Genomic DNA, 57,671 nt, shown 5'->3' on the forward strand with positions numbered 1-57,671 from the left:
ACACCGCCTTCGTGGAACAGTGCTTGAAGATGGCTTTATGGCGCCGAAAACACACCAAAAGACCAGTTGACAAGGGGATTCTCCATCATTCGGATTATGCCGAGGTTTTCGTTAAGCCGAGAAAACCAGGACCGCGCTGGTCAATAGCTGGTTGAACCAGTATTCCTCGGCTTAACTATTCTTCCTAACGCAGGCTGTAGAGTTGGTCGAGTTCCTCCCTGCTCAAAGTAGTTTGCTGGACCTCTTCAATCGCTGGGTTTCCCGCGGCCATCGCAGCACGCATCATCTCCAGCGTCGCGAACGCATAAAACGATGATGTCGTGCTCATGTTCTCATGCCCCAGAAGCTGCATTATCAACGGCAACGCGACCCCCTGCTTATAGAGGTCCATCGCCTTCGTTTTACGCAGCATATGGCAATGCAGATGCTCCGGCATACTCGGGCACGTGAGACGTGCTTTATCGCCGGCGTTCTTCAGGATCAAGCTCACGGAGTCTGCTGAAAGAGCTGTTTCTTGGCCGCTACGGTAGCTATAAAACAATGGTCGGTTCCCGTGCCTACGCTCAGGTTCGGGATGGAACTGCGCAAGATAAACCTCCAGATGTTCTACCGTCTTGCTGCTCAACGGCACGATCCTGCTTTTGCTCCTTTTGCCGGTCAGCCTCACGCAGACCGGCTCTGCAAAAGAAATATCGGCGAGGGTCAACGCAGTCAGCTCGCTGACGCGTGCTGCTGTGTCATAGAGCAAGATCAGCAGCATTTGATTGCGCCGAGATTTCAACGTTTCGCCACTGTACGCTGCCAGAAGGTGAGTGGTTTGCTCGGTGTCCAAGTAATCAATGGGCTTTCTTGCAGCCGCAGGTGTTTTCACGGTCCGTGCAGACTCATCGACAGCCATCAGGACAATGTCTTCGGCCGAAACGTAATGCAAGAAGGCCTTAATGGAGGTCAGCCGCAAGCCAACAGTCCGCGGCTGGTAGTTCTTAGTTTCTTGCATCCACTTCACCCATCCCTTCAACAGATCCCTGCTGAAATGATCAAAACTGATCACTTCCCGAGGGATGTCTTGAACTGAAGTTAGATAGTGCACATAGTTTTCCAGGCTGATCCGGTAGGCCTCAATAGTCCGTGGTGACGCACCACGGACTTTGGGCAGGTAGTCGTGAAGATAGCTCCGTGCGTAGCTCCAGAAACTGGATGACGTGGGTGTTGCTGGTTTTTTCATTCGAATCCCACCTCCGGAAACAGGCTTTGATAAGGCTGACTCAACTGTGCGTAGCTCTTCAAAAAGTCCGGAGAGGTATGCACGTAGTAAAAGGTGCTGTCCAACGAGGCATGCCCCATATATCGGGATAAATATGGAAGCATCGCGTTGACGTCTTGGCCTTGAGCCATCCACCGTTCAATGTTCGCGTAAGCAAAGTGATGCCGGAATGAATAGGGGCGCGCTCTGGGCCCACCTTCGGTGCGGGGCAGGCCAGCTTGGTCCCAAATCCTATTGAACATCACCCCTACTGCAGTGTTGCCGAGAGGAGCACCAGTCGAGGTAGTAAAGAACGCTTGGCGCCGCGGGCCGAGGTTGGATTTCGTTGCTTGATCGCTGCGAAACAAGACTTCCCGGATCTGATCGTCGAATGGGATTCGACGGCTCCGATTGCCTTTGGACCAGAGGATATTTAATAGTTTCCTCTCTAGGTCAACGTCTTCCACGGCCAAGCGCTGCACCTCGCAAGTGCGTAGCCCGCAAGAATGCATGAGTCCGAAGAACGCCGTGGCTTGCCATTGCCATGGTGTTTTCGATGCTAGATGTTCAGCCGCAGCAAAGAAGTCGGTGATCTCTGACTGGCTGAGTAAGTAGGGTTGCGGCCGGTGGAAACCTGCGCGCCACTGCTCGGAAAGCACATAAGCTTCAGGATGTGAATGGGTGCGCATCCACCGGCCGAAGTCGCGAATATACGACATCCATGAAGGTGGCGATCCAGGTTGCGCGGCACGTTTTTCCTCGACCCACCCGACGACGGTTTCTTGGTTAAGGACGCGGGCTTGATGTTTGGTGCAGTACTCGTCGAAGCTGCGCAGATAGTGGATCCGTGATGCCCCGTAGCAGCCCATGTTCCGCTTGAATTCGATGAATCGTTCCAAGTCGCGAGCGAAGACGCTGGTGAAAGTTGGCGTTTTCATTGTTTCTGGCTTACTGGCAACGGCAGGACACAAGCTAGAAGCTGCTCCACGTCTGTGCTCAGATACACGTTGGTGGAATCAGCGCTGGCATGACCCAATACGGCAGAAATCGTTGGCAAGGGAGTGCTGGCTCGAAGCAGATTGGATGCTGCGTTATATCGAAGCATCCGCGAGCCAACCTTCATATCGTCCACCCCTGCGGTGCGGAACACCGTGCTGATCACTCGATAGATTGACGAATGGCCACCGAATGCCTGGTGGGGAGCTTTCCACCTAATAAAGACTTGAGCGGCCGTCGTTTCTGGCCGCTCGTGCAGTACGTAGTCCGCCAGTTTCTTCAGCACTAGGGAAGGCAGCGAAAGCGTGAGAGGGTTCCCCGTTTTTTGCTGGACGATTCCCAGTGTCGAGCCGCGCCAATCAACCTCTTCAAGTTTGAGGCTGATGATGTCACAAGCACGCAGCCCAGAGACTAAACACAGCAACACGATGGCCGCATCACGAGCCGAAACTGCCGGGTTATCGCGGCAGAACTCGACCACGATACGTTCAGAGGCAGGAGAGAGTATTTCGTGGATCTGATGATGCCTGCGCGCCCTGGCCAGTGCTAAAGCATCGAGCAAATCAGTGCGCTGCATAAACTTCAAAAACGGGCGAAAATTAGCCACGACGGACCACATCGTAGTTTCCGCCCACTGTCCGCGTAGGGATTCGAGAAACCCCAGAACGCTGGCTCCATCGGCTTTGTCCCACGTGAAGATTCCTTGAGCCTCCAAATAGGCCAGGTATTGTGTCGCCATGGAACCGAATGAATAAAGCGTGACCTGAGCGAGTTCGCGCTGCTTCATGTCTTGACCCCATAAACTGAGCAGTTGGCAAAACTCCGGGGTCTTCGGCGACGGCATCGTTGAGGGACGTTGGCGCACGGCCAAGTCCACGCATCCCGTCAGCAGATATGCATCACATAAATGAATCAGCCGTCGATAGTCGTTGCTACGTTGCTGGCTGAATTTTCCCGTCCTTGGACTGGTAGTCATCGAGACGAATCGCGTACCCAGCTCGCAGGTATAGATCCCATCCTGGTGGGCCGCCAGCAGGCCGAGTTGCTTAATCGACTTCTGGTATTGGCCAATCGTCGATTCCATGTAGCCAGCAGCTCTGAGCGCATCGACAACGGCTGTGCCGATCTCTTGTACGGAGGTATCCATGACTCGCTCCTTTCAATTGGGAGCACGGATATCCGTCAGGATAGGCCTGAATGTTAAACCGAGGAATACTGGTTCAACCAGCTACTAACCAGCGCGGTCCTGGTTTTCTCGGCTTAACGAAAACCTCGGCATAATCTGAATTAAGCCGATATCGGCTTAACTCGGACGCTGGCTCGCAATATACCTCGATCCGTTACACCGACACCTTAGAAATTGAGGGGCTGGTTCCGTCGATTGGCAGTGTCGGGGATTCCCTGTTAACCGGCTAATCCACGTTTTATACCCTTGAATTCCCCCGGAAACTCTTGACTTTCCAAAGGATGAGGTCGATGCTCATGTGTCATGAACACCCAGCAAGAGTTGGTTTTGTTGTCTTCACACGGAGCATGGAACCTCCATGGGTCGGCAGCAGCGAGGTTCTCCCAGGCTAATGATTACCTCGGCTATCTGAGTGACCGCAACTACTCTCCAGCCACGACACGAGCCTACGGTTATGACCTGTTGGCGTTCTGCCGCTGGCTACACGAACAAAATCTGACTATCGAAGCAGTTGACACCAACACGCTGATCAACTATCTGAAGTTCTGCAAGCAATCATCCGTACCAGGACGTCCAGGCCCGAATGTAATGACTTTAGACGGTCAAAGAGCCGATGGATATGCACCTGCAACGGTGAATCGCCGGATGGCAGCAGTGTCCGGGCTGTTCACATTCTTGGCGATGCGGGATCCGTGTCTCCCCAATCCTATGCCGAAAGGTCAGGAGTCCCGTTGGGTATCTTCCGCCCAGCGTTCCGGGCTTCTGGGGCATCTGGCTACACCAGCTGCCAGGTCGCCGCTACGTGTTCGCGAACCCCGCCGGCTACCAAGATCCTTGGAATCTGACGAAGTCATTGCCCTGTTTCAAGGTCTGCGGACGTACCGGGATCGTGCCATGGCAGGGCTAATGCTCTATTGCGGGCTACGTGCTGGCGAGGTACTTGCCTTGCGGATACGCGATGTGGACATCGGTGGGCGGTGGCTACTAGTGCTGGGCAAAGGATCCAAGGAACGACGAGTTCCATTAGACGTGGACGTCGCCGGAGTCATCCAAACTTACCTGCTCGCTGAACGCCCGGAATCGGATGAGCAACGGCTATTTCTCGTTGCCAAAGGAGCCAACCGCGGCCTGCCCTTGACAGCAGCTGGCCTGCGTACGATCTTCCGGTACCACCGCGAAATTTCAGGGGTTCCTGACGGCCACCCACATGCATTGCGCCATACCTTCGGCAGTGCCTTAGCAGCTTCAGGGGTGGACCTGTCCATCATGAGAGAGCTCCTGGGGCATGCCCACGTGAACACGACCGCCCGCTACATCCACCTTGTTCCTGCCCACGTGAAATCAGAATACGATGCCGCGATCAACCGCCAAAAACAATCACATTGAACCGCCTCTGGATCTCGTTGGCGCTTACCGCACCTACTTATCCTCCACTCACCGCGGGTCGGAACCGTATTTTTCAGCAGCAAGAACGTTCATGCTCCGATATCCAGACCCGGCGCAGTGGAGCCAAGAGCCGCTGGAGCGGCGGCTTGAGGCCAATAGCGGCACTAGAGCTTTCGTGCTTTATCTGATGGTCACCAAAAGGATCCGCGGCGACTTCCCGTATCTGCTTGAGCGGAAATTAGCCAACATCTTCGTTGAGGTCCAGGGAACTGATTACGAAGATGATCTCAGATTTTTCTCTGCTCAAGCCCGCAAGGTGGGGTTCAGCGAACGAGTCAGTGCGGCGATGACGACCAGCGTCATCGCTAAGATCCTGCTGCGGACTCAACAGCCACTTACACAGATCACGAGTGCTGATTTAGAGGAATTTGAAACTTGTTGCCGAGCCCGAGAAGCCCAGACCGGCATCTCAGCCCGTCCATTACTCGTGCTGAGTTCTTCAACCCGCCAGGTCTTGTTCCATGCACACCTGCTTGCCAATCCACCTCTGAGCAGGACCCAGCGGGTACCGCTCAAGGATAGGGTCGGCGCAGTGAACGGTCCCTTTGCACAGTTTCTTCTGCGGTATTTGGAACGTAAGGAAGTGACCTGCACTAGGAAAACGGTCAGTAGCCTGGCAACACGATTAGCGCATTTCGGGCAGTTCGTCACCGAAGCAGATCCATCATTAGCTTCACCGGCTGAGCTAACTCGTTGTTCTCATATTGAACCGTATCTGGTGTCTTTGCCTCGAAGCCCCAATACGAAGAGCTCCGGCACGCTTTCCGTAGCGGAACAATCACGACGGGTCAGGGCTGCCGGTAACTTCTTACGTGAAATTACCGAGTGGGGATGGCCCGAAGCTCCTCCACGGCAGTTGTTCTTCCGTTCTGATGTTCCTAGGCTTCCTCGGCCACTGCCACGTCATTTGCCCCCGGATGCCGACCGGCTCCTAGCCCAAGAGCTCCTGGCCTCGGACTATCGTCAGGCTGCCGATGCATTGCTGCTTCAACGAGCGTGCGGGTTGCGCATTGGCGAGTTGCTGGACTTGGAACTGGACTGTGTTCATGAGATTCCCGAGGCAGGGACTTGGCTGAAGATTCCGCTGGGAAAGATGAAGACCGAGCGTATGGTTCCGCTGGACCCGGACACCCTGGCTTTGGTTGATCGCATCATCGCAGAACGTTCGCCGGGCCAGCCGTTGGCTCATCCACGCACGGGGAAGCCCGCCCAGTTCCTTTTCACTCATCACGGACGCCGGTTGGGAGAAAGCGCTGTTCGGCTCGAACTAAACCGAGCTGCGCAAGCCGCCGGCCTGGGAAAGATCACTCCTCACCAGCTTCGTCATACTTATGCGACTGCGTTGATCAATGCCGGGGTCACCCTCCAGTCCTTGATGGCTCTCTTGGGCCATGTCTCAGCGGAGATGAGCTTGCGTTATGCATCCTTATTCGATTCAACTGTCCGCACCGAATATGAGCGTGCTTTGGACTTGGCGAAGTCACGCATCGGATTACCTGACCTGAAAGAACACCGTTCGCTGCTTCCGTTGAGTGATGTTTCTGTTGGCTCTTGGCACGATACCGCGACGATCAAGTCACGGCTTGCTGGCGGGCATTGCCTGAGGTCCCCAGCCCAGCAGGCGTGCCAGTATGCGAATATATGCGAGCACTGTCCGAGCTTCCGCACTGAGGATTCGAATCTTCCAGTGCTTGAGGCACAGCGTAAGGACGCTCTGATTTTGGCGCAGGACGCAAAACGCCGAGGCTGGGACAGCGAGGTGCAACGGCATGAAGCATTGGTGACTCAATTGGATCTGCTCATCGAGAGGACACGCACGGCGTGAAGCGAAGCGAGTCTCAACGAGTTGTTGATAAGGCCCTGCTGACATTGCGAATGCAGGGACGTACGGTGACGTTTCGGGCGGTAGCTGAACTCGCTGGGCTTTCCCGTTCCACGCTCTATCGTTCTGCTGGGCTTCGTGAGCTGATCCAGGAGTGCCGAGAGGGATCCGCGCGGCTAGGTGGCCGTGCGATTTTGCTTGGATCTCCTGCTCGGGTTGACGTGTTCGGTTCGGGTTCTTGGAATCAGGGGAAGCCGCTCCTGCAGAGTGATGACCGGGCGTGCAACAGGGAGTGCAGAGAAAAATAGAATTAGCCGGATAAGGCGTAGCCTAGCTATTTTTTAGCCGGTTAAGCGTACGACAATGCTGCCGCCGAAACGGTGATGGGCTTGTTCAAGAACGAGGCCGTGGCCAAAGATTCACCGTTCAGAGCCGGGCCTTTGATGGCTGAATCTGATGTGGTGGAAATCGTGGTGGACTGGGTGCACTGGTACAACACCGAAAGGTTACATTCGACCCTGGGGTATCGTGCGCCAGTGGAATTCGAAGAACTCTACTATGATGAAATAAGCGGCTCGTTACCCGATGAAGCTGCCAGAAAACTGGCGGCATAATTTCCGGGACGGTTCAACGGTCTGGGGTTGGACTGTATGTGCCGCTACAGTGGGTGCCAATCTAATGCCTTGGGGAGCTGCTGCAAAAATTGGGTATAAGTTAGTCAAGCGATTTGGATCCGTCAAAAAGGGCGTAAATATCATATGGCGTGCGTACCACAGCAAAAAGGGCGCGGCCGCGAAGCGAAATGCAGCTATAGCTGCAGCTGGTGGCCTGTTCGCCGAGCTTATTGGCATTAACGATATCAAGCAAAACTGTTTCTCTTAATCTGGAAAGAAGCTCTCAATGGCTACTGAAGCTACCCCAACGTCGCAAAATAAACGTAAGCCGAAAGCTATTCCTAGCGACTACTTCTATCTCGTCCTTGCTCTCTTGGGCCTTTCACAACTTCCTGCTACCTTCCAAACCAGCGGACTGTGGATAGGCCTTCTTCACCTCGGCGCAATCTTATGCTTTACCTATCTCATCGCAGCTGGCAACAAAGGCCGTTTTATTCCTTGGCTAGATCGCGATAATCGCCGTAACTGGGGTCGCTTGTGAATTCGGAGAATATTTAGCGGTACGAGGGTTTTGAGTGGCGGACGGGCCGGTATTTTCCTGGTTTGGTGGTTCGCCAGGTGTAGTCGCCGGTGAGATTGATGTGGTCCCAGCCCAGCGGCGAGAGGTGTTTCAAATGGGCTGGATCTGGTGGGTTGACGGTGTTGTTTAGCGTGGTGATGGTGCGCTCGAGGTAGACGGTATTCCAGAGCACGATGGCTGCGGTGAGTAGGGTCAGCCCGGATGCGCGGTTTCGCTGGTCTTCGATGGGACGGTCGCGAATTTCGCCGAGGCGGTGGAAGAACACGGCACGGGACAGGGCATTGTGGGCCTCGCCTTTGTTTAGTCCAGCGGTGACACGGCGGCGTAGCCCGGGGTCCTGGATCCAGTCGAGAGTGAAGAGTGTGCGTTCGAGGCGTCCGAGTTCCCGCAGCGCGAGGGCCAAGCCATTTTGGCGCGGGTAGGCACTGAGTTTACGCACAATCAGCGACGCGGTCACGGTCCCGGTCTTGATGGAGGCACTCAGCCGCAGGATTTCGTCCCAGTGCTTGTCGATCAAGGCGGTATTGATCGTGCCGCCAACCCACGGTGCCATCAGCGGTGTCTCCGGGCTACCCTTCGCAATGAACAAGCGGGTGTCGGCCAGATTGCGGATCCTGGGTGCAAAACGGAAACCGAGCAGGTGGGTCAGGGCGAAGACTTGGTCGCTGTAGCCGTTGGTGTCTGTGTAGTGCTCAATGATGTTCAGGTCTGATTCGTGGTAGAGCAGCCCGTCCAGGACATGGGTGGCATCGCGATCTCCGACGTTGACGAGTTTGCTGTAGAACGGGGTGTATTGGTCACTGACATGGGTGTAGAGCAGCCGGCCGGGTGCGTTGCCGTATTTCGGATTAACATGGCCAGTGGCCTCTGCCTTGTTGCTGGCCCGGTAGCGTTGTCCGTCCGAAGATGACGTGGTGCCATCACCCCAGTGCATGGCAAAAGGATGATCATGTTGGGCATTGACGAGTACGGCTAGGGCGCTGGTGTAGGTTTCATCTCTGATGTGGTGCGCTTGGACCCGGTCGAGCTGGGCATAGGTGACACCGGTGCAGGCCTCGGCCATCTTCGTCAGCCCAAGGTTGATCCCGTCGGCTAGGATCACGGCAAGCAGTAGCTGTTTGTCTTTGGCAGGGAGCCCAGTCTTGATATTGGGTAGGTGATCAGAGAAACCTGTCCAGGAATCGACTTCCACGAGCAGGTCAGTGATCGGTACCCGTGGGTACATGCCGCTGGTCTTGGAAACAAAGGGCTTCGCTCCTGCTGGAACATCGGTTTCGTGTGGAGTGATTTTCAGCCGTCCATTGACGATTGTGACGCTGTCCAGGAGTCCTGCGGCCGCCTGGTCTTGGACTTCTTGCAACCGTTCATTCAAGAATGCGAGGCGCCGGGCCAAGAACCCTTCTTCTGTCAACGGCGCCGGCAGCGGCAGGCTGCCGGTCTGCTTGAGCTGGTGGTAGTCATGGGGCGTAAGGAGATAGTCATCAAAGTCCCGGTACTGCCGGGAGCCCTTGACCCACATGTCTCCAGATCGGAGCGCGTTCTTCAACTCGACCATCACACACAGCTCATAGAATCCGGTGTGAATCCCATCGGTGGTGAAGACAACGCTTTTCCAACGAGGACGGATGAAAGCTGTCGGGGCCGTGTCCGGGATTTTGCGGGTCCTGGTCGTGTTGAGATTTCGCAGGAGGACCACTGCTTCGAGAACATCTGCTACCGCTGGTGAGGCCCGGAATTCCAGGGCTTCCAAGAACGCTGGCGAATATTTTCGCAGCGTTGGGAACTGTGCGGCGATCAAAGACAGATGATCGTCACGCTCAGGGTTGACTAGTTGTGTTGCCTCGTCAATGGACTCGGCAAGGGCGTCCCACCCGATGTTGGCATCGATTGCTGCGAACGGGTCTTCACCAGTCTCGCGTGCCTTGAGCAGGACCCGACCCAACTGGGCGTACTGACGTACTTTCTGGTTCACCGCCGTCGCTGAGGCTTGAGTCAGGTTCGATTGTTTGTTCTTCGCGTTCCTGAACAAGGTAGTGATGACCCGCTCGTGCAGATCGATGATTTCATCCAGGATTGTTGCTTCCGCTTCAGCACAGACGGCCAGAAGTGTCGCGTGTCGTCTGGAGGGCTCGAACTTGGCCAGATCGGCAACCGTCATCGCTGTTCCCTCTTTGGCGAGTTTCAGTAGCCGGTTCCGGTGGACGCGGCGTGTTGCCTCCAACGGCAACTCAAGGGAAGTCAGCTTCTTGAGCCGCTCGATATGTCCGAGGATGTGTTTTGCTTTTGCTTTGGCCGGTGCCTGCAAGACCCAACCCAGCCACGTCAGCGATGTTTCCTCACGCCGTTTCAGCAAACTATCCAGCTGCCGCCGGTGACGGTTAGTTAGGGGCTCACATAACATTGACTGGACTTGGCGATCGGCCCGGGTGAGTGCCTCTGCGCATGCGCGTTCGATCACGCTTACAGCGGGCAAAACGATCTTGGCCTCACGAAGCCAAGACACCGCATGAGCGGCAACAGCGGCACCCTTGGTCGTATTCAACGCCATAGCCGATAATTCCTGGACCAGGGCATCCGCATCAGCGACGGTATAAGTGGACAGACCATAGAACGCTTTGGCCTTTGACGCGTGCTCCCACCGCGTCATGGCCCGCGCCGAATAGTTTGCCCAGTCTGATTCCTTGGCACCGATCTGGGTAGAGATCCATCGGATCAGCTCAGATGGGACCACGGTTTCTTCGTCCAGGGCAATTCCCGGGAACCGCAGCAGGGCAAGTTGGAGGGCAAACCCAAGCCGGTTCGGCCCTCCACGATGCTGACGCACCAACGACAACTCTGACGCATCCAGCAAATAGAGCGACTTCATGCTCTCAGAATCAGTGGGGATCTCCGTCAGCGCCGTTTGTTCAGCGGCGGACAACACACGACGGCGGGGCACCTCAGGCGTCCTTGTGCTTTTGCCGGGACGAGCGCCCCACGGGGGAATCGGACAACTGTCGTAATGACCGGTAGACCGTGGTGCGGGAGACCCCGAGCACGCCACCAATACTTTCTACGCTGAGCTGGCCCTGCTCATACAAGCTTCGTGCAGTCTCCAGCTTGTCCCCGGCCAACAACGAAGGACGACCCCCGGTACGCCCCCGGGCGCGAGCCGCATCCAGGCCCGCACGGGTTCGGCTGCTGATCAGATCCCGCTCGAATTCCGCAAGGGCACCGAACACGTGAAAGACCAGGCGCCCACCGGGAGAAGTCGTATCAATGTTCTCTTGCAAGGACCTGAACCCAACACCTTGGGCCTCCAGAACGTTTACCGTGTCGATCAGATGTTTCAACGACCTACCCAACCGGTCCAAACGCCAAACAACTAAAGTATCCCCGGGACGGAGTTGTTCCATCAGCCGGCCCAATTCGGGACGGGTGGCCAGTGCTCCCGAAGCATGGTCGGAAAAGATCCTGAAGCAACCAGCCGCCTTCAAAGCGTCCTGCTGTAGCGCATCGTTTTGCTCCGCCGTCGAAACGCGCGCGTACCCAAACATCTCACCCATAGCCACAACTGTAACGGAACTCATCAACAGGGCAGCAAGATGACCCATAGAAACCGGCACTGACTAATGCTACAAAATGGCCGACAAGGGAACCGCCGGAAACCAAGGGAATCGTGACCCCGGCAAACAGAGTCGTCCACCATGCCGAAAACGTTCCATTCCCGCACAGCCCTGACCCGGTGGGCACCGTCAACAGTCCATGGCCTGTAACCATGTCCGTTGGTTGTGACCAGGGGTTCGAGCGAACGGAGAAGATAGCGAGGGGATTACAAGATATGGTGAACAGATGATTATCAGTGCAAACCATGGTGGCCTTGTCTAAACCCGCCTGAGCCGGCGAAAGTCGATCGCAGATTCCTGCGTTCAGACATTGCTGTACACGTTCAGGCGGAACGCTCCTTTAGCGCGCCCTTTTTACATGGACTTCGCGGCTCATCACCGCACACCACTGATAAGGAACAACCATGACCATCGATTCACTCAGCTCCTCGTATCTCAGCGAATGCCGACAGGCGCTCAACGAGGAACAAACACAAAGCCTTGCCGCCACCAACCACTGGGAAAACGTGGACCGACCACTGGTCCACGCGGACTGGGATGCACTATATAAGCGGATGAGCCCTCTCGTTGCCAGCGCAGACCCCGGCAGCAAGCAGATACAAACCCTCATCGCCTTGCACTATGGGATCGCTTGCAGATTCTACGTCCCAACAGCCCGCGCCTACGTGGGAATGGCACTCCACTATCGGGAGAACGCCGACATGGCAGCCTTCCACAACGCCTACCACCCAGACATGGTGCCGTTCCTCGCCGACGCGATGAGTATCTACGCGCAGACCTCCTTGCGCTAGCCCGCTAGGTGTAGGAACGGTCAGCGTCAAACCACTAACCGTTCCTACATCCGTATCTCTCGCCTAGAAAATCGTTCGTTCGGTGGCTGGGTGCGCGGATTGCAGAATGATCTAGACAGACGCTGAGCCCGCATGCCAGCAATCACGCGGAACTTTCTTCCGTACCGCTAGATATTCTCCGAATTCACAAGCGACCCCACAAATGGGCAAATTGATCGGGTATGCACGGGTATCGACGCGGGCTCAGGATGCTGACCGGCAGATCACCGACCTCCTCGGTGCCGGGGTGCGCCGCGATGACCTGTTCACGGACCAGGGAGTCAGTGGCGCCAGGGCCAGTCGGCCCGGATTCGACCAGGCCCTGGAAGCCCTGCAGGAGGGCGATACCCTGGTGATCACCACCCTGGACCGGCTGGGTCGATCCACCGCCAACATGCTGGATCTTTCCAAAGCGCTTCGGGAGCGCGGAATCGGACTGCGGGTGCTGAACCTGGGTGGCGGCGATGTGGACACCGGCACGCCGATGGGGTCGATGGTCTTCACCGTCATGGCGGCGCTGGCGCAGATGGAGCTGGAAATCAAGCGGGAGCGGATCACCGATTCGGTGTCCAAACGCCGGGCTGCGGGCAAGGATTTGGGTGGGCGGCGGGAACGGTTCACCAACAGCCAGATCGACAATGCCCGACGCCTGATCGACGGGGGTCAGCCGGCCACCCAGGTTGCTCGGGACATGGGCATGTCCCGAGCAACCCTGTACCGGCGCATCGCAGGGATCGAAGCACAACACTGGATCACTACCCAAGGCCAATGACTCTCACGGGGAACTCATCAGCTGCTTGCCGGATGGCCGCAGTCAAAGGAACGCCAGGTCTCTATCGGCGCATCGCACAGGCCGAATCACGCCAATGGCGGATGGCCCGGACCTAGCATCTCCAGCTACCCCGAGACTTCCGGGGAAGCCCTCATCGGGCCAGCCTGAAATTCTCAAGTCGAGGGCTAAACGCGCAATCCTGTTCCATTACTACTCATACCCCGACTTGGCCGCGTTCGGCAGTCGTGAGCAGGGAACGCAGGGCCATGTCAGAAATCCTTGTTAGCTGGAAGGCCGCAATCTACGGACTTGTCCTGGTGCTGCTGCGGAGCACCATGCCCGCGAATCATGGTTTGGCCAGATGCCGGTAGATGGTGGGACGGCTGACGCCGAATTCCTGGGCGATGTGCTCGACGGTATGGGCACGTTTCCCGTCGGCATCCTTTTCCTCATACATTTCCCTTGCCAGCTTGACCTGGCGGGGACCGAGCTTTGGTTTCTGCCCACCGGTCCGTCCGCGTGCCCGGGCGGCGGCCAGCCCGTCGCGGGTTCGTTCGGACATCAGCGCGTGTTCGAACTCGGCGATCGAGCCGATGATCTGGAAAAACATCCGTCCGGCGGGTGAGGAGGTGTCGATTCCCTGATCCAGGACCACCAGGTCGACGCCGCGCTCCTGCAGCGTCTTGGACAGGTCTATGAGGTTTTCCAGCGACCGCCCGAGCCGGTCCAGCTTCGTGACAACGAGCTGATCGCCGGACCTGTTGGCCGAGAGTAGCGCTTTGTCGAGTTCGGGTCTGCGGGCGAGTTTCCCCGAGGCGGTGTCGAGGAACACCTGCTCGCAGCCGGCCGCGCGCAGGGCGTCGTGTTGGGCTTCGGGGTGCTGGTCGCGGGTTGAGACTCGTCCGTATCCGATTCGCATGCCCAAAATGTATCACCAACCCGGTTGAGCGTTACATTGGCGCGTACACGGCAAGCGTTACAAAATCGGCCCCGAGATTCCGCGGGCCACGAACTCGGAGGAGGAGTGTCTCGCTAACGATCGTTTCCAGACGCGTGGAAAATTAGTGCTGGATCGTCTGCCAATTCTTGAGCCATTCCCAGAGATTGAAAGTGGCAGTCGCACTCCCCTTGGGTTCAGGGATGGCAGCCCACCACCACTAATGATAATGAGTATCATTAGTGGTAGTCTGTGAAGCGTGAACACTTCTCCTCGAACTGCGCTGGACTCGCCGCGCCCCGCAGCTCCTTCCCCGCAACTCCCGTCGCACAGGCCCGCCGTCTGGCGGCGGCACGGCACCACGGCAATGCTGTCCGTCGGCATCGTGCTGGTTATCCTGTTCTCCGCGAGCACCGGGCCGCTGGCCACTAGCCTGCTGGAATCGGCGAAGATCATCGCCGGGCACCTGGTTCCGGGCATGGCATGGATGAGAGACGGCTCCATCACCGTCTCTCAGGACCAAGCCGTCTGGAACTTCCGCCTGCCGCGCACGCTGCTGGCAGGCGTTGCCGGGGCCTCCCTGGCCCTGGCAGGTGCGTTGTTACAGACCAACGTCCGCAACCCGCTGGCCGAGCCCTACATCCTGGGCGTCTCGGCAGGCGCCGGGGTCGGCGCGGTGCTGGCCATCGTGGCGGGATCCACCGCCGTGGCCGGGCTCAGCCTGAACGCCGCGGCCTTCCTGGGTGCCGCCGGCGCCACGGTGCTGGTGTACCTGCTGGCGAAGCAGGGCGGGGTGATCGCACCCTCCCGGTTGATCCTGGCCGGCGTGGCTCTCGGCTCACTGCTGGCTGCAATCACCAACTTCCTGACCATCACCACCGAGGCGCAGAACGTCTACAGCGTGCTGTTCTTCCTGCTCGGCAGCGTTTCCGCTGCCAGCTACGCCCAGCTGGTGTTGCCCGGAATCGCACTGGCATTGGTAGCGACCTACGCGATGACCCGCTCCCGGGCACTGAACGCCATGCTGGCCGGGGACGAGACGGCGATCGCGCTGGGCGTGAACATTACCTCCATGCGCCGGACGCTGCTGCTGTCCACAGCCCTGCTGACCGCCACCACTGTGGCGGTGTGCGGCGGGATCGGCTTCGTGGGGCTGGTGGTCCCGCATGCGGTGCGCATGATCGTAGGCTCGGACCACCGCCGGATGCTGCCGCTGGTGATCCTCGGCGGCGCATTCTTCCTGATGCTCACCGACCTGCTGGCCCGCACCGTGGCCCAACCTGCTGAGATCCCGCTGGGCATCCTCACAGCTGCAGTCGGAGCCCCTTTCTTCCTCTGGCTCATGCGCACCTCCGGCGCCGGCGCGGCGGGGGTGAACCAGTGAACGTCTCCTTTGAAAACGTCAGCGTCGAGATCGGCGGCCGGAGGATCGTGGACAACGTGTCTCTGGCGGTTCCATCCGGCACGGTGCTGGGCATCCTTGGCCCCAACGGCTGCGGCAAGTCGACGCTGCTGCGCACCCTGTACCGCGCCCAAAAGCCCTCCTCGGGTGTCGTACGCGTGGGCGGGGACGATGTCAGGAACCTGGACGGACGCGAGGTGGCTCGGCGGATCGCCGTCATGGCTCAGGAGTCCACCCAGGAATTCCCGATCACGGTCCGGGAGATGGCGATGCTGGGCCGGGTGCCGCACCAGCGCGGCTTCGGCGCCGACTCGGCCGCGGACGTCGAGCTCGTCGACACAGCCCTTCGCGAGGTAGGTGCCGCACACCTGGCCACCCGCTACTTCACCGGGCTCTCGGGAGGGGAAAAGCAGCGTGTGCTGCTGGCCCGGACCCTGGTGCAGCAGACCCCGCTGCTGGTGCTTGACGAACCCACCAACCACCTAGACATCGCCTTCCAGCTCGAACTCATGTCCTTGGCCACTTCCCGCGGACTCACGGTGCTCACCGCCCTGCATGACATGAACCTGGTTACCGAATTCTGCGACCACGTGGCCCTGCTGCGGGGAGGGGAATTGCAGGCCATTGGCCGCCCGGACGAGGTGCTGGATGAAAACGCCATCCGCACCGGATTCGGCGTGGACTCGGCCCGGATCGAGCACCCGATCACCGGCAGGCCGCTGATCGCCGTCGCCCGACTCACCCCGGGGGCACTAGAACAAGCCATCCACCACACCGAACCACTCAAGGAACACGCATGAACAACAAATCCCTGTTTCTCATTTCCGGCCTGATACTGGGCGGCACGCTGCTGGCCGGCTGCGGCCAGTCCGTCTCCGCCTCCGCTCCGGCACCAGCCGCGGACTCCGCGAAGACCATTGAAAACTGCGGCCGTACGCTGGACTTTGCCGGAGTGCCGCAGCGCGCGGTGGCGATGACCCCTGGCCAGTCCGAGATGCTGGTGCGCCTGGGGCAGGCGGAGAAGGTCGTGGCCGAGGCCCAGACCAAAGGCGGGGCACTGATGCCGGAACTCGCGAACCTCGGCATCGCCACGCAGCTGACCGAACAGGGGCCGCCCTCGAGGGAGGTGCTGCTGGGCGTTGCCCCGGACCTGGTCTATGCGCCCACCAGCTACGAGTTCACCGCCGAGCAGGGTTTCGCAAGCATCGACCAGCTCGAGGCGGCAGGCGCGCAGTCCTACATTGCCACGGCCGGCTGCGCGGAGCGCCGCGGCACCGCCGAGGTGGCAGACCTGCTCACCGACATCGAAAACCTGGGCAAGGTCTTCGAAGCACCGGATCAGGCAGCGGCCCTGGCTGCCGAGGCAAGGGACGTGCTGGATGACGTCGCGCAGCGGGTCGCCACAGTCGAGAAGCCGTCCGTGGCCGAGCTCTTCGTTGAGGGCAACACCGTTTCGGCCATCGGTGCGGGCATCGAGTACAACATGATTGAGATCGCCGGGGGCGAGAACGTATTCAGCCCCGATGACAAGGCATTCGCCCAGTTCTTCTCCTCGGTCATTTCCCCCGAGACACTGGTGGCCAAGAATCCGGAGGTCATCGTGTTCACCACTCTTGATCAGGCCCACGAGAAGGCAACCCGCGATTTCCTGCACACTAGGTTCCCGCAGCTGGACGCCGTAAAGAACGACCGCCTGGTGGCCATCGACTCCAGCGACGTCATGCCGGGCTCCTGGGGCAACATCCATGCGGTGCAGCAGATCGCCCAGGGACTGCACCCCGAGGCGTTCTAGATTCCGCAGCACCACCCAAAATGCCTTCGGGGCCAACCAAGTGGCTGGCCCCGAAGGCATTCGCGTCTCCCAATGCTCCGATGCTCCCGATGCCGGTGCTAGGTGGGCTGGGCCTGGGGCGCGCGGTGCAGGTCCGCCAGCTCGACACGGCGGTCGCAACGGGCCAGCGTCGATTCCCGGTGCGAAATCGTCACGACGGTCATGTCCCCGGCCAGCTGCTCCACAGCATCAAGCAAAAGTGCTTCGGTGGCGGCGTCCAGGGATGCGGTGGTCTCATCCAACACCAGCACGCTGGGGTCCAATAGCAACGCCCTGGCCAGCGCCATGCGGGCACGCTCTCCTCCCGAAACACCGGCCCCGGCCTCGCCGATGACCGTGTGGACGCCCTCTGGCCAGCGCCCGGCCTCCAGCCGGAGCCCGGCACGTCCCAGGGCATCCAGGGCCAATCCCTCGGTGGCCCCGGGGACTGCCAGCTGCATGTTTTCCAACAAGGTCCCGTGGAAGATCGTGGCGTCCTGCTCCACCAGGGTTACCAGCGAGCGGAAGTCGTGGAGGTCAATGGAAGCCACGTCCACGGCCGCACCGATGCGCGGAACCAGCCCGATGCTGCCGGCATCCGGGGACCACAAGCGCACCAGAAGACGCGCCAGGGTGGTCTTTCCGGATCCCGAGCGGCCCGAGATGCCCAAGTGCTCCCCGGGGGCCACCGAAAGCCAGGTGGGTTCCAGCACCGGGGTGCCGTCGCCGTAGGAGAAACACGCGCCGCGCACCTCGATGCCCAGCGGTCCCGACGGGGCGAAGGCAAGCGTCGGGGCTGCGTTCGGGCCCTCGGCAGGCATGGCGATTCCCTCCAGCACCCGCGCCGCGCTGGCACGGTGGGGCTGTAATTGGGTGAGCACCGCAACGGCCTCCATCAGCGGGGAGAGCAGCGTGAGCGTTCCAGCGACCAGGGCCGGGATCCACAACCTATCCAGTCCGGGCTGGTTCCAGGCCGCGAGGAAGACGGCGACCACGATGCCCAGCGAGCAGAGTTCGCGCACGCTGGCGGCGGCGGCTTCACGTGACTTGAGCCGCCGTTCGGCCCGGGCCACGGTCCGCGTTGCCGCCGCGAGCTGCCACTGGACCTGTGCCTGTAGCCCGAACCCGAGGATTTCCCGGGAACCGGCGAGCAGGTCAACTGCCAAGGCAGACTGATCGGATTTGGCCCGCTGCACTTCCTCGCCCAGCCGGACGTTGGCGCGCTGCCAGGGAAGGGTGAGCAGCACCAAGGCTGCAAGTCCCACCACCAGCCCGGCGGCCAGCGCCACGTCGATCCGCAGCAGCACCGCGGTTCCACCCAGCAACAGCACCACGGCCGAGGCCAACTGGGTCAGTGTGTGTGCGTAGAAGAACTCGAGCTTTTCCGTGTCCCCCATGGCGGTGGCTGCGAGCCGCCCGGTGTGCTGTCCGGCTTTGCGCGAAGGCACCCCGCGGGAAAACCCGTCAAAGAGCGCCATGCGCAACGCCGCGAGCACCCGGTATGCAATCGAGTGCGACAAATCCATCTCATGCCAGGTGAGCACCGCGCGCAGCAGCACCGCCACTGCGGCGGCGATCCACCATCGTGTGGACGCCAGCTGCCCCTCGACAAGGGCCAGTGTGACCGCATAGGACCCGGCCACCGCCAGGAAGACCAGGGCCAGGTTGTTCGCCAGGCCCACCACCCCTGTCCAGGCCAAGGCCAGGCGATGGGCGGACAGGTGCGGAAGGAGACCCCACAGGGGATCGTCCCGACGCCACGTCGTGTCGGTGTTCTGCGGGTTCATGGTCCCTCCGGGGATATGGTCGTGACGGTTTCGCTCAGGGTGCCCTCGCGCAGATGCAGTACGGTATCGGCGGCGTCCAGGGCCTCGGTGCGGTGGGCGATCATCACCACGATGCGGTGTCGGGCCTCGGCGCGCAGTGAATCCATGAGCTTGCCGGCCAGCCCCGGGTTCAGCGCCGAGGTGGGTTCATCGAGCAGCAGTACCGGGCGGTCGGCCAGGATGGCGCGGGCGACGGCGAGGCGCTGGAGCTGGCCGCCGGAGAGCGAGTGTCCGGCCTCGGCCAAGACGGTGTCCAACCCAAGAGGCCAGGACTCGAGCTCGGTGCCCAGCCCTGCCGAGGCCAGTGCGTTGCGCATCGTCTCGTCGTACACCCCGGGCCGCACCGCGGCAAGGTTTGCCCGGATGGTGCCGGGGAACAGGTAGCTGTGCTGGGAAACCACGCTCACGTCATCCGGTTGCAGGGGCCGCCCGTCCAGCAGGCATTGGCCCTCGGCGGGCAGAAACCCGAGCATGATGTCGAAGAGCGTGCTTTTCCCTGCGCCCGAGGGACCGGCCAGGGCAGTGATCCCGCCGCGGCGAATGCTGGCGGTGGCCCCGTGCATCACCCAGGGAGATTCGGGTCCGTAGCGGAAGGACACGTTCTCTAGCGTCAGGGTGTGGCCGTGGCGCCGCCGATCACCGGCCGCGGCGCCGTTCGCCGCTGCGGCATCGGCCCGGGGCTCGGAGGGTGTTGCACCCTCGGCGCCGATCGCCGCATCGATGCTACCCAGGGCGGAGATGCCCAGGTATCCGGAGTGCCACTGGCGGGCCAGGTCGCGGACGGGCCTAAAGACCTCCGAGGCGAGCATGAGCGTGAAAAAGGTGAGGGCCGGGGAGGTGCCGAGCCCCGCGGGCAGCACCCCGAGGACATCCAGGGCGGTCAGTGCCGCGGCGGCCAGCAAGCCGGCCTGGATCCCGAGGTCGGCCAGTGCGGTGTCGGCCAGCGACACCCGCATGGTGGCTACGGTGGCGCGGTGCAGCGCCTCGGAACGTTCGTCCAGCCGGGCCCGGAAGCGCGGGAGTGCATCGAGGATCTTCAGCGTGCGCATGCCCTGCAGCGCCTCAAGGAAGTCGGCACTCAACGCCTCGTAGGAATCCCAGTGCATGGCGCCGCGCCGGGCCAGGAGCCGGCCCCACAGCCGCGGGGCACCCACTGCAACCACGACGGCGGCCAGCAGCGCCGCAGCGAGCATCGGGTTAAGTATTGCCACTGCGGCCAGCAGGATCGGGCACAGGATCTGCAGCTGCAGTGCATGCGGGATGTAGGCGGTGACGTATGGTTCCACGCCGTCGGCCCCCTCGCTCAGGGCCAGGCGGCGCGCCCCGCTGCGCTCGGTGTTGTCACGCAAGCGCTCCGGACGCAGTAGCGCCGCGGCCAGGGTGGCGCGCAATTCCAGGCGCACCGCGGTGCCCAGTCCGCTAGCCAGCCGGGTCTGGACTTGCTGCAGTGCAGCCCGCAGCAGCCCGCAGCCGAACACGGCCAGCAGGTCCCGAACCACCTGCGCCGCTGAGTGCCCCTGGCCGGGCAGCAGCCCGGCCAGCGCGCCGGCCAGGAACCATGCCTGCACCCAATAGCTGGCGGAGCCCAGGCACACGATGGCGGTGAGCGCGTTCAGTCTCCGGTTGTGGCCGCGGGTCAGGGCCTTCAGGCGCTTATTGACCAACATGGGTGTTTCCTTCCGATCTCTGTGCCCGGAAACCGAGCGCGTGCAGCGTGATGAACCCGTCCCGGGTCCCAGTCCAGCCGGCTACTGGCCGGAAAGTGTGTTCCCGGCCGGTAGCCAGGGAAGAATAGAGCAGGTGCGCGGCGGCACCGGCGGCCCACCACATGGCCGCTTCGTCGGGTGCCGCGCGGGTGCGAAGGAGCAGTATCCCGTCCAACGAGTGGACCCATTCCTGTCCCGCGCATTCAAGGTGCAACCCCCTTTTGGCAATGTCTTCCTGGCCAAGGACCACGACGTCGCACCCGGCAGGTGCCGGCAGCGGGAAGGCTCCCAACAGCCGTCGCCACACGCCCCAAGGTACCCGGCGCACCGGGTGCGCGAGATTGGAAATCGGCGAGTGAATCGGCAAGCTACGCCGACGCAACAGCTCAACCGTCCCGAGCACCGCCCCTGGCGTCAGGTCGTATGCGTGCTCGGGGTGGCGGAGCCCCGGTCCGGCTGCCCAGTGCTCCACCGAAGCAACGGTGCGTGGTTGCCGCTGCGGGCATGGCTGCGGCCGACCGGCAGGCCCCGCGGCAGCCATGCCCCACTGGGCCAGGCTCGGCAGTTCATCCCCGGCGCCAACAGCCAGGGCAGTCAAGGCCAGCTCCGGTGCGGTGTCCGGCCAGCGCCCTTGCCACGCGGCGTAGTCCGGCAGCCTGGCGACGGCAGCCAGGGTTGCTGGGTCGGCAGTGAGCCACCGGCTCTTCAGCCCGCGGGAGGCCGCATGGCGGGACACACCCAGAAGCGCATAGGCGGTGTCAGCCAGCAGCAGCGGTAAGGCACGGTGGTGGTATCTGGCCGCGGTGCGCTGCGGCAGCACGCTGAAAACGAGGATGGCGCCGGCCATGGCGGGCGCGGCAGCGGTGCGGCGGTGCGTGGTGGAATCCTCCGCGTTGTAGGCGTGGATTCCCGGCGGCACGTCGCAGCCGGTGCCGCAGAGCAGATGCACCTGTACCGGATAACACGCCCCGGCCGAAGGGATCGCTCGTTGCGGGATGGTCCCCGGTGCCCCGGTGGCGGGATTCGTGTGCACACCGCGGGCTCTCCAGAGCGTGTCGAGAACCTCGGCGATCGGCACCGAGGCGTCGGCAACCGCGTGGTTTGCGCCAGCGGGGGTACCCCAGGTGTTCTGGCGGGGTCCTGGGTGCGTCATGGATCCCGGCATGTGCTCGGACCAGGCGGCGGTGAATTCCCGGCCGTGGTGCGGATTGCTATCGGGTGTCATGGTTCCTACATGTGTGGTGGCGGGGCGAGGGTGAAATCCCCCGGGGCTACCGGCGGCACGTCCCGCCAGCCGCGGGACACGGCGGCTCCGGCGACGCGCGGACACCCCAGGTAGGCGAAGGCCGCAGGGGCGTTGGGCACCAGACCGCCGACCACGACCCGCACCACGCTCAAGCCGGTCAGGGCAACGTCCTCGGTGGTCAGTTCTCGGGTGTAGACCTGGTGCCCGGCCCGGGCCAGGCTCCGGTGGACTTCCTCCATGGGCACGCCAGCCACTGTCTCGATGTCCACCAGCCCGCCGGCCGGTGCCCTGAAGCGCTCGGCCAGGGCATGCATCTGCGGGTCCAGCCACACCTGCACGTGGGCCCCGAGGTCCCGGACGGCTTCGAACTGCTCGCCGGCGTCTTGCAGGTAGCGACGGTCCGCCCGGTGTTCCAGGTAGAGGCCGCGGGCCATGAGCCCGGCCTCGACCGCCTGGAAGACCCAGCCGTCCGCGTCGGTGGTGCCCTGGGTGTAGATCCACGTGTGGACCGCCTCCAACACCGCCTTGCGGGCGGCGTCGGCCGGGTCGTTTTTGCAGGAGAATCCTGCGGCATAGAGCCCGGTGTCCGGGTCGTAGACCAGTGCGGCCATGGCCGGGGCGAATTCGCTGGGCATTTCCACTACCCAGTATTGAAGTCGGCAGCCTTCCATGTCCTGGGCCAGCCCGGGGATCGAGTCGGTGCGGATACCCCGGGTGGGGCCATCGAGATGCCACCACAATTCCAGGGCGTCGCGTTCCACGGTTTCCAGCAGGGCTCGGTCCCGCGCGTCGGCGAAGCCCTGCCCGGTGGCGATTCCGGCGTAATTCAGGTGGTGGATTCTTGGCAGCGCGGCGAAGCGCCGTTGCCGCCAGTTCAGGTAGACCAGGCTGGCGGGCAGCCAGACCTCTTGCCCGTCGACGTGTCGGCGGCAGGAGGTCCAGAGCGTTTCGGTGTCCTCGTCCAGGGTCCGGTACGGAAAGTCGGGGCGTCCCAGCTGCCAGGGGGCAAATCGGGGCAGCTCGTGCAGCGGGACGATACGGTGCCCGGCGGCCCTTGCTTGCCGGGCGTTGCCGATGAAGTGCTCGGTATCGGGGACGTCCGCCGGGATGAAGTTTCCGCAGTAGCGTTCCATGCCCTCGGCCACCGCCGCAATCCAGGCCTGGCGTTCATCGCCGAAGGTGGTGCCCAGAGACACGCGGTCGGCGGGCCAGTCGCCCAGCCAGCGGGCGTCGGAGACCTCGGCGGTCATGGAGGTGTAGGCGGGCGGTGCGTGCTCGGGGGTGAGCACCGAGCGGACCCGGCGGATGATCCCGGTGTGTTCATCCACCAGGGTATGCAGCGGTAATAGGCCAAGGTGTTCGGCTGTGGTCATGGGGATAATTCGCATTCTGCTGGGACGGGTGAATTGGTCGTGGCACGCAGCCGCGTTCGGTCGGACGGTTCCCAGGGATCGATGTCGTCGCGGAACGGGTTGAATTCACGGGTGAACGGGAGAACCTCGGAACGGTCAAGGAATTCCTGGATCCGTGCCATGAGTCCTCCGTGGCGGCGCAGCGAGGATGCGGACCCTGGCTCCAGATCGGCGGTGAGCCGGTGTCCCCACGGGCCGGTGAGAAAGCCGCTGTTTCCCGTTGCCCAGGCCTCGGCCAGCTCGAGGGCCTCGTGGGCAAAGAAATCCCGGTGCCCGGAAACCACCAACAGAGCCGTTTGGCAATTTCCATAGCGGGTGCCAAGATCCAGTTTTGGCGCCTTCCACAGCCTGTCCCATTGGCCGGGGGCGTCCGCCCCGTAGATCTTCTCGGGCATCGCGTGGGCCAACCCGCGTTCCCTGGCCTCGTGGCACCGGCGTTCAAGGTCGGGACTGGCCAGCGGCGCCCGCGATTCGGCAGCGAAACCGTGCATGTGCCACCAGCCGATCCGGTCGCGCAGGCGCGGAGACCCGTCCGGGTTCCTGGCGGTCTCAAAGAGTCCAAGGGCAGGGACCAGGGCGACCACGGCGGCGGCGCGCAACTGGTTCCCGTCGATTTCGAGGCGGCGGGCAGTCTCCAATGCGCAATGGGCATCATAGGAGGCACCGGCCAAGAACAACGGCCCGTTCAGCAGTCCCTCGCGCTCCAGGAATCGCGCGGTTTCCGCACCGTCCTGGCCCTCGGTCGCGTAGGGCCGCCACGTTCCGGTGGAACCGTAACGGCCGCGTACATCCTGGACGAGCACGTCATGGCCTTGGGCCTGCCATGCGCCTGCCTGGGCCCGATATTGCCGCCGATCATACGGCGTGCGGATCAACACCGTTCCCCGGGCCGTGTCGTGGACGGAGCGATGGTGGTCGCCAGCCAGCACGGTGCCGTCACCCAGTGCGATGTTCAGTCTCTGGGGTGAGGTGCGGGATCTGGGATTCATCGCCGTCGACCGGGATTTTCTGCCGGTTCGGCAAATCCGAGGACCGGATGTTGGCTGCTGCACAGCGTCCGGGTGTCGAGCCGCCAGAGGTTGCGCCGCAGTGCGGCAAGCTCGTCCGTGTCGTATTGCCATGCGGCGACCATGGACCGGATCCGTGCGCCAAGGAATTGGGTGGCAAGTGCGGGTAGGCCTTCGAGGGTTCCATCAGCGGGCCGTGCGGTCCCAAGCCAAACGTCCAGTTCTTCAGCGGCAACCGAGGCAGCCAGCCGGCGGCGCAGCACCTGTGAACCACTTGGGTCACCCGGGGCTAGTGCGAGTGGATCCACAAAGAGGATCTCTCCCTCGCGGTAGCACCGCAGCACGGCGGTGCCGCTGTCCGGCAGCGCGTCCAGGAGGCTACGCTCCGCCGGGGTGGTTGCCACCTGGACAACCAGGCCATGCGCCGCCACCGGTGTTCCACCGTCGTCGATGTCCTGAATGTCGAGCCCAGTCAGAGCAGTGTGGACAGACTCCCACCCGATCGTAGGGCACAGCACGGCGAGGCGTTCTCTCCCGGGGTGCGGACGCATTCTCTGGACTGCGCGGGCTTCCAGCTGTTGGCCTATTTGGCCGCGAATGGGATCCAGCATGCGCGCCGGTGCCCCGGTGGGCGTCTGCACGCGTAGGAATGTGCCGTCGGAGGAACGCACCGTGGTGTGTCCACGGAGTTCGAAATCATCTATGGCCGGGCTACTCATGGGTCCTTTCAAAATGTTGGCTCGCGGGCGCGGCACTGCGGGGTGGATGCCAGACATCCACCCCGCAGTCGAGAATGGGCGACTAGTCGAACGGGTTCTCGACGAGCGCGTTCGAGTGGGTGGCCGACAGGTGGGCCAACTGCTCGGTCTCTTCTACTTCTGCAAGTACCACGGTGTTTTCCATGGGGTTTCCTTTCGTAGGTGTTGTCATTGCCGTTCTGGCAACAAGAAGACTGTATACTTAATGAGAATCATTCTCAACTAATGCGTCATGGAGGTTCCATGAAACACGAAATGCTTGTCGTGGCGGACCAGCGGGCCCGAACGGTTGGCTTCATCGATCCCGCGACCCAAGAGATCACCGGCTGGATCCCCGGCGTGGTCCTGGCCGAACACGCCGGGATCCTGCCACTGGGCAACGGACGGTGCGCCTGGATTGACAATGCGGGCGGATCGCTCATCGTCATGGATCCCTTCGCCGCCACGGACACGGATCCCGCGGCGGCGATTGAACACCGAATTTCCGTAGCCATCCCGGGAGAGCACCTGGCCTGCGACCCCGCGGGCCGGTTCATTGCCGTCAGCACTGGCCTTGGGCAATCCTGGGAGCCGTGGAGTGACCTGCTCAGCGTCGTGGACCTGCGGGCAGCAGCGGGCCCATACTCCCGCCGGATCCGCACCCGCTCCGGCGAACCCGGCGTTGTGGTGGCAGCAACCCCTGACGGACCGCGCGCGGTCCTGCGGCACCGCGAACCCGGAGCCATCGAATCCATCTCCATCGATGCCATCCTCACCGACGGCGTACATTGCCCGCAGCTGCGCGGCGGGATCCACGAAGCGGTCGGCACCGAAGGCCACGGAGACGCCTATGATCCGGCAACGGGCACCCTGTTCGTGGCCACCGAGCGCGGCCTTGAGTGCTTCGACGTGCGTGGGCGGGTCCCCGTTCCACTGCCGATGCGTCCCTGGGAAGCGGCGGGCCGCGCCTACTTCCTGCGCCATTGCCCCCGGCGGCGCTTACTGGTTGCCGTGCTGCGCGAAGGCGGGGAGCACCCGAGCCGGTGGGATACCTGGGGCAATACGCTGTGGGTCCATAACATCGACGCCAATACCTCGCGCAGCGCACCACTGGGCGACGGGATGATCTTCCGCTTTGCCCTGACCGGCACCGCCATTGCCGTGGCCCGGATCCACCCGGATGGGGACGACCTGCGCGTCTATGACGCCGAAACCCTGCAGGAGCGCGGCCGATGGAGCCTGCCGCCGATGGACCAGGCGCCGCGTCGCGGTGCCGAACCATGGGACAACGCCGATCGCCGGGCAATCGCGGCTTCGGGCAGCGACGAATGGGTCGCGGTGACCCGGGGCGGGCACGGCGAGGTGCATCTGGTGGACACCGGGGTTCCCGGATCTGCGTTGGTCACCATGGAGGTTCCGACGCCGCTGAACGACGGCGGCCACCTGGCTTGGCTCAAACGCGCAACCACCGGTCCCGGCGACACGGTGGGACGATGATCCGGACCATGGCCGCGAAGAAGGGAAACGGCGTGGCTCCGGCCTCGTTGGACCTGAAGGAAAAGCCCCCGCTCCACGAGTACTTCCGGACCCAATTGCTGCATTGGGATTCCACACCACGCCAAGGCATGCCACAGGTCGCCGGCAGCAACGCCGTCTACACCTGGCGCAGCCCCGAGGAGGAATTCCCCGCGCTGTACCGCGTATCCGATGACTGGCTACGCCGGAGTCTGGCCCCGGGCAACCCGCCCGAACCCCCACCGGCCGGCTCCGCGCTTCCGGTGCCCGCGAACCGGGTGGTGCGCGGATTCGCCCTCGATCCCTCCGGCATGCAGGTCGCCGCCCTGCTCGGTCCGGCGGACGGCGAACTGGCCGAGATTTGGTTGCTCGCGGCGGGCACGGCGCCCGTGCCTCTGCCCGGCCCCCAATCCTGGCATGCCGCCCCGGTGTGGGCCCCGGATGGAACGTCGCTCTGGGTACTTTCCGGGAAACCCCCGGAACAAGCCATCTGGCGCTGCGCAATTGGCGCAAACGGTCCCACCGGGCCACCGGAGCCGTTTCCGTTCCCCGAGGAACTCGGAACCCCGGGCGCCGGGGAAAGGATGAGCCTGCGAATCACAGACGGATCGTTGCAGTTCACGGTGCGCATCCCCGGTCACAGATCGCGGCGCTGGATACACCGGGACGGTGGCTGGATCGGAATTACGGGTCCAGACCCGCTTCCGGTGGACGTCCCGGGGCACAAGGTTTTGGCCAGATTAAGTGGCCCGCACGGAATCGTGTTGGCCACCGAGGGGCCCGCCGGCACCGAGGTGACACGGGACGGGACAACGCTGTGGAAGCTGGAGGCAGCCGAGCAACTCACCGCACTGTCTCTCAGCACGCATCCGGACGGCGGCGCGCTGTGGGTCCAGAGCGCTTCCCCGGAACGTCCCTCGGGCGTCGTTTGCCTGGAGCTCCAGGCGGTGGCCGATGCCGCCACTCAGCAACCGCCGGGCAGGGACTCCGCCGCTTTCACGCACCATCGGCTGCTGGTCCCCGCCCGCGACGGAGTGGAGATCCCCGTGATCGTCTCGGCACGGACCTGCGACATTTCCAAGGAGCGCCCCGCATCTCCGCGGCCGCTGCTGCTTTCTTGCTACGGGGGCTTCGGGGTTGTGCACCGCACCGAGCCAGAACCCAGCGTGGCCGCGTGGATTGCCGCCGGCGGCATCCATGTGGCAGCTCAGGTACGCGGGGGCGGGGAACTGGGCCCGCAATGGCACGAGGCCGGACGAGGGGCCAACAAGTTGCGTGCCATCCACGACCTGATCGATGTGGCCCGCCACCTGGTGGTTCAGGGCTGGACGACGGTAGAGGGCCTCGCCGCCGTGGGTGCCTCCCATGGCGGCTTGGTGGTCAGTGCCTCCGCGTTGATGGAGCCCGGCGCCTTCGGCCGGGTGATTGTGGTGGCACCTTTGCTGGATACCGTCGATCTGCAGCGGCACGGGTTGGGATCCCAATGGCTCCACGAATTCGGGGCCGATGGGGGAACCACCGGGCAGCAACGCGCCACCTATTCCCCTCTCCATCTCCTGGCCGCACTGGATTCGACCGACGGGCTTCCACCCATACTGTGCTGCGTGCTCGGCAATGACGAACGGGTCGACAACACTGCAGCGGAGGAATTCGTCGCCGGGATCCGGTGCCGCGGCGGCGGTGCCTGGCTGCACAGGGAGCATGGCGGCGGTCATGCACAACGGGCCTCTGGCAGCCTGCTGGATTTCTCTGCCACCGTACTCTCGTTCGCGGCTGACCATCGGCACTGGCCGATTCGGGGTTAGTCAACGAAACCTAGCAGGCAATCCCGGCGACACGTCTATCTCCACGCCGCCGTCGAAAGTTTGGAGGTGATGCGCATCTTGACCGCCGTTCTGGCCCACGCAAATGGTCGCGCTCGAGGAATGCCATACCCCTCACGAATTTGGATCGCAACCCCATGGCCCTGATCTGTTTTCGGTCCCTCTCGCCTCTGGGATGGGAACTTATCACCCTCACCGGCGATTACACCTGGCCACGCACCAACAGGATCAAGCCCGGCAAATACAGGCGGCAGCGACGCGCATCTAAAGCTTAGCGTCGGATATTTCACTTTTTCACAAGCCACCCCTTCTTTGGCGTAGATATCAGAACCAAGTCGCTACTTCGATGATATATTCATCTCCAATAGCCTCCCTAAGCCTATTTTGGAGAACGAGCGCTGCCGCTTGCTGTCGCTCGGCTTGATTTTCCGAGGGCCATCCTGATACCGGATCAAAATTTTCAAGAAACACCTGATTCCAATTGCGAAGTTCTTCCACCAGATGCTTGGGAATCATCGGGAGTTCGCCGCCTTCAACAAAGGTGCTAGAGCCTGGGAGTGAGATCGGAGTGATCTCAGAAAATTGAGGCGTTATAACTAGTCTTTGCTTCATTTCATCGATCGGCCGGGAAACCAACCGGCCAGTAACATAGCCGGCGACTGCCGGTAAGCCGAACAAGACGGCAGACCGCACCCACAGCGGATGGATGAATACTGGTTTGATCAGCACCAGTAAACAACCGCCGGTCATGAGCAGCACAACGAGCACAGCCCCACCACGTGACAAGGCAAACTCCTTGCGATTCCCCGAACCAGCTGCGTGAAATCCCGCGGAGCTGAATCCGAGAATGAAAGTTGTAAGCACTGCCCCAACCGCGGCCATAAAAACGAGGGGATTCATGAGCTGTTAGTTTCCTACCCGGAGACTATCTCGTCCGTGACCTGCGCGCGAGCCGCAAAGAAAATGCTCCCAGAAGTATGACCAAGACGCTACCTCCCGCAAGGATCAGACTATTGAACCCGGTCTTGGCCAGTTCATCCTGGACGTGTTGTTCTGCCGGCTGTTTCTTCGCCACTGGTTCTGGTTCGTGCTTTGTGCGCTGGGCAACGGCCTTGACCACTGTTGCCGCTGGATTGCTGTCCGACTTGGTCGGTACTTCCTGCCCCGGTGTGGTGTTCAAAGATTCTGCATCGGTAGTCGGCGTGGCTTTTGGTTCTTCGCTCGGTGTGCCTAGATAACGGTTCATGAAGTCTTCAAACCATTCGGAAGCATCGGCATAGTATTCACGAAATGACTCAATGATTAGTTTCAACTCTTCAGGCGATTCAGCTGTGTCGAATGCAAAGGAAAGCGAGAGCTCAAGCAAGTGGCGGCCCTCGTCAGTGACAAAGTAAGCGTTCCACTGCTCCTCGTCCCACTCTTCGCTGCCTTCGGGTGAAAGGCGTTCAATCTCCTCGTAGAACTTCCGCTCCTCATCGGAGAGTTCAAAACCTTCATCCTCATCGATGTAATCCCAGTAATCCTGCTGGTACTCGTTGTACAGACGGTCAAACTCCTTGCCTTCCTCAGTTTTGTAAAAGGCTTCCCACTGGGATTCATCCCAATACTCACTGCCTTCGGGAATGAGGCTTTCGATTTTTTCCCACAGTTCGCGCTCCTTATCAGACACGTCGTCTTCCCACTGAGGGTAAGTAGCTTCTAACTCTTCGAGCAAGCGATTGTATTCAATACCTTCATCTGACTGCCAGAATTCTTCCCATTGCGCATCGCTCCAGTCGTCAGCGTCTTCAGGAGCGTTGTTCTCAAGCTTCTCGATAATAACTTGCTGCTCTTTGGTCAGCCCCCCGTCGATGTATCCGAAGGATTTGAGCTTGTTTTGTCGCGGAGTTTCCAGAAGTTGGGGAGCTTCGGGTACTGAAGTTTCAACCGGCGCTTGGGCAGGGGGTTCTGTCTGTGTGCTGCCGGTAGCATCTTGAGAAGAGTCTGAGGTTGGGTCCGGCGAGGTTTGCTCTGGTGCAGGCTCTGCTGAAGGAGCTGTGGTTGGCTCAACCGTCTCTAGTGTCTCGCCCGGTAGAACGGTTTCAGTCTGGGACTGCGATTCACTGGGATTTTCAGCCGGTCGCTGCTGATTGCTATTCGCCTCTTCGATGCGTGGAGCAGGCTGGTTGCTCTCTGCCGTTTCATCTAGCAGTGGGGTGTGAGAGGGGTCCGCGGATTGCGTGGGCGCGCTTGTCTGGAACGTGTGTTGCGGCTCGTGTGTATCTGGCTGAGGTGCTGCGCTTTGCACGGCGATGAGAGTCGGCGCTGTGTTCTTGGTTTCTACGGCTTGTGCCGGGGCGGCAGCAATGAGCAGTCCGGAAGCAAGGGTTGCGGAGATGAGTACTCCAGTGACGCGAGGAGGCATGTGGTTCCTGGTTCTATGCAGAAAATATCGGTGCGTCGGATGGAATTCGTAACCGTCACGACGGGTCAGAGGAGGTCTCCAAGGCCTGCCACGCATTCGGTGAATGCATGTAAAACATCAATTTAGCGTACTTATTGAGGACTGCAAAGCCCCTCATCGCCGGGCACGATGAGCGGATGATGACCGGTGACCGACCGTTGCCGGCCATTGGCGGATAGCGGACCAGATGTCTACCGAATGTCTCGCTCTGAAAATGCCCTGTACGTCAGGATCGAGTGAGACTAGATAGTTCGAAACTCCTGAAGCTGAAATAGAACGACGCTCGTTGCCTACAAAATCCTCCAGCAAACTGGCTGCATAATATCCGGGATGGTCCCATGCTCTTGGGTCGGTTAACGCCCGGATTCGTAAGGCGGTGCAGGCTGAACTGCTCCCCAGATGTTGGTTGCTGGTTTCTCAGTCCAACTTCTGGGGAGTAGTTCATTTTTGAGTGGGGGCCTTTCAGGACAGGTGGCGGTTCAACCATCCCCATAGCGGAACACTTATATGATGACCATCCCCATGATCAGCATCGGCCAACTATTGAGCCCTGCCTATAGCGTATGTCGATAGTGAGTCGAAGAGAATAAATTTCGAAAATTAATCTTATATGACGGAGGCAAGTATTTTCCTTACATGGCCCTCGGCGTAGGAGCCTGTCAGTTTGTTTGTGTAAGTCCCTAGTCACATACGTTATTTAGGGCTTCTTAGCATTTACGTCAAATAAGGCTCAATACGCTCCGGGTAAGCCATCGTCAACTGCTGCAATGCTTGCTTCCAGCCACCGGTCCCAGCGCCTTCAAGCAGATGCGACCCGGTGCCCGACCTTGGGGGCACGGCCATTCTTCGCTCCACACCCTCTGCCACATACGGATCACCGCCGGATACCGTTCTTCCCACTCCTTCTTGAGGTCCGCAAAGCGGTCCTCCGCTTCAGGGAGCGTCGCAGCGTGGTAGACCAGCTTCAGTCCGGTAGAGATTGCTGGCCAGTCAGCTTTGGACGCGTACTTGAACGAATGACGCATCAGATGCACCACGCAGGTCTGCACTACCGTTTCAGGCCACACAGCCGCCACGGAATCAGGCAGACCCTGCAGTCCGTCGCAGACCACCATGAGCACGTCTTCGGTGCCACGATTCTTGATTTCGGCAAGCACTTGCAGCCAGTACTTCGCTCCTTCCCCGCCGTCTGTAGCCCACAACCCCAAGATGTCTCGGTTGCCTTCGGTGGCCACTGCCAGCGCGACGTAGATCGGACGGTTGGCAACCTGGCTGTCACGGATTTGGACGTGGATCGCATCAATGAACACCACCGGGTAGATGAACTGCTCCCCAAATGTTGGACTGAGAAATCAGTAACCACATCTGGGGAGCTTTTCAATGCGCGCAAGAAGCACATTATCCGAGCAACAACGAGAACGACTAGTCGACCTCTTCGAGCAAGGCTTAGGTTATAAAGCAGCCTCAACTGAACTACGAGTGAAGCCAGAACCTGTTCGCCGTCTTTATCGAAGCTGGCAGCTTCATGGCAGGCTATGTCTTATGGAAAAACGCACGAAAGCCGTCTATTCATTTGAGATCAAGAAGGAAATCGTTGACCGGCATGCGACCGGCGAAACGAGGATGGATCTTGCGAAAGAGTTTAATCTCAGCTCACAAAAGTTGGTTGGGAAATGGGCTAAGCAACATCGTGAGGGTGGCGATGAAGCGCTGATGCTCAAAACTCAGGGCAGGCCCAAAGGCTCCGAAAAACCAGTGGTCTTGAGTGAAGAAGACAAATTACGTCGCGAACTCAAGCGTGTTCAAGCGGAAAACGCATACCTAAAAAAATTGCGGGACTTGAGGAACCAGGGGCACGCCTGAAAACGCTGGCGATCGCAACCCTCAAGTCGGACCACGATCTAGCTGACCTGCTCCAAGTAGCAGGGCTGGCCAGATCAACGTATTTCTACCATGCGCAACGACTTACCGAACCTGACAGGCACCAGAAGCTCAAAGAAGAAATCCAAGCAATCTTCACCGAAAGCAAACATCGGTTCGGTTACCGCCGCGTGCGAGTCGAGCTGGTGAAGATGGGTTGGAAGGTGTCGAAGAAACTGGTCTGGAAGCTGATGGATCAGCTGAACCTGAAATCCAAGGTGCGGATACGACGCAAGTACTCCTCCTACAAAGGGAAAACCAGTCATATCGCGGAGAATCTACTCAAACGTCAGTTCCAAACCAGGGTGGCGAACACCAAGTGGGTCAGTGACGTGACTGAGTTCCGGGTAGCTGGCAGAAAACTGTATCTGTCACCGATCATGGATTTGTTTGATCACTGCATCATCAGCCATACGATCTCGACTTCGCCGACAACAGCATTTACCAGTGCCAGCCTGGCCGAGGCCTTCGAATCGCAGAGACCGGCATCTGGATTGCTGGTGCACACGGACCAAGGATTTCAATATCAGCATTCGTCGTGGCGTCAATTGCTCACGAAGCACGGTGCGGTGCAATCCATGTCTCGCAAGGGTAATGTTTCGATAACTCGGTGATGGAAAATTTCTTTGGTCACCTGAAATCGGAGATGTATCACGGTGAGCACTTTGCCACCGTTGCCGATCTGACCAGGGAAATCAATGAGTATATTGACTGGTATAACCACGTCCGGTGCCAAGAACGACTGCAGGGCATGGCACCGATTGAATATCGGTGCCATGCCCTGGCAGCTTGACCCGTCTAGACTTTAATTACCTTGTCCAACTTTCGGGGACCAGTTCAAGACAGGGTCCAGAGGGCGGCTTTGCCATTCGCTCGTTGCCTTCAAAACCTTGTCGGCAATGGTAGAAATGGTTCTCTTGGGCGGTCCAGCCCGGATCCTCTTTTAGGTCCCAAACTTTGCGCCATAGCTCTACAGTTTCTTGGCCCAGGAATTCAAACGCTCGTGGACCGGTGGTATGAGCGTCACCCAGATGTGGATCTAGTTCATTGATCGCCAGGGTAGGATGCGTTGCTTCATGTGGCTGTAAAGGGGCGGCCAAGCATCATCGAGACGGTGCCCTCCCTGAGAGGGCGGCGACCACCGATCATTTCGACGGTCTAAATATCGCGGGCCTTCTCCTCGTCAATCTCATTCAGACTGGCCACCAGTGGCCCGAAGTCGAAGTGATTCGAAGGCACCGTCGCAGGAGAGAGCGTCGTGGCCTGCCCACCTAGCGCACGGATATGAAGTTCGTCGTCGGGCCTCGCGTCGGCCAGGATCATTGGCACCACACCACGCGCGGATAGCACCGCCAGCAGCCGGTATCGCACGGTGGCGCCCCCGGTAGGCTTCCGGGCAGAAAAGTGCTGCTAATCTAGGCCGCGCATTGCCTGATGCGCGACTTGTGCTCGGGCTGGAACCTGTCATTTGCGGGTGGCTGACGTATCTGCTGCGAGTCGCCGAGAGGCCGGAAAATTCTAGAAGTCACGACCTGCGTGCGGTAATTAGGAGATATTAATCTAGTGATATTCAAGTTCACCGTAAGCTATTGCTTTCAACGCCACATCCATGATTGTCAGTAACTTCTTATAAACATGTATGGATGCACTTAATAAGTGCTGAATATCGGGTTGTTCTGAATGGAATCCTCTGTGCCTTCTGGTGGGTGAGAGTTTTTGATCGACGCGTTTTTAGGTTACGTCTCCATTACTTAATTAGGTTAGCCTCATATAAGGTTATGAATCGTGGTCGCTCAGACCACAACGTAATACTTACGCGAAAGGTGACGCAGTGGGACTTCCCTCGATTCCGGGATATCGACTACCGGACGGACAGTTGCCGGAACCACGAGTGACTTGGAAGGCGGACGCACAACGTGCGGTCTTGCTAATTCATGACATGCAACGCTACTTTGTCGAGGCTTTCGACCATGAGGATCCACAGTCGCAAATCCGAGTGGCAATGAAGAATATTCTTGCTCTTCGTGATGCTGCTGATGACGCTGGGGTGCCAGTGGTATATACGGCTCAGCCGCCGAACCAAACGCCAGCAGATCGCGCACTCCTCACCGACTTTTGGGGTACAGGACTAACCGACGACGGTCGCGAAGAGATTGTCCAGGAGCTAGCACCACGAGCTGGCGATTTGGTTCTCAGCAAATGGCGTTACAGTGCATTCGCCAGGACCGACCTCCAGGAATGGATGCGACAAGCCGGGCGAGATCAATTGCTCATCACCGGTGTCTACGCGCATATCGGTTGCCTGACAACCGCCCTAGACGCATTCATGCGTGATATTCAGCCGTTTTTTGTTGCTGATGCACAAGCGGATTTTTCCTTGGAAGAACACCAAATGGCTATCAACTATGGCTACGGACGTTGCGCCTCTGTGGTCAACTCAGTATCAGTTCTCAAGCAGATTCAAGCCACATTGGTTGCGGCTCGATGAGCGACTTGGTCGCTAGACCGCTGATTGTAGTCACTGGAGCGGCCGGCGGTATAGGAAGTGCGGTGGCCACAAAGCTGAGGGATTCAGGCTACTCTGTGCTTGCCACTGACCGCACCGGTGACGATGTATTGAGCGCCGATATTAGTTCAACCGGAGGGATTAGAGAACTCGAAGCCGCCATCGAGAACCGGATTGAACGTGGACAGATTCTGGAAGGCCTGGTCAATGTGGCCGGCGTACTTCACTCGGGGAAACTTTTCGACCTTCAGTTGGAGCAGTGGGAGCACATGCAGTCGGTAAACACGACATCTGTGCTCCGAATTACACAGCTAGTAGCACGCCTCATGATCAACCAGCGAGACAGGGACCCCGGAAACAGCCGCAGTATCGTGACCGTCAGCTCCAACGCAGGACGTACTCCGCGCTACGCAATGGCTGGATATTGCGCCTCCAAGGCGGCCGCAACGATGCTGACTCGTTGTTTTTCGTTGGAACTTGCTGCCCACGGTATCCGCGCCAACGTTGTAAGCCCAGGCTCCACACGGACCGCCATGCTGATAGGAATGAACGGTGAAGCCGAAATGGACCGGGCATCGGTAGCAGGAAATCCGGCTCAATTCAGGAACGGCATCCCGCTCGGCCGGATTGCCGTTCCAGAAGATATCGCCGATACGGTGGCCTTCCTCTTATCGGGGAATGCCAAGCACTTGACCGGAATTGAACTGACAGTCGATGGTGGAGCAACTCTTTCCTAGACCCGCTGCAGTTTCACGAATCAATTTCTCTACCCTCCAAGGACTCAAGAGCATGAACGCCCAGCTTCTGGAAAACCATCATGAAGAAACCGCGGTTGAAGATCCGTCAGCCCCTACGCCCCGAACCGACGAAGCAACATTTAGGTTCGCCTCCTACGGACGAGCCTTGATTGGTCATGGCATCAAGGCGACCCTGGATGCCGAGAGGGCAAGACGTCTGGGCCTCGGTCCGGCCGCGCGCCAATTGCTTGCCGAGCAACCTCCGGGAAGTATCCTGGCTGGCGTTGTGCCGTTCGACCGCGCCGCCGACCCTTTTCTGTTTGTCCCGCAGCAGGTGGAAGACTTGCCGATGCGTGGATTAACGCATGGTGGGCAGGAAACGTCGACGGTCGCCGAAGTCGTTGGTGAGTACAACCCGCAATTCATTTGTGCAGCCGGTGCTGCCATTGACCGGATTAAAACAGGCACCGTGGAGAAAGTCGTCCTTGCTCGGTCGTTGGAAGTTTTCGCCGACAAAGAGTGGAACCCCGAATCGGTCTGGCAACGGCTGTACCAGCAGAATCCCGCCGGGCACAGTTTCACGATCGGCTTGCCTCAGGAAGAGGCAAGCATCGTCGGCAACAGCCCGGAGCTCATCGCGGGCGTGCTCCGCGGCCAGTTGACCAGCCATCCGCTGGCTGGATCAGCTCCGCGGCTCACAGACCGAACCGAGGACCAGAAGGCGGCGGCAGTTCTTGCTGGATCTGCGAAAAATCTAGCGGAACATGAGTTTGTTGTTCGGCATATTTCCACGGCGTTGCGCAGCGTCGCCAAGGACTTGATCGTGCCTTCCGGCCCAGATCTGCTGCCCACCGGTCAAATGTGGCATCTTGGAACCCTGATTCGGGCCTCTCTGTACAAAGGGCTCGGTTCCCTGGACGCCGCACTGGCCATCCACCCGACTCCTGCCATCTGCGGATCCCCTACCGCGGCCGCCCAGGCACTGATTTCAGAGTTGGAACCAGACGCCCGGGGATTCTATGGCGGACTGGTGGGATGGATGAACCGAGACGGTGAAGGCGAATGGGCGCTGCTGCTGCGCAGCGCTGTGCTCAACGGCAATCGGGCGACGTTGCATGCGGGAGCGGGAATCGTCGCAGATTCGGACCCATTCGATGAACACAGCGAGACAGCCGCGAAATTTCGAACCATGCTTTGCGCCTTGGGCGTTGACCGGGCAGGAAGCAGCTTATGAAACAACCATTGGTCGCCGATGATCCGATGCTGCACGGTGTCATTCCCTACCCTGCCGAGTTCGCCGAGCGGTATCTTGCCGATGGTTTCTGGGGCAGGCGGACGCTGGATCGAGTCCTGCGCGAAACTGCCATGCGCCGGGGAGCCCACCCTGCGGTGATCGACGAGGAACGAGTGATCAGCTACGCCGAACTGATCAGCCGCATTGATGTTTCGCAAGCCACGCTCTCTGCCCGCGGAATCAACGCTGGCGATCGAGTCATCATTCACGTGCCTAACGTGCTTGAATTCTTTGACGCCGTGTATGCGGTCATCTCGCTGGGGGCCATCCCGGTCTTCGCCGTGCATTCGCACCGCGCGAGCGAGTTGGAGCATCTGGCCCGATCTTCGGAAGCGGAGATGCTGATCACCAGCAGTCGAATCCCTGGCGTGGATCCGCAGGAATTCTGCGCAGAGCTTGCCAACCGACTGCCCTTGCTGTCTGTCGTATATGCCGAGGACTTGTACGAGCAAGGCCTGGATCTGCTGGCAGCGGGCCGGGAAGTCTCACGCGCCGGTTGTCCCCGCCCCGCTCATGCCGCGGCTTTTCTGCAACTGTCAGGTGGCACCACGGGCCGACCGAAACTGATTCCGAAAACACACCGTGATTACGCCTATTCCTTCGAGCGATCAGCGCAGATCTGCAACCTGGATGATGGCACTGTCTATCTATCCGGGATTCCGCTGGCGCATAATTTCGCGGCTAGTTCGCCAGGGTACATGGGGGTTTTCGCCACCGGTGGGACAGTGGTCTGCGCCTTGGACGGCAGCGCCGAGAGGATTTTCAGCCTCATCGCCGAGCATCGGGTCACCGTAGTGGCCGCAGTGCCACCGCTGGCCTTGGCCTGGCTCAACTCCTCCCAGAAGCATCGCTATGACCTGTCTAGCTGGCAGCTGCTGCAGGTGGGCGGCGCCAAGCTGTCCCGCGGTGTGGCCGAACGAATAACCCCGGAACTAGGCTGCGCACTGCAGCAGGTCTTCGGGATGGCGGAGGGTCTGGTCTGCTATACCCGGTTGGACGACGATCCGGAGACCGTCGTTTCCACCCAGGGCAAGCCGATGTGCGTGGCCGACGAAGTGCTGGTGCTTGACTCAGCGGGAACACCGGTACCGGACGGCACCCCCGGCAACCTCTGGGTCCGCGGTCCGTACACCTTCCGCGGCTATTACAACAACCCGCAGGCCAACGCGGAGTGCTTCACCCCGGATGGCTTCTACGGCTCCGGGGACATCGTCGTGAGAGATGCCCGTGGATATTTGACTGTGGTGGGACGGACTAAGGACGTTATCAACCGCGGAGGCGAGAAGATCAGCCCAGAGCAGATCGAGGCCGTGCTGCTGCGGAACCCCGCAGTTCACGATGTGTCAGTCGTCGGAGTGCCGGACGAGGCACTGGGCGAACGAACGCATGCCTACGTGGTACCGCGTGACCGTACGACCCCCACTCGTGCCAAGATATTGCGGGCATGGATGCGCACTGAACATCTCGCAGAACACCACATACCAGACGTCATCACCATAGTCGGCGAACTACCCAAGACCCACATTGGCAAGATCAGCCGCAATACCCTGCGCCCCGGCGCCACCTCACCGCAAGGAGAAGCATGAGCCGCCCCGAAATAACCACCGACCAGACATACGACGTTGTAGGCCTGGGATTCGGGCCGAGCAACATGGCCCTGGCCACCGCCATCCACGAGCACAATCGCGCTGCCGGGCGCGGGCTGCGTTTAAAGGCCCTGTTCCTCGACCGCGCCAGCGAGCCCGGCTGGCACAAGAACCTGCTGTTCGAGGATGCCAGCATGCAGGTGGCATTCGCCAAGGACTTGTCCAGCTTCCGCAATCCCACCAGCGAGTTGACCTTCATGAATTTCCTGCACACCCAGGGCCGGATGGAAGATTTTTTCAACCGCGGTTCCATGGCGCCGCTGCGCATCGAGTTCGTGGCGTATCTGCGATGGGCTGCCGAACAGTTGTCGGAATACGTGCGCTACTCGTCCGAAGTGGTCCGTGTGGTGCCGCGCACCAGCGGAGGGCGTATCACCGGCTATGAAGTGGATGTCGCCGACGAGTCAGGGGTGCGCACGGTGGCCGCCCGGCACGTAGTGCTCGCCGGAGGACTGCAGCCAGTCTTTCCCGCTGGCGTGCGCTCCGGGGCGCGCGTCTGGCACAGTGCCGAATTCCTGGAACGCGTCGCCGTGCTGGACACCGCGGCCGTTCGTTGCGTAGCGGTGATCGGTGGCGGGCAGAGTGCAGCCGAGGTCATCGAGCAGATGTACCACCGCTGTCCGCAAGCACAGATCCATTCGGTGATCTCCCGCTTCGGGCTGATCCCCTCCGATGCGTCGGCCTACGCCAACCGGATTTTCGACCCGATGACCGTGGACGAGCTGTACGCCGCGGATCCCCAGGTCCGCCAGGAGCTCACCGAAGCGCACCGGAACACCAACAATTCCGTGGTCAACCCCAACACTATTGCCGCACTCTACGACTTGGAGTACCGCGACAAGTGGCTGGGTGCCGAACGGCTGAATTGGCACCGAGCAGCAAGAGTGAACTCGGTACGCGAAGATTACGGAACCCCGGCAGTGCAGCTGGGCTTGGCCGAGGGGCTGGGCGACGGCAGCGGAACGCTCGAGGTTGATGTGGCGATCTTCGCCACCGGATACCGTGCCTTGGACCCGACCACGCTGCTGGGCAGCCATGCAGGAATGCTGGTGCGGGACGAACTCGGGCGACCCACGACCCGCCGCGACTACAGCGCACATACCGTTCTGCCTGATGACTCAAAGCTCTTCCTGGTGGGGCAGACCGAGCACCAGCACGGAATCTCTGCGACGCTGCTGTCCAATGTGGCAGTGCGTGCAGGGGAAATCCTCGAGTCCATCCTTGCCGCAGGCCCTGCGGCTACCCAACCGACCGCACACCGAAAGGCCCACGCATGAGCACCGCCGAACTCACCGAAGCGCGAATCCGGGCTGACCTTGGAGCCTGCGCGGGGCTGTCCGCGGACGAGGTCGAACCCGGCGATGCCCTAGCAGACCTGGGCATCGACTCGATCCGCCTAATGAACCTGGTGGAGCTCTGGCGTGCCGCCGGCGCAAATGTCGACTTCCCGCGACTGGCCGCCAGCGAACACGTCGAAGCCTTGGTCGCGGCCGTGCTGGACGCAGCCCCGGTTCGTTGACGCCCACCTCCCAGCCGAAGCTCCTCGAAGGACCGATTATGACTCTCGCCCCCGACACCGTGCGCACCGTGCCGTTGACCGACGCCCAAGCCGGTATGGTTCACGCAGAACTCGCAGCCCCCGGCTCCGCGGACTTTTCCGTCGGCGACGCCCTGGTCTTCCGTGGCCGTATCTCCGCCGCCGCCCTGGCCGATGCGGTGCAACGCACCCTGGCGGAGGTGCCGTGGCTCGGATCCCGCTTCGCCCCGGAGCACATGGCGCTAGTGCCCGGTGACGGCCCAGCCGTCCCCTCCGGGCCCCGGCTGCTGCCTCCGGGTGTGCTGCGCGGGGAGCTCACCGGCGACTCTGACCGGCAGCTGGCCGAACAGCTGCGCGCCGATTATCTACCGCACATCACCCTGGAGTCGCGGCTACTGCACGAACAACTGCTGCTGACTAGCCTGGATACGGACTTGCAGCCGGTAGCGGTGTGGGTGCTGGTCGCCCACCACGTGCTCTTCGACGGCTACGGCATCACGCTGCTCGCCCGCCGCGTGACCGAACATTACACGGCATTGGCCGCCGGGAGCCCAGTCCCGGAAACACCCTTCACGCAACCGGGCCAGGTGCTTGCCGCGGAAGTCCGTTACCACGGATCTGCCGCGGAGGAAAGTGACCGCGGCTACTGGCACGCCCGACTGGAAGGGGACGGGCAGGACTATCGCCCCACGCGGCTGGCCGGCTTGCTCGGCGCCGCCGGGCAGCGCCCCGACGCGTCCGCCGCCGCACGGCTGCGCCTGACTGGACGCCCGCTTTCCCTGGGCCGTTTCTCCGGTACGGTCCCGACTGCCTCCGAAACTACCCGGGCGACCTGGGCGGATGCCGCGATCGCCGCGCACGCCCTGTTGGCGGCCCGTCTGACCGGCGCCAGCCGCACGATCATCGGGCTACCGGCCATGAACCGCACCGGGGCTGCGGCCCTATGCGCCATTCCGACCATCAACGTGCTGCCGTTGGTGCTGGACCTGCATCCCTCTGGGACTGTGGGAGAGCTGCTAGAGTCCGTGGCCGCCGCCCGGGCCGAGCTCTCCCGGCACGGCCGGTACCGCTCAGAGCAGCTCATGCGCGATCTGCGCCTGGTCGGTTCCGGCACCACGCTGACCGGCACCGAGATCAACATCAAGGCCTTCGACGTGCCGCTGAGCGTGCCCGGCGGCTCCGTGTCGCTGTACGCCCTGTGCGAGGGGCCGGTGGACGACATCTGCCTGAATCTGCTGCCGGACCGCGAAACCGGCAAAATCGTGGCGGTGTTGACCGCGCCGGCAGGGACCTTGGCCACGGCGGACGCTGCGGTGCTGCTGGAAACCTACGGGTTGCTGCTGGAGCAGCTCGCCGCGGCGGACCCGGCAACCCGGCACGCCACGTTGGCCCTGGCGCCGGACGCCGCGTTGGCCACGCTTGCCGGACCGGCCGCGGCCGAAACCGCCCCGGCGGTGCTCGAGGAACTGTTCGCGGCGAGTGCAGCCGCCGCTCCGGAAGCCGCCGCGATCACCTGCGAGGGTGTCACGCTCAGCTACCGGGCACTGGCCGCCCGGGCCGACGCGATCGCCGCCGCCGTGCTGGCGCACGTGAACGGCGGCGCAACCGGGCGCTACGTGCTGATCGGCCTGGAGCGCGGACTGGACTACGTGGCCGCGATTCTCGGTATCGCCAAGGCCGGCGCGACCAGTGTCCCGCTGGATCCGCACGCTCCAGCGCAGCGCAACCAGCGCATCGCCGCACGGCTGGCCGGCCAAGATCCGCGAACCCCGCTCGTGCTGGCCACCGATGCGCAGGGGTGGGCCGGCTATCCGGTGCTGGATCCGTCCGTCTTGCCCGTGGCGACCGGAACGCTACCGGTAGCTGCCGTTCCCCGCTCTACGCCCAGCTACCTGCTGCATACTTCAGGCTCCACCGGGGAGCCCAAAGCCGTGGTGATTTCCCGCGAAGCCTTCTCGCACTGGGCCGGATACCACCGGCATGCCGGTTTCGTGGATGCGGCCGGGGAGAAGATCGCGCAGTCGCTGCCACTGCACTTCGACGGGGCCTGGTGCACCCTGCTCGGGGTGGCGCTGGGCCATCATGTACACCTGATCAGCCACGAAGTGGCCCGCGACCCCGAAGCGCTCGCCGTTCAGGTGCGCGAGCACGCCATGACCTGGATGGATATGACCCCGTCGTTGGCCGCACCGCTGCTTGACACGGGACTGTTCGACCCCGGAACCCCGGTACGCCGGCTCTCCATCGGCGGCGAAGGATGCAGCCAGGTGCTCTGGGAGAAGCTGCGGAACCTGAATGATCTCATCGTGGAAAATCTGTATGGCCCCACCGAATTCACCGTGGACGCGCTGGTCGCCAACGTGGCGCAGAGCCCCGATGTGGTGGTCGGCCGCCCTCTGGCAGGGCTGAAGGCAGCGGTGCTGGACTCCGCGCTGCGGCCGCTACCGGCCGGCCTGCCCGGGGAACTGTATTTGTCGGGGCCACAGGAAGCCCACGGATACCTAGGGCAGGGGGCACTGACCGCTTCCCGTTTCGTGGCAGATCCTGCCGGTGACGGCACTCGCATGTACCGCACCGGGGACCGTGCGGTTCTCGGCCACGACGGGTTGCTGCGTTTTCTGGGCCGCGATGACGGCCAGGTCAAGATCCGCGGCTACCGGATAGATGTGGGCGAGGTGGAAACGGCGCTGGCCGCGCTGCCCGGAATCGCCCACGCCGTGGTCCGGGCACGGGGAGCGCAGCTGCTGGCGTGGGTGGTTCCCTCGAATTCCGAGGCAACCATGCTGGCTGGTGACACCGAAAGGTGGCGTGCCGCGCTCTGTCTGGTCTTGCCGCCGCAGATGATTCCGCATGCGCTGACCCCCATCGATCGGCTGCCGCTGGGCAGCACGGGCAAGCTCGACGAGAGTCAGTTGCCAGATCCCCGACCGGCCAACGCCCCAGTCAGTGCCCCGGCGACCGGTCCGGAACAACGGGCCGTGGCCGCCTGCATGGCCGCGGAGCTGGGCATCCAGGTTCATGCGCTGGGTGTCGAATCGGATTTTTTCGCCGAAGGCGGGGACTCGATCACCGCGATCGCGGTGGTCTCCGCGTTGCGCCAGGCCGGCTACTCCTCCTCGGTGGGGGCAGTCTTCACTGAGCGCACCGTCGGCGGGATTGCGGCCAAAATCTCTGGGCTGGCCCCGGAGCCGGTCGCCGTGAACGAGCCGGCCGGCACGGCGGATCTGGTGCAGCTCGATGCCGCGGCCCGCAGCCGGCTTTCGGCCATGCTGAGCCAGCGCCGCCCGCGCCGCTAGGCGCGCAAGCTTCCCTACACATCTTCTGACCTCGTTGCCTTATAAACCGCAGCCCAAAGGACCCCATGATCGAACTGACCCGACAAGACGTCGAAAATTCCCACGGCCTGCCCGACACCGGGCCGGCGCCCGCCCCACGAGATGCCCAGCTGGTTTGGTGGCCTACCACCGCATTGCAGCGCGGCCTGGTGGCCCACACGCTGATGCTCCAGGACCATCCGCAGGCAACCGACCCCTACGTCGGTCAGAGCCGGGTCCAGCTGACAGGACCGTTGGACCCGGACGAGGCCCGCGCCGCCACGATGAGTCTGCTACGCCGGGTGGAAAACCTGCGTGCAGGCTTCCTGCTGGACGAGATTGGGGACCCGGTCTCCTTCGTAGAGCCGTGGGACGAGGAGCTGGCCGCCCGGGCATTCACCACCGGGCTGGAGGTCGAGGCCCTGGCAAGCGCGCAGATCGCGGCCGGGTTCGACCTGCAGGAGCCTCCGCTGCTGCGTTTCGCCCTGGTCTCGGAATCGTCCAAGTCCCATGAGTTGGTCATCACTGCGCATCATCTTGTCCTTGATGGCTGGTCCATGCCGCTGCTGCTGGGCCAGTGGCTGCGAGAGCTGGCCGCCGTACGCGGCGCCTCGGCCCCGGCCGACCTGCCCGCCGCCACTGGCAGTTACGCCGACCACCTGGGCTGGATCGCCTCCGCGGATCGAGAGGCCGCTGCCACATTTTTTGCCGAGAGCCTGGCCCATGCCGAAACCGGGCAGCGCCCGCATTTCCTGGGCGCGCAAGCGCTGGCCGGCACCAGCCAGGCGAGCGAAACCCGTGAGCTTCCCAGCTCCACCGTCGCCGCACTGAACGCCGCCGCCCGGACCCATGGATTCACGCCCGCTACCGCGCTGCGGACCGCCTGGGCCCTGGCCGCGGACTTCGCGGCCGGTACCACCGGCAACATCTTCGCCCTGCCCGTGGCCCTGCGCGATCCCTCCCGCCCGGACGCAGACACCGTCTGCGGCATGCTCACCGAGACCGTGCTCGCCGCCGGCGACTACCAGCCTGGGCAGACCCTGCTGGGCGCCGCGGTGCGCCAGCAGCAGTGGTGGAACCGCAGCCTGGAGCACCAGCACCTTGGCGTGCCGGGCATTGAGCGCGCCCTGTCCGGAACCGGCGAGTTGGCGTGGTCGCTGCTCAGTTTCGAAGCCATTGGCGCTCGGGGTCACTTCGCGCTGAATGAGCTGGAGGCCACGCTGAAGGCCACCGGCGATTCCAGCCACTATCCGGTCAACGTGCACGTGCGTGCAGGGGACAGCTGGCACCTCGAACTGGAATACGATGGGCGAGTCCCCGCGCACGTGGCAGCCACTTTGGCAGAGGCCCTGGTCCGCGGGCTCACCGCACTGGCCTTGGACGCCGAGTCCCGCATCGCCGACGTCGAGCTCATGGACCCGGCCGAGGTCACCGGCTTTGAGACCTCCGCCCGCGACTACGCCGGGCCTCAGCCACTGTTGCCCGAGCTCTTTGCCCGCCAGGTCGCCGCCGCACCGCAAGGCACCGCCTTGGTCGTCGGCGGCATGAGCTACACCTACGCGGAGCTCGATGCGTTGGCAAGGGACACCGCGGATCGTCTGGCCGGACTGCTGGCAGTCGCCACCGGCCACCGGACCTTGGCCGTGCGGTTGCCGCGCGGGATCGATATCGTGGTGGCTCACCTGGCGGCGCTGCGCAGCGCCGTGACCCTGATGGTGCTGGACAACGGATGGCCCGCCGCCCGCGTCGAGCGCGCGCTAGACCTCGCCATCCCGGCGTTGATCTGGGATGGCGAGGGTCTGCGCGCCACCGGGATGGGATCGTGCTCGGCCCCGGCGCCGTTCGCCGCGCAGGCAGCGGCTACCGCCGCCATCGTGTTCACCTCCGGATCCACCGGCGAGCCCAAGGGCGTGGCCGTGCCTCACCGCGCATTGGCCCACCTAGCCGCCCGCCAGCAGCGCGAGCTCTACCCGACGGATCGCACCCTGCAGGTGGCGCACACCTCCGCCTTCCACTTTGACGCACACTGGGATGCCTTCCTGGCGTTGTTCACCGGGCATACCCTGCATCTGCTGACCGAGGACGAGTACCTGGACCCGTTCGCGTTGGCCGACTACGTCGACGCGCACCGCATCGCCTACCTGGACTTCACCCCGACCCTGTGGAATGCGGTAATCTCCAGCGCAGCGATGACCAGACTGCCGGAAATCTGCGTGGCCGGCGGCGAGAGCTTCCCCGCCGCGCTGTGGCGGCGCATGGGACAGCTGGCCCGCGAGTCCGGTTCCGCCGTCTACAACCTGTACGGCCCCACCGAAGCCACCGTGGATGCACTTGCCGCCGCCGTGACTGACGCGCAGCAACCGGTGGTCGGCCGACCTGTAGGCGCCACCGGGGCGCTGGTCCTGGATTCCCTGCTGCGCCGGGTCGCCCCGGGCACCGTGGGCGAACTCTATCTGGCCGGTCCGCAGCTGGCCGACGGCTACCTTTCGCGCAGTGCGCTGACCGCCGCTCGTTTCACCGCCCACCCTTTCGCCCCGGGGGAGCGCCTGTACCGCACCGGCGATGCCGCGGTCCGGCGTCCGGACGGGCAGCTGGCGCTGCTCGGCCGCACCGACGCACAGATCTCCTTGCACGGCGTGCGCATCGAGCCCGGAGAAATCGAGTCCTTCCTGACCGGCCAGCACTCCGTACGCCGTGCCGTGGTGCTGAAGGTCGAGGACCCGCGGCTGGGAGAACGTCTCGCGGCCTGGGTGGTCCCGGCTGACCCGGCCGCCGTGGGCGATCCGCGGCTGGCCGCCGACTTGCGCACCGCCTGCGCCCTCAAGCTGCCGCGTGTGATGGTGCCCGCCGCGGTGGTGCTGCTGAAGTCGCTGCCGGTGACCGGTAGCGGCAAACTGGATACCCGTGCCCTGCCTGCCCCGGACTTCGGCGGTGCCTCCGCGGCTGCGCCGGCGGAATCCGGCGTAGCCGCGGAGGCGCCGGGCGCCGAACTGGCCGCGGTGACCGCGGTGGTCACTCGCGTGCTGGGCCTGTCCTGCGCACCGGATCCGGGGGAGCGATTCATGGCACTGGGAGGGGACTCGATCGCCGCGATCCAAGTCATTGCCGGGCTGCACCGTGAGGGCTACGGCTACTCCGTGGCGAAGTTGCTGGCCGCCGGGACGCTGGCGGGCATCGCCCGCGAACTTGAAGCGCGGCAGCCTGAGGCCGCGCCCGATAGCACCGACGCCACCGGCCGGCTGGCCGCCCTGGGCGCCGAACGCGCCGCAGTGCTGGCCGCCCGGGCGGCCAGCTTGGGCGCCAACGTGGTAGACGTGTGGGAACTGACCCCCACCCAGCTGGGCATGGTATTGCACCACGAGCGCGAAACCGACGGAACGTATCAGACCACCACGCGCTGGCGCATAGCCGCCGCGGACGAAGCCTCGTTGCCCGGTGCCGCGCAGATCGCCCACGCACTGGATGCGCTGGCCGCACGTCACCCCCAGCTGCGCGGCGTGATCTTCCAGCACGACCTGCCCGCCCCGCGCCTGGCTATCCTGGACCGGATGCGCTGGAAGCTGCAGGCCGCAGATTTGCGGTCCGAGCCCGATGTGTCCGCCGCGGTGGGCCGGGTCGAGGCAGCCCTGCGCGCAGAGCCGATGGACCTGGCTACCGGACCACTGGCCAGCGGAAAGCTGCTGCGCACCGCGGACAGCGCCTGGGAACTTGTCCTCTGCCTGCACCATCTGCTGGTGGATGGATGGTCCACCGCGCTGCTCACCGGCGAACTGAACACCCTGCTGGCTGGCGGCGGGTTGTCCGAACCGCGCCCGATGACCGGGTACCTTCAGTGGCTGGCCCAGTTGGAAACCAGCTCCCGGGAGCTGGAGGATGCCTGGCGTAGCGAGTTCGCCGGCTTCGGCGCACCCACTGCGCTGGCCGCGCTGACCCGCGCTGGCGAAGGCACCGTGAGCGCCACCGCCTACCTTCAGGCGCAGCCCACCGCGGAGCTTTCTGCCGCGCTTCGTGCTTCGGGGCATACCCTGGCCGACGCCGCCCAGGCCGCCTGGGCCACCGTTTTGGCCACGGTAATCGGCACAGCTGACGTAGCGCTGGGAGCCACCCGTTCCGGCCGCGATGCGGAAGTTCCGGGCATCGATGAGATGATCGGCATGTTCATCACCACCGCCCCGGTGCGTCTGCAGCCACGTCCAGGAGCCCCCTGCACGGAGCTGCTGGATGAGGCCCGCCGACAAAACACCGCGTTGGCTCGTGCAGCCCACCTGGGTATGGGCCGGATCAAGTCGGTGCTCGGAGCCGAACCCTTCGACACCTTGCTGGTTGTGGAAAACTACCCGCAACGCGGGGAAACGGGCGTTTCCGGTCTTGAGGTCACTGCGCTCGGAGGCGAGGACGGCACCAACTACCCGGTGTGCCTGACGCTGACCCCGGGGGAAGAGGTAGCTCTGGAAGTCGAGCTGGCCGGCGGAGATCTGCTAGCCGCGGCAGCGCTGGCCCAGGCCGTGCGCACCGCGCTGGCCGCACTGTCCGACGGCATCCAGCTACAACCCGAGCAGCTGGGTCTGGAGATGCTCTCCGCGCGGCTGGTTGAAGCTGCAAGAACCGAATCCGATTTTGCCGGGCCTGCCTCGGTTGACGCCGAAAATTCTTCGGTTGTCGTGTCCACCGTTGCGCAGGCTACGCGCATCGCGCTGGCTGCCCAGGCCGTTGCAGAGGTACTCCGGCTGGACTCGGTGGACCCGTCTCGGGACATCTTCGCGCTGGGGGCGGACTCCATGGCCGTCATCGCGCTGGTCGGCGCGCTGCGCGCCCGCGGACTGGTCCTTTCGCTGGGAGAGATCTATCGCAATCCGACTGCTGCCGCGCTGGCCGCGGCCGCCGCCGAGGCTTCTCCGACCCGGGTGGCCGAGCTGGCCGCCGACGGGGCATTGGAGGACACCCCGGCCTTGGCGTGGTACCGCGAACTGCTGGCAGGCACCGGGGCGGACGGCAGTGGCTTCCAGCAGCTGCGTGTGCTCAACGTGCCCGCTGGCGTCCAGGCGACCAGTCTGCAACGGGCGCTGACCATCTTGGCCGAACGCCACCCGGCCCTGCGCCTGCGGGTAGACGGTTCCGGAGCCGCGGTGCTGCCCGACGCGGCACTGCCACTGACCACGCTGGCCGCCGACTCCGGTGAGCGGCAGTTCTCCGAGGTTTTGCGCACCGCCTGCCGGGAACTGGATGAGCGGTCGGGCCGCGTGGCGGCAGCCGTGTATCGCCCGGCTGAGTCCGGCTACGGCGTGCTTGCGCTGGCCGTGCATCACGTTGCCGTGGACATCTACTCCTGGCGCCTGCTGACCGAGGATCTGCGCCGACTGGTCCAGGGCTCCCGGAACCTACCGGCCGCCTCCGCCAACCTCCGCGCCTGGGCTGCCGCCTCGCATGAGGCAGCACAGACCCTGGCCGCTGACCAAACGCTGACCAAGCGCTGGCTGTCCGTGCTGGATGCAGGGGAACTGGCACAGATGCGGTACTCGGATTCCCTGCAGCTGGGAACAGTGGCCGACACGCAGGAGGTTGTGCACACCTTGGATGCAGAGACCACGCGCAGACTGCTTGCGCTGGGCGAGGGCTGCGGCATGGACACCGTGCTACACGCCGCGGTAGTAGGCACGCTGGAAGCCGGTACCAGCGTGCTGTTGGAGGCCGAAGGCCATGGACGCCCGGCGGGCGTCCAATTCAGCGACGCCCGCGACACGGTGGAAGTCGGCAGCACCGTGGGGTGGTTCACCGCCACCTGGCCGCTGCGCCTGTCCGCCGCGGCAACCGGCGGCACCCAGAGGTTGGCACCCGAAGCCTGGGTGCGTGCGGCACGCGCCGCATCTGCCACACTGCCAACAGATACAGCCAGCTACGGGATGCTGCGCCACCTTGCCGGTCCTGCCGGCGACCAACTGGCCGCCGCGGCGGACGCTGCCAGCGCCCAGCTTCTGGTCAATTACCTGGGGCGTGAGGCCGTGTCCGAAGGCCCGTGGCAGCCGGCGGCGGACGCCGCCGCACTGGAAAGCGAGCTGGGACTGCATCGGGCGCTGCCCGCCACCCACCCGGTGGAACTGAACGGCTACGTCACCGAGGCCGTGGACGGCCCGCACCTGGTGCTGCGCTGGCAGCTGGCCGCAGCCAACGCCGCCGGTCGCGGTCTTCCGGATGCCGCACGATCCGCGCTGGTCGCCTTGTCCGGGATAGACCCGCTGGCCATTGGCACCACCGGCGCCCTGCACGACATCGTGGGGATGGCAGCCGCGGAAACCTCGCGGCTGCTAGTTGAACGCCCCGCAGCCCAGGGCGTCTGGCCGCTGACCGGGGTGCAGCAGGCCATGGCCGTGCACGCAGCCTCCGCCCCGAACGACACCTACCTGTCGCTGACCGCTCTGGAGCTGTTCGGTCCGGTGGACCCGACGACGCTGCGGAGCGCAGCGGCCGCGCTGGCCGCGGTACACCCGCAGTTGCGATCCACCGTGTACTGGCCGGAAGACGGCGCACCGGTGTTCGTCCCGCTGGCCGGGCTCACCCCGCAGGTGGCCGTGCGCCGCAGCCACGGGCTGGACCTGAAGTCCCGGCAACAGGTCGCACAGGCGGTCCGCGCCGAGCACCTGGTCCGCGGCTTCGACGTGGAAACCGGTCCGCTGCTGCGGCTGGAACTGGTCGATTTTGGAGAGCACCCGGAAACCGGTGAGCCGCACAGCCAGCTGATCCTGGCCAACCACCATTTGCTGCTCGATGGCTGGTCCATCCCGCCGCTGGTGGATGAGTTGTTCGAAAACTACGCGCGAGCCGCTGGGGGCGCCCCGGCCCCGAAGCCGGTAGCCCCTGCCGGTAGTGGCTATGACGCTTTCGCCCGTTCACTGGTCTCGCGCGACGACCAGGCCCGGGTCGCGCAATGGGGCCGGGTGTTGACGGGGGACCGTCCGGGCCACGTATTACGCCACCGCGATCCGGAGAATACCGCGCTGCCTACGATGATCGGTGTTGAGCTCGGCGCCCACGTGCACAAGGCTCTGGCCAATCGCGCCCGCAAGGCCTCGGCCACGGTGGCTGACGCGGCGAATGCCGCTTGGGCGCTGGTGCTCGGCGCACTGTTGGACACGGACGTTCCGGTTTATGGCACGGTCAGCTCCGGCCGCGCCATCGACGTGCCGGGCATGTCCGAGCTGCCGGGCATGTTCATCGACACCCTGCCGGTGGCCATGAACTTGGAACAAAAGGATTCCAAGGCGTTGTTGAGAGCCGCCCACGCAGCTGGCCAGCGGATCGTTGAATCGGCCGGAGTGCCGCTGTCGAAGATCACCGGCGCCCTGGGCCTCGGCACCCTGTTCGACACCTTGCTGGTCGTGGAGAACTATCCGCAAGCCGAGGGCAACACCCCGGACGGTGCCCCGCGCCTGGGCGAGATCCACTCTGAGGACGCCACCGAATACCCGCTATCGGTCAGTGTCTCGGTGGGCGACCTCATGGAAGTCGAAATGGAATTCGGCACTGAAATACCCGAATCCGTCGCCCGTCAGGTGCTCTCCGCCTTGGTCGTGGCCTTGGAGTGCCTGGCCCTGGGCACCGCGTTGCCGGTGCTGCGCCGCCTGCTGTCCACTCGGCTGGCTGCGGCGCGCGAGGCCCTGACCTCGGCGGGTGCCCGGCATGCCGCAGCGCACGGCGCGGACGCAGCAGCCATGAACGCGGTGACCGCCGCCTACGGGCAGGTGCTGCGCCCGCCCGTAGGCGGCACTGACAGCGACTTCTTTGCCGCCGGAGGCGACTCCATGGCCGCCATGTCCCTGCTGACCGCCCTGCGCAAGGCTGGCTACAAGGCAACGATCTCCCAGGTCTTCGCCAACCCGATCGCCGCCAATCTGGCCGCCGTGGTGCAACGTATCGCACCTGCCGCCACGGCCGTCGCTAATACTGCCGGGGATCCAGGGAAAGCTCCCGCGGCTTCTGCGCCGGCGGCGGACGCCGTCAAACCCATGATCACGCTTGACGGGGCCTCGATGGCCTCGCTGACCAATTTGTTGAAGGGAAACTAGTGACCACGCCAACTACCGAGGCCCGGAACACCAATATCCAGGACGCCGAACAGGCCGAACCGGAGATCATCGATGTGCTGCCGCTGGCCCCGTTGCAGAACGGGCTGCTCTTCCACGCGCTGGCCGACCCGGAGGCGCTGGACGTATACACCATGCAGTCCACCTACCGCTTCGCCGGGCCGGTGGACGTGCCCGCACTGCGCCAAGCCTGCGCCACCTTGCTCGAGCGTCATCCGATTCTGCGCGCCGGCTTCGCTCATGAACAGTTCGACACTCCCGTGCAGTTCATCCCCGCTTTCCTTCCACTGCCCTGGCGCCAGTTGGACCTATCGGCAGACCCGCAAGCCGTTCGCGGGCTCGAACGACTGCAGGTCGATGAGCGCCAAACGAAGTTTGAGATGAGCCGTCCACCGCTGATCCGCTTCGCCTATGCCGATCTGGGAGTCGAGGGGGGCGCCTTGGTGGTCACCAACCATCACATCTTGATCGACGGCTGGTCCGACGCACTGCTGGTCACCGAGCTGCTGCGGCACTACCGTGCCGGAGGCCGGGACGATACCCTGGGCGAGCCGACCCCGTTCCGCAGCTACCTCCAGTGGCTGGCCGAACAGGATGCCGAGGCCGCCCGGGGCGTGTGGCGCAACCTGCTGGCTGGTCTTAACGACGGCACCCTGGTCGCTCCGGAAGCGTCAGCACGTTCCGCAGTGCTGCCCGAGGTCGTTGAGATGGACCTGCCCGACGGGCTGACCGAGGCGCTGATCGCGCTGGCCCGCACCGCTAAGGTGTCGATCAACACCGTTTATTCCCTGGGCTGGTCGCTGGCGCTGCGCCGGCTCACCGGCCAGGACACCGTAGTCTTCGGCTCCACGGTCTCCGGCCGGCCTCCGGAGCTGGCAGGGGTGGATGAGATGATTGGTTTGTTCCTGAATACCGTCCCGGTGGTCACTGAGCTGGATCCGCACACCCGGGTGGATGCGCTGCTGCGCCAGGTGCAGACCCGCCAGGGTGAGAGCCTGCAGGCCCAATTCGTCGGACTGTCCACGATCCAGCAGGATGCCGGCATCGGCACCCTATTCGATACCCTCTACGTCATGCGCAATACCCCGGAGGACGACGCGGCGCTGGACAGGCTCAGCACAGACACCGGGCTGGTGGAGATCGAGGGCGGGGACGCCACTCACTACCCGCTGACCTTCATCGTGCATCCTGCCGACATCTATCGGTTGATTCTGGCTTATCAGGGAGAGCAGCTCTCGGCCGCGGCCGCGGGCTGCCTGATGGAATCGGTCATCGCCACCCTGGCCGCGCTGGCTGACCATGCGCAGTCCCCGTTGGGTACCGTGCTGGCCGCGGTCGAGGGCGAGCCGCAGTCCTCTGGGCTGGCCGGTACCGCACGGCAGCTGGGCGAGGATTCACTGGTCGCATTGCTGGAACGCACCGCTGCTGCCCACCCGCAGCGTCCTGCGCTGATCGATGGGGCGCACACCCTCACGTACGCCGAGCTGTGGGCCGAGGTCTGCTCGATCGCCGGCTGGCTGCGTGCCCAGGGCCTGGGCCCGGGCTCCACGGTGGGATTAGGCCTGCCGCGCGGGAACCGGTTCGTGGCCGCCATCTTCGCAGTGATGGCTGTCGGAGCGGCCTACATTCCCCTGGATGAGGCCTACCCGGATGCCCGTGCCGCGAAGATGTTCGCCACCGCACGTGCCGATGCGGTACTGCTGGAGCCGGGCTCATGGAGGGACACGGAGAAGCTCGCCGCCTGCGGAACCCGGGTCATGGTGCTAGATGATGCCGTGGTCGCCGGCCATGCAGGAGCTGCTCAGCTTTATCCGGACTACTCGCACGCGGACAGCGCCTACCTGATGTTCACGTCAGGCTCCACCGGCGAGCCCAAGGGTGTGTCCGTACCGCACCGGGGCTTGGTCAACATGCTGGCCAACCACCGACGCGAGATCTTCGACCCGGCTATCGCTCGGGTGCCGGACCGCCCGCTGGTTGTCGCGCATACCGTGTCCTTTGCCTTCGACATGTCTTGGGAAGAGCTGTTCTGGCTCATCGAAGGGCACACCGTGCACGTGCTGAATGAGGCGCTGCGCCGCGATGCAGCGCAGATGGTTAGCTACCTACGTGAGCATTGCGTGGACGTCATTAATGTGACTCCTTCAGTTGCCTCGGCGCTGCTGGCCGAGGGGCTGCTCCAAGCCGGGAAGCACCATCCGGCATTGGTGTTATTGGGCGGAGAAGCGGTGGGAGCCGAGGTCTGGGATGCACTGCGCGCGGACCCCGTGTCCGAGGGCTACAATCTCTATGGCCCCACCGAATACACCATCAACGCCCTGGGCGCCGGCACCGATAGCAGTGCTGTGCCGGTGGTCGGCGGGCCCATCGAAAACACCGAAGCTTACGTGCTGGACAGCGCGCTGTGTCCGGTCGCTGAGGGCGCGCCCGGCGAACTGTACTTGGCTGGAGACGGGCTGGCATATGGCTACGTGGGACGCGCTGCACTGACCGCCTCCCGCTTCGTAGCCAACCCCTATGGCACCCCGGGCACGCTGATGTACCGCACCGGGGATGTTGTCTCGCGCGATTCTTCCAGGGCGCTGCACTTCCACGGCCGCTCCGATGCCCAGATCAAGATCCGCGGCTACCGCATCGAGCCGGGGGAAGTACAGGCGGTGATCGCCGCGGATCCGCGCGTCGGCTCCTGCGCAGTGCTGGCTCGACAGATGACGCAGGGCCACATGGCGTTGATCGGATATCTGGTACCCGCCGCCGGTGCGGACACCGAGGAGGACCGCGCCGGGCTGGTGGACGCAGTGCGGGCCAGGGCCCGCCGCGAGCTGCCGGACTACATGGTCCCGAGCCACCTGGTGCTGCTCGGCAAGCTGCCGCTAACCCCGAACACGAAGCTGGATGTGGCCGCGCTGCCGCTTCCTGCCCCGATCGCGGGCAGGGCGCCGTCTGGCGGCGCGCAGACCGCGGTAGCCGAGGTGTTCTGCGCCGTACTCGGCGTGGACTCGGTGCACGGGGAGGATGACTTCTACTTGCTGGGCGGGGATTCGCTCAAGGCCATGCGTGCCGTTTCGCTACTGCGCTCGCGCTTCGAGACGACGCTGACGGTGGGCACTCTGGCAGCGGCGCCCACCGTGGAACTGCTGGCCTCCAAACTGTCCGCCGGCACCGATTCCTCCTTCGACCTGGTACTGCCGCTTGCTGGCGGCAGCGGGGCCGGCGCCCCGCTGTACTGCTTCCACCCGGCCGGTGGCCTGGGCTGGAGCTACGCCGGGTTGGCCGGGCATCTGGGCCGTGGACGCGAAATCATTGCGTTGCAGTCTCCGAGGTTCACTGGGCCGGCCCCGCAGGACATGGCTGCGTTGCGCGATTCCATGGTGCAGGCGATCCGCAATCGCCATCCGCACGGCCCGTACCACCTGCTGGGCTGGTCTTTCGGAGCACACCTGGCGCATATGGTGGCCGGTGCGCTGGAGAAGGACGGGGAACAGGTGCTCACGCTCTCGCTGCTTGATGCGGACCCGGTCACCGTGAACCCCGTCCAAGGACCGGCCCCGGAGGACGCCGCCGAGCTGGAGCAGGAAGCACTGAACTTTCTGCTGGCCGGGGCGCTGCGCGAGCTACCCCAGTGGCTCAGGAGCCCGTACCAGCGCGCGGATGTGCTGGAGTTTCTGGCAGAGGCCGAGGGAGTCTGGAGCCACTTCGCCAGCGACAAGCTGGAGGCAATCATGGACTCCTATGGCTATAGCGTCGGAGTGCTGCCCGGTGCCCGTTACGACCGGGTCCGAGCGGACACCCGACTGTATACCGCGACGATGAGCCGCCATGGGGTGGTCGCCAGCGATCCGGCACGTACCGCAGCCGGCTGGTCCGAGTACAGTGCCGGGCCCTTCGCCCAGCAGCTGATCGAGGCTGGGCACCATGAGATGACCAGCCCGGCAGCACTGAGCATCGTCGGGCCGCAGCTACGCGAAGACCTGGCCCGCACCGAAGCCGGGCACACCGGCAGCTGACCCGTCAACAGACCTACCTGACTTTCCATATAGCACAAGGAGCAAAACCATGAATCCCTTCGACCGAACCGACGGCAGTTTCCTCGTCCTGGTCAACCAGTTGAATCAGCACAGCCTCTGGCCCGACTTCGCGCAGGTCCCGGCCGGCTGGACACAGGTATTCGGCCCGTCCGAGCTGGACGCGGCCAATAACTACGTCCAGGAACACTGGACTGATATCACACCGCGGGAATCCGCCCAGTGATCCGGTGGCTGCGCCGCCATTCAATCGACCTGGGTCCGCTGCGCAGCAGCAGAGCGTTCACCCTGATTTTTTGGGGGCGTCTGGTATCCATCGCGGGGATCGGCGTGCTGAGCACTGCGATTCCGTTACAGGTTTATGCCCTGACCGGTTCGTCCGTCCACGTCGCCCTGGTCGCAACCGTCATGGGCCTGGCCGGCTTCGCGGGGGCACTGTCCGGCGGCCTGATGGCGGACCGGTTGGACCGTCGCAAGATCATCCTGGCGGCCCGCGGTTCAGCCATAGCCGGCTTCGCGCTCCTGGCAGTTAATGCCTTTGCCGCTGAGCCGATGCTGGCCGCATTCCACGTGGCCGCGGCCGTGGATGGGCTGGCTGGAGGCATCAGCGCCACCGCACTGTCCGCCACGGTGCCACGCACGGTGGAACCGATCCAGCTCCCGGCCGCGAGTGCGCTCATGGCGATCAGCATGGATTTGGGCATGGTGCTCACCCCCGCCCTGGGCGGCCTGCTATACGCAGTGATCGGCCCGGGCTGGCTGTATCTCTGGGTCATCGCCGCGAGTCTGGCCAGCATGGCCCTGCTCTGGGGACTGCCTGAACTGCAGCCGGGCATCGACGAACAGGCAGCGGCTGATCCGCAGATCCGGCAGGCCGGAACACTCGGTGCCATTCGTCGCACCTGCGCGCAGGCATGGGCCGATACCCGTGAGGGCATGGCATATGTAGCGCGCGACCGGGTGGTTGGCCCGATCATGCTGCTGGGGTTCATCCAGCTGCTGTGCGCCTCGCCGTACGTGCTGATTCCGGAGTTCGCCGAGCGCCAGCTGGGGCTGGGACCTGAAGCCGCCGGCTTGCTGTATTCAGCACCGGCAGCCGGAGCCTTGCTCGCCTCGCTGAGCAGCGGCTGGACCGGACGGGTGCGGCCCGCAGGCCGAGTGCTGCTGGTGGTACTGTGCGCTTCCAGCCTGGGCGTGCTGGCCCTGGGCCTGACCAGTTCGCTGCCATTGGCCCTGGCAGCCATGGCCTTGACTGGCGTGGGGGATGTGCTGGCCGAGATATTCCGTTATGCGATTATCGTCGGGCGCACCCCGGACCGGTTGCTCGGCCGGGTCAGCGCCGTATGGAGCGCCCAAGGTACCGTGGGTGATACCTTGGGCGGGCCCTTACTCTCGTTGCTGGCCAAGGTGTTAGGACCAGGCGGAGCGATCGCTGCAGGCGGCGCGCTAGCCGCCGGCCTCAGCGCCGTGGTGGTATTGAGTGCTCGCGAATTGCGCGCACTCCGGATCGAGTCCGAAACGCCGGAAGAGATCATTGTCCCGGAAGCTGATCCCAGCTTCCGGGGCGCTGACGGCCCATAGGCCTGCTCCGGCGTCGTCCCTGACGTTCATGAACCGAGCAGTTGCCAGGTTTCTAACCGCTCGACCGGCAGGGGC

Annotated in this window: 38 protein-coding genes and 3 pseudogenes (1 of these 41 running past the window's edge); 23 read left to right on the top strand and 18 right to left on the bottom strand. The window is 63.0% G+C overall.

Features of this window, described 5'->3' with window-relative positions; translation table 11 throughout:
- Positions 1–184: 184 nt before the first annotated feature.
- Genes CIK76_RS15010 through CIK76_RS15020 form a run of 3 tightly spaced genes read right to left on the bottom strand, consistent with a single transcriptional unit; the run spans position 185 to position 3,386 of the window.
- A complete protein-coding gene (locus tag CIK76_RS15010; protein WP_096287890.1) occupies positions 185–1,225 on the bottom strand; it encodes a tyrosine-type recombinase/integrase in 1,041 nt (346 codons plus the stop codon).
- Positions 1,222–2,181: a tyrosine-type recombinase/integrase gene (locus CIK76_RS15015; RefSeq protein WP_096287892.1), complete on the bottom strand. Its 960-nt coding sequence runs from the start codon at positions 2,179–2,181 to the stop codon at positions 1,222–1,224. The genes CIK76_RS15010 and CIK76_RS15015 overlap by 4 nt, the downstream gene beginning before the upstream one ends.
- Entirely contained in the window at positions 2,178–3,386 is a 1,209-nt protein-coding gene (locus tag CIK76_RS15020; protein ID WP_096287894.1) for a tyrosine-type recombinase/integrase, read from the bottom strand. The genes CIK76_RS15015 and CIK76_RS15020 overlap by 4 nt, the downstream gene beginning before the upstream one ends.
- Positions 3,387–3,728: 342 nt before the next feature.
- On the opposite strand from CIK76_RS15020, the gene CIK76_RS15025 reads away from it, so the two are divergent.
- The 4 genes and pseudogenes from CIK76_RS15025 (at position 3,729) to CIK76_RS19135 (ending at position 7,848) form a co-directional block, all read left to right on the top strand.
- Complete coding sequence (locus tag CIK76_RS15025; protein WP_096287896.1) at positions 3,729–4,811, top strand: tyrosine-type recombinase/integrase; 1,083 nt, start codon at positions 3,729–3,731, stop codon at positions 4,809–4,811.
- The gene (locus CIK76_RS15030; protein WP_255248499.1) at positions 4,777–6,696 is read left to right on the top strand and encodes a tyrosine-type recombinase/integrase; all 1,920 of its coding nucleotides are present in this window, start codon (positions 4,777–4,779) and stop codon (positions 6,694–6,696) included. The genes CIK76_RS15025 and CIK76_RS15030 overlap by 35 nt, the downstream gene beginning before the upstream one ends.
- 365 nt (positions 6,697–7,061) lie before the next feature.
- Positions 7,062–7,307 (top strand): annotated as a pseudogene (locus CIK76_RS15035) (integrase core domain-containing protein); the annotation flags it as partial.
- 286 nt (positions 7,308–7,593) lie between these two features.
- Complete coding sequence (locus CIK76_RS19135) at positions 7,594–7,848, top strand: hypothetical protein (RefSeq protein WP_141393579.1); 255 nt, start codon at positions 7,594–7,596, stop codon at positions 7,846–7,848.
- 13 nt (positions 7,849–7,861) lie between these two features.
- Here CIK76_RS19135 and CIK76_RS15040 read toward each other — a convergent pair whose 3' ends face one another.
- Positions 7,862–10,825 (bottom strand): Tn3 family transposase, encoded by a 2,964-nt coding sequence (locus CIK76_RS15040; RefSeq protein ID WP_096287902.1) that lies wholly within the window; start codon positions 10,823–10,825, stop codon positions 7,862–7,864.
- Position 10,826: 1 nt separating this feature from the next.
- Positions 10,827–11,432 (bottom strand): recombinase family protein, encoded by a 606-nt coding sequence (locus CIK76_RS15045; protein WP_096287967.1) that lies wholly within the window; start codon positions 11,430–11,432, stop codon positions 10,827–10,829.
- Between the two features lie 464 nt (positions 11,433–11,896).
- Here CIK76_RS15045 and CIK76_RS15050 point away from each other — a divergent pair, with 464 nt between their 5' ends.
- Together CIK76_RS15050 and CIK76_RS15055 are read left to right on the top strand one after the other, a co-directional pair.
- Complete coding sequence (locus tag CIK76_RS15050; protein ID WP_096287904.1) at positions 11,897–12,283, top strand: TipAS antibiotic-recognition domain-containing protein; 387 nt, start codon at positions 11,897–11,899, stop codon at positions 12,281–12,283.
- A gap of 202 nt (positions 12,284–12,485) precedes the next feature.
- Entirely contained in the window at positions 12,486–13,094 is a 609-nt protein-coding gene (locus CIK76_RS15055; protein ID WP_096287906.1) for a recombinase family protein, read from the top strand.
- 346 nt (positions 13,095–13,440) lie between these two features.
- On the opposite strand, the gene CIK76_RS15060 is transcribed toward CIK76_RS15055, so the two are convergent.
- The gene (locus tag CIK76_RS15060; RefSeq protein WP_096287908.1) at positions 13,441–14,013 is read right to left on the bottom strand and encodes a recombinase family protein; all 573 of its coding nucleotides are present in this window, start codon (positions 14,011–14,013) and stop codon (positions 13,441–13,443) included.
- 277 nt (positions 14,014–14,290) lie between these two features.
- Here CIK76_RS15060 and CIK76_RS15065 point away from each other — a divergent pair, with 277 nt between their 5' ends.
- From CIK76_RS15065 to CIK76_RS15075, 3 genes are read left to right on the top strand one after another with little or no spacing between them, the layout of a single operon-like run.
- On the top strand, positions 14,291–15,415 hold the full coding sequence (locus tag CIK76_RS15065; protein ID WP_255248500.1) for an iron ABC transporter permease: 1,125 nt from the start codon (positions 14,291–14,293) through the stop codon (positions 15,413–15,415).
- Entirely contained in the window at positions 15,412–16,233 is an 822-nt protein-coding gene (locus tag CIK76_RS15070) for an ABC transporter ATP-binding protein (RefSeq protein ID WP_096287913.1), read from the top strand. The genes CIK76_RS15065 and CIK76_RS15070 overlap by 4 nt, the downstream gene beginning before the upstream one ends.
- Entirely contained in the window at positions 16,230–17,225 is a 996-nt protein-coding gene (locus CIK76_RS15075; protein WP_096287915.1) for an ABC transporter substrate-binding protein, read from the top strand. The genes CIK76_RS15070 and CIK76_RS15075 overlap by 4 nt, the downstream gene beginning before the upstream one ends.
- Positions 17,226–17,323: 98 nt before the next feature.
- Here the strand turns inward: CIK76_RS15075 and CIK76_RS15080 are convergent, their stop codons facing one another.
- The 7 genes from CIK76_RS15080 to amiA all read right to left on the bottom strand — a co-directional run bounded on the left by CIK76_RS15080 (position 17,324) and on the right by amiA (position 25,343).
- A complete protein-coding gene (locus tag CIK76_RS15080) occupies positions 17,324–19,030 on the bottom strand; it encodes an ABC transporter ATP-binding protein (protein WP_096287917.1) in 1,707 nt (568 codons plus the stop codon).
- Positions 19,027–20,736 (bottom strand): ATP-binding cassette domain-containing protein, encoded by a 1,710-nt coding sequence (locus CIK76_RS15085; protein ID WP_096287919.1) that lies wholly within the window; start codon positions 20,734–20,736, stop codon positions 19,027–19,029. The genes CIK76_RS15080 and CIK76_RS15085 overlap by 4 nt, the downstream gene beginning before the upstream one ends.
- Positions 20,723–22,000 (bottom strand): hypothetical protein, encoded by a 1,278-nt coding sequence (locus tag CIK76_RS15090; RefSeq protein ID WP_096287921.1) that lies wholly within the window; start codon positions 21,998–22,000, stop codon positions 20,723–20,725. The genes CIK76_RS15085 and CIK76_RS15090 overlap by 14 nt, the downstream gene beginning before the upstream one ends.
- A 5-nt stretch (positions 22,001–22,005) precedes the next feature.
- On the bottom strand, positions 22,006–23,394 hold the full coding sequence (locus CIK76_RS15095) for a YcaO-like family protein (protein WP_096287923.1): 1,389 nt from the start codon (positions 23,392–23,394) through the stop codon (positions 22,006–22,008).
- A complete protein-coding gene (locus CIK76_RS15100; RefSeq protein ID WP_176484243.1) occupies positions 23,391–24,422 on the bottom strand; it encodes a CocE/NonD family hydrolase in 1,032 nt (343 codons plus the stop codon). Before CIK76_RS15100 ends, CIK76_RS15095 begins: the two co-directional genes overlap by 4 nt.
- Positions 24,419–25,159: a hypothetical protein gene (locus tag CIK76_RS19455; RefSeq protein ID WP_176484244.1), complete on the bottom strand. Its 741-nt coding sequence runs from the start codon at positions 25,157–25,159 to the stop codon at positions 24,419–24,421. Before CIK76_RS19455 ends, CIK76_RS15100 begins: the two co-directional genes overlap by 4 nt.
- A gap of 82 nt (positions 25,160–25,241) precedes the next feature.
- A complete protein-coding gene (amiA, locus tag CIK76_RS19895; RefSeq protein ID WP_243400284.1) occupies positions 25,242–25,343 on the bottom strand; it encodes a streptamidine family RiPP in 102 nt (33 codons plus the stop codon).
- Between the two features lie 98 nt (positions 25,344–25,441).
- Between amiA and CIK76_RS19460 the strand changes: the two genes are divergently transcribed.
- Together CIK76_RS19460 and CIK76_RS15110 are read left to right on the top strand one after the other, a co-directional pair.
- Complete coding sequence (locus tag CIK76_RS19460; RefSeq protein ID WP_176484245.1) at positions 25,442–26,674, top strand: hypothetical protein; 1,233 nt, start codon at positions 25,442–25,444, stop codon at positions 26,672–26,674.
- An 8-nt stretch (positions 26,675–26,682) separates the two neighbouring features.
- The gene (locus CIK76_RS15110; RefSeq protein WP_176484246.1) at positions 26,683–28,497 is read left to right on the top strand and encodes a prolyl oligopeptidase family serine peptidase; all 1,815 of its coding nucleotides are present in this window, start codon (positions 26,683–26,685) and stop codon (positions 28,495–28,497) included.
- A gap of 342 nt (positions 28,498–28,839) precedes the next feature.
- Here CIK76_RS15110 and CIK76_RS15115 read toward each other — a convergent pair whose 3' ends face one another.
- The 3 genes and pseudogenes from CIK76_RS15115 to CIK76_RS15125 form a co-directional block, all read right to left on the bottom strand.
- Positions 28,840–29,415, bottom strand: a complete 576-nt coding sequence (locus CIK76_RS15115) for a hypothetical protein (protein WP_096287931.1) — start codon at positions 29,413–29,415, stop codon at positions 28,840–28,842.
- Positions 29,416–29,440: 25 nt separating this feature from the next.
- Positions 29,441–30,919 carry a hypothetical protein gene (locus CIK76_RS15120; protein WP_096287933.1) on the bottom strand — a complete coding sequence of 493 codons (1,479 nt, stop codon included), beginning with the start codon at positions 30,917–30,919 and terminating at the stop codon, positions 29,441–29,443.
- A 794-nt stretch (positions 30,920–31,713) separates the two neighbouring features.
- Positions 31,714–32,280 (bottom strand): annotated as a pseudogene (locus CIK76_RS15125) (transposase); the annotation flags it as partial.
- Positions 32,281–32,491: 211 nt separating this feature from the next.
- On the opposite strand from CIK76_RS15125, the pseudogene CIK76_RS19900 reads away from it, so the two are divergent.
- Positions 32,492–33,671, top strand: a pseudogene (locus tag CIK76_RS19900) (IS3 family transposase); the annotation flags it as partial.
- Positions 33,672–34,036: 365 nt separating this feature from the next.
- Here the strand turns inward: CIK76_RS19900 and CIK76_RS15135 are convergent.
- Complete coding sequence (locus CIK76_RS15135; RefSeq protein ID WP_096287935.1) at positions 34,037–34,249, bottom strand: hypothetical protein; 213 nt, start codon at positions 34,247–34,249, stop codon at positions 34,037–34,039.
- Between the two features lie 520 nt (positions 34,250–34,769).
- Here CIK76_RS15135 and CIK76_RS15140 point away from each other — a divergent pair.
- The 11 genes from CIK76_RS15140 to entS all read left to right on the top strand — a co-directional run bounded on the left by CIK76_RS15140 (position 34,770) and on the right by entS (position 57,596).
- Complete coding sequence (locus CIK76_RS15140) at positions 34,770–35,366, top strand: isochorismatase family protein (RefSeq protein WP_255248501.1); 597 nt, start codon at positions 34,770–34,772, stop codon at positions 35,364–35,366.
- Positions 35,363–36,121 (top strand): SDR family oxidoreductase, encoded by a 759-nt coding sequence (locus CIK76_RS15145; RefSeq protein ID WP_096287939.1) that lies wholly within the window; start codon positions 35,363–35,365, stop codon positions 36,119–36,121. Before CIK76_RS15140 ends, CIK76_RS15145 begins: the two co-directional genes overlap by 4 nt.
- A 52-nt stretch (positions 36,122–36,173) precedes the next feature.
- On the top strand, positions 36,174–37,355 hold the full coding sequence (locus CIK76_RS15150; protein WP_176484247.1) for an isochorismate synthase: 1,182 nt from the start codon (positions 36,174–36,176) through the stop codon (positions 37,353–37,355).
- The gene (locus CIK76_RS15155) at positions 37,352–39,001 is read left to right on the top strand and encodes an AMP-binding protein (RefSeq protein WP_096254743.1); all 1,650 of its coding nucleotides are present in this window, start codon (positions 37,352–37,354) and stop codon (positions 38,999–39,001) included. Before CIK76_RS15150 ends, CIK76_RS15155 begins: the two co-directional genes overlap by 4 nt.
- On the top strand, positions 38,998–40,338 hold the full coding sequence (locus CIK76_RS15160) for a SidA/IucD/PvdA family monooxygenase (protein WP_096287943.1): 1,341 nt from the start codon (positions 38,998–39,000) through the stop codon (positions 40,336–40,338). Before CIK76_RS15155 ends, CIK76_RS15160 begins: the two co-directional genes overlap by 4 nt.
- Positions 40,335–40,580, top strand: coding sequence for a phosphopantetheine-binding protein (locus CIK76_RS15165; protein ID WP_096287945.1), 246 nt, complete (start codon positions 40,335–40,337; stop codon positions 40,578–40,580). The genes CIK76_RS15160 and CIK76_RS15165 overlap by 4 nt, the downstream gene beginning before the upstream one ends.
- A gap of 38 nt (positions 40,581–40,618) precedes the next feature.
- Complete coding sequence (locus CIK76_RS15170) at positions 40,619–43,894, top strand: AMP-binding protein (protein WP_096287947.1); 3,276 nt, start codon at positions 40,619–40,621, stop codon at positions 43,892–43,894.
- Positions 43,895–43,959: 65 nt separating this feature from the next.
- Complete coding sequence (locus tag CIK76_RS15175; protein WP_096287949.1) at positions 43,960–51,972, top strand: condensation domain-containing protein; 8,013 nt, start codon at positions 43,960–43,962, stop codon at positions 51,970–51,972.
- Complete coding sequence (locus CIK76_RS15180) at positions 51,972–55,997, top strand: non-ribosomal peptide synthetase (RefSeq protein ID WP_096287951.1); 4,026 nt, start codon at positions 51,972–51,974, stop codon at positions 55,995–55,997. The genes CIK76_RS15175 and CIK76_RS15180 overlap by 1 nt, the downstream gene beginning before the upstream one ends.
- A 49-nt stretch (positions 55,998–56,046) precedes the next feature.
- On the top strand, positions 56,047–56,241 hold the full coding sequence (locus CIK76_RS15185; RefSeq protein ID WP_096254737.1) for an MbtH family protein: 195 nt from the start codon (positions 56,047–56,049) through the stop codon (positions 56,239–56,241).
- The gene (gene entS, locus CIK76_RS15190; protein WP_176484248.1) at positions 56,238–57,596 is read left to right on the top strand and encodes an enterobactin transporter EntS; all 1,359 of its coding nucleotides are present in this window, start codon (positions 56,238–56,240) and stop codon (positions 57,594–57,596) included. The genes CIK76_RS15185 and entS overlap by 4 nt, the downstream gene beginning before the upstream one ends.
- A gap of 26 nt (positions 57,597–57,622) precedes the next feature.
- Here entS and CIK76_RS15195 read toward each other — a convergent pair whose 3' ends face one another.
- Positions 57,623–57,671, bottom strand: the 3' end of a protein-coding gene (locus CIK76_RS15195) for a 4'-phosphopantetheinyl transferase superfamily protein (RefSeq protein WP_141393580.1). Its footprint extends 605 nt past the window's final position; only the last 49 of its 654 coding nucleotides appear in the window; the start codon falls outside the window, past its right edge — the gene reads right to left on this strand; the stop codon is at positions 57,623–57,625.

The organism is Glutamicibacter sp. BW80 (genome assembly GCF_002332385.1).
In the GTDB taxonomy this organism is placed as follows: domain Bacteria; phylum Actinomycetota; class Actinomycetes; order Actinomycetales; family Micrococcaceae; genus Glutamicibacter.

Coding starts and splice junctions, on each gene's coding strand:
- CIK76_RS15110 (WP_176484246.1), top strand. CDS start 26,683: ATGGCCGCGAAGAAGGGAAACGGCGTGGCTCCGGCCTCGTTGGACCTG.
- amiA (WP_243400284.1), bottom strand. CDS start 25,343: ATGGAAAACACCGTGGTACTTGCAGAAGTAGAAGAGACCGAGCAGTTG.
- CIK76_RS15050 (WP_096287904.1), top strand. CDS start 11,897: ATGACCATCGATTCACTCAGCTCCTCGTATCTCAGCGAATGCCGACAG.
- CIK76_RS15120 (WP_096287933.1), bottom strand. CDS start 30,919: ATGCCTCCTCGCGTCACTGGAGTACTCATCTCCGCAACCCTTGCTTCC.
- CIK76_RS15185 (WP_096254737.1), top strand. CDS start 56,047: ATGAATCCCTTCGACCGAACCGACGGCAGTTTCCTCGTCCTGGTCAAC.
- CIK76_RS15060 (WP_096287908.1), bottom strand. CDS start 14,013: ATGCGAATCGGATACGGACGAGTCTCAACCCGCGACCAGCACCCCGAA.
- CIK76_RS15095 (WP_096287923.1), bottom strand. CDS start 23,394: ATGACCACAGCCGAACACCTTGGCCTATTACCGCTGCATACCCTGGTG.
- CIK76_RS15165 (WP_096287945.1), top strand. CDS start 40,335: ATGAGCACCGCCGAACTCACCGAAGCGCGAATCCGGGCTGACCTTGGA.
- CIK76_RS19455 (WP_176484244.1), bottom strand. CDS start 25,159: ATGAGTAGCCCGGCCATAGATGATTTCGAACTCCGTGGACACACCACG.
- CIK76_RS15025 (WP_096287896.1), top strand. CDS start 3,729: ATGAACACCCAGCAAGAGTTGGTTTTGTTGTCTTCACACGGAGCATGG.
- CIK76_RS15010 (WP_096287890.1), bottom strand. CDS start 1,225: ATGAAAAAACCAGCAACACCCACGTCATCCAGTTTCTGGAGCTACGCA.
- CIK76_RS15170 (WP_096287947.1), top strand. CDS start 40,619: ATGACTCTCGCCCCCGACACCGTGCGCACCGTGCCGTTGACCGACGCC.
- CIK76_RS15155 (WP_096254743.1), top strand. CDS start 37,352: ATGAAACAACCATTGGTCGCCGATGATCCGATGCTGCACGGTGTCATT.
- CIK76_RS15020 (WP_096287894.1), bottom strand. CDS start 3,386: ATGGATACCTCCGTACAAGAGATCGGCACAGCCGTTGTCGATGCGCTC.
- CIK76_RS19135 (WP_141393579.1), top strand. CDS start 7,594: ATGGCTACTGAAGCTACCCCAACGTCGCAAAATAAACGTAAGCCGAAA.
- CIK76_RS19460 (WP_176484245.1), top strand. CDS start 25,442: ATGAAACACGAAATGCTTGTCGTGGCGGACCAGCGGGCCCGAACGGTT.
- CIK76_RS15090 (WP_096287921.1), bottom strand. CDS start 22,000: ATGACACCCGATAGCAATCCGCACCACGGCCGGGAATTCACCGCCGCC.
- CIK76_RS15080 (WP_096287917.1), bottom strand. CDS start 19,030: ATGAACCCGCAGAACACCGACACGACGTGGCGTCGGGACGATCCCCTG.
- CIK76_RS15100 (WP_176484243.1), bottom strand. CDS start 24,422: ATGAATCCCAGATCCCGCACCTCACCCCAGAGACTGAACATCGCACTG.
- CIK76_RS15160 (WP_096287943.1), top strand. CDS start 38,998: ATGAGCCGCCCCGAAATAACCACCGACCAGACATACGACGTTGTAGGC.
- CIK76_RS15030 (WP_255248499.1), top strand. CDS start 4,777: ATGCCGCGATCAACCGCCAAAAACAATCACATTGAACCGCCTCTGGAT.
- CIK76_RS15115 (WP_096287931.1), bottom strand. CDS start 29,415: ATGAATCCCCTCGTTTTTATGGCCGCGGTTGGGGCAGTGCTTACAACT.
- CIK76_RS15015 (WP_096287892.1), bottom strand. CDS start 2,181: ATGAAAACGCCAACTTTCACCAGCGTCTTCGCTCGCGACTTGGAACGA.
- CIK76_RS15045 (WP_096287967.1), bottom strand. CDS start 11,432: ATGGGTGAGATGTTTGGGTACGCGCGCGTTTCGACGGCGGAGCAAAAC.
- CIK76_RS15150 (WP_176484247.1), top strand. CDS start 36,174: ATGAACGCCCAGCTTCTGGAAAACCATCATGAAGAAACCGCGGTTGAA.
- CIK76_RS15055 (WP_096287906.1), top strand. CDS start 12,486: ATGGGCAAATTGATCGGGTATGCACGGGTATCGACGCGGGCTCAGGAT.
- CIK76_RS15175 (WP_096287949.1), top strand. CDS start 43,960: ATGATCGAACTGACCCGACAAGACGTCGAAAATTCCCACGGCCTGCCC.
- CIK76_RS15075 (WP_096287915.1), top strand. CDS start 16,230: ATGAACAACAAATCCCTGTTTCTCATTTCCGGCCTGATACTGGGCGGC.
- CIK76_RS15145 (WP_096287939.1), top strand. CDS start 35,363: ATGAGCGACTTGGTCGCTAGACCGCTGATTGTAGTCACTGGAGCGGCC.
- CIK76_RS15085 (WP_096287919.1), bottom strand. CDS start 20,736: ATGTTGGTCAATAAGCGCCTGAAGGCCCTGACCCGCGGCCACAACCGG.